Origin of the sequence: Klebsiella sp. CN_Kp088 (genome assembly GCF_040064335.1) — a bacterium.
Taxonomy (GTDB): Bacteria; Pseudomonadota; Gammaproteobacteria; order Enterobacterales; family Enterobacteriaceae; genus Klebsiella; species Klebsiella aerogenes.
This window is the reverse complement of the sequence record NZ_JBEAIQ010000017.1, coordinates 1-56,158: the sequence shown is the minus strand read 5'-3', so window position 1 is coordinate 56,158 and position 56,158 is coordinate 1. Positions and strand designations below refer to the sequence as shown.

The 56,158-nt window shown below is 58.6% G+C and carries 53 protein-coding genes and 1 tRNA gene (1 of these 54 cut by a window edge); 27 read left to right on the top strand and 27 right to left on the bottom strand.

Going from position 1 to position 56,158, the window contains the following annotated elements:
• The 4 genes from ABLV08_RS08875 to ABLV08_RS08860 all read right to left on the bottom strand — a co-directional run.
• Positions 1–691, bottom strand: partial view of an iron ABC transporter permease gene (locus ABLV08_RS08875; RefSeq protein ID WP_047053751.1) — the 5' portion only. Its footprint begins 305 nt before the window's first position; only the first 691 of its 996 coding nucleotides appear in the window; its start codon is at positions 689–691; its stop codon lies beyond the left edge, outside the window.
• Positions 691–1,509, bottom strand: coding sequence for a hemin ABC transporter substrate-binding protein (locus ABLV08_RS08870; RefSeq protein WP_042895296.1), 819 nt, complete (start codon positions 1,507–1,509; stop codon positions 691–693). The genes ABLV08_RS08875 and ABLV08_RS08870 overlap by 1 nt, the downstream gene beginning before the upstream one ends.
• Positions 1,506–2,537, bottom strand: coding sequence for a hemin-degrading factor (locus ABLV08_RS08865; protein ID WP_015370007.1), 1,032 nt, complete (start codon positions 2,535–2,537; stop codon positions 1,506–1,508). Before ABLV08_RS08865 ends, ABLV08_RS08870 begins: the two co-directional genes overlap by 4 nt.
• A 73-nt stretch (positions 2,538–2,610) precedes the next feature.
• Positions 2,611–4,962, bottom strand: a complete 2,352-nt coding sequence (locus ABLV08_RS08860) for a TonB-dependent receptor (protein ID WP_348855764.1) — start codon at positions 4,960–4,962, stop codon at positions 2,611–2,613.
• A 199-nt stretch (positions 4,963–5,161) separates the two neighbouring features.
• Here ABLV08_RS08860 and ABLV08_RS08855 point away from each other — a divergent pair, with 199 nt between their 5' ends.
• Positions 5,162–5,455, top strand: coding sequence for a SelT/SelW/SelH family protein (locus tag ABLV08_RS08855; protein ID WP_015703275.1), 294 nt, complete (start codon positions 5,162–5,164; stop codon positions 5,453–5,455).
• 15 nt (positions 5,456–5,470) lie between these two features.
• Here ABLV08_RS08855 and ABLV08_RS08850 read toward each other — a convergent pair whose 3' ends face one another.
• Both ABLV08_RS08850 and ABLV08_RS08845 read right to left on the bottom strand, forming a co-directional pair.
• Positions 5,471–7,180, bottom strand: coding sequence for a thiamine pyrophosphate-requiring protein (locus tag ABLV08_RS08850; protein ID WP_045361369.1), 1,710 nt, complete (start codon positions 7,178–7,180; stop codon positions 5,471–5,473).
• Positions 7,181–7,215: 35 nt separating this feature from the next.
• Positions 7,216–8,157 (bottom strand): AEC family transporter, encoded by a 942-nt coding sequence (locus tag ABLV08_RS08845; RefSeq protein ID WP_015370011.1) that lies wholly within the window; start codon positions 8,155–8,157, stop codon positions 7,216–7,218.
• A 183-nt stretch (positions 8,158–8,340) separates the two neighbouring features.
• On the opposite strand from ABLV08_RS08845, the gene ABLV08_RS08840 reads away from it, so the two are divergent.
• Both ABLV08_RS08840 and ABLV08_RS08835 read left to right on the top strand, forming a co-directional pair.
• Entirely contained in the window at positions 8,341–9,228 is an 888-nt protein-coding gene (locus tag ABLV08_RS08840; RefSeq protein ID WP_015370012.1) for a LysR family transcriptional regulator, read from the top strand.
• Positions 9,229–9,288: 60 nt separating this feature from the next.
• Complete coding sequence (locus ABLV08_RS08835; RefSeq protein WP_015370013.1) at positions 9,289–9,630, top strand: nitrous oxide-stimulated promoter family protein; 342 nt, start codon at positions 9,289–9,291, stop codon at positions 9,628–9,630.
• A 546-nt stretch (positions 9,631–10,176) separates the two neighbouring features.
• Here the strand turns inward: ABLV08_RS08835 and ABLV08_RS08830 are convergent.
• The 10 genes from ABLV08_RS08830 to hypA form a co-directional block, all read right to left on the bottom strand.
• Positions 10,177–11,031 carry a metal ABC transporter permease gene (locus ABLV08_RS08830; RefSeq protein ID WP_047076825.1) on the bottom strand — a complete coding sequence of 285 codons (855 nt, stop codon included), beginning with the start codon at positions 11,029–11,031 and terminating at the stop codon, positions 10,177–10,179.
• Entirely contained in the window at positions 11,025–11,873 is an 849-nt protein-coding gene (sitC, locus tag ABLV08_RS08825; protein ID WP_015370015.1) for an iron/manganese ABC transporter permease subunit SitC, read from the bottom strand. The genes ABLV08_RS08830 and sitC overlap by 7 nt, the downstream gene beginning before the upstream one ends.
• Positions 11,873–12,691 carry a manganese/iron ABC transporter ATP-binding protein gene (locus ABLV08_RS08820; RefSeq protein ID WP_348855763.1) on the bottom strand — a complete coding sequence of 273 codons (819 nt, stop codon included), beginning with the start codon at positions 12,689–12,691 and terminating at the stop codon, positions 11,873–11,875. Before ABLV08_RS08820 ends, sitC begins: the two co-directional genes overlap by 1 nt.
• Positions 12,688–13,605 carry a metal ABC transporter substrate-binding protein gene (locus ABLV08_RS08815; protein ID WP_015370017.1) on the bottom strand — a complete coding sequence of 306 codons (918 nt, stop codon included), beginning with the start codon at positions 13,603–13,605 and terminating at the stop codon, positions 12,688–12,690. Before ABLV08_RS08815 ends, ABLV08_RS08820 begins: the two co-directional genes overlap by 4 nt.
• Before the next feature lie 408 nt (positions 13,606–14,013).
• Positions 14,014–16,086 (bottom strand): formate hydrogenlyase transcriptional activator FlhA, encoded by a 2,073-nt coding sequence (gene flhA / locus ABLV08_RS08810; protein ID WP_045361365.1) that lies wholly within the window; start codon positions 16,084–16,086, stop codon positions 14,014–14,016.
• Positions 16,087–16,225: 139 nt separating this feature from the next.
• Positions 16,226–17,236, bottom strand: coding sequence for a hydrogenase expression/formation protein HypE (hypE, locus tag ABLV08_RS08805; RefSeq protein ID WP_015703266.1), 1,011 nt, complete (start codon positions 17,234–17,236; stop codon positions 16,226–16,228).
• Positions 17,233–18,354, bottom strand: coding sequence for a hydrogenase formation protein HypD (gene hypD / locus ABLV08_RS08800; RefSeq protein WP_020078097.1), 1,122 nt, complete (start codon positions 18,352–18,354; stop codon positions 17,233–17,235). The genes hypE and hypD overlap by 4 nt, the downstream gene beginning before the upstream one ends.
• Positions 18,354–18,626, bottom strand: a complete 273-nt coding sequence (locus tag ABLV08_RS08795; RefSeq protein ID WP_348855762.1) for a HypC/HybG/HupF family hydrogenase formation chaperone — start codon at positions 18,624–18,626, stop codon at positions 18,354–18,356. The genes hypD and ABLV08_RS08795 overlap by 1 nt, the downstream gene beginning before the upstream one ends.
• Positions 18,617–19,489 (bottom strand): hydrogenase nickel incorporation protein HypB, encoded by an 873-nt coding sequence (gene hypB, locus ABLV08_RS08790; RefSeq protein ID WP_015703263.1) that lies wholly within the window; start codon positions 19,487–19,489, stop codon positions 18,617–18,619. Before hypB ends, ABLV08_RS08795 begins: the two co-directional genes overlap by 10 nt.
• Positions 19,490–19,495: 6 nt before the next feature.
• Positions 19,496–19,840, bottom strand: a complete 345-nt coding sequence (gene hypA / locus ABLV08_RS08785; RefSeq protein ID WP_015370023.1) for a hydrogenase maturation nickel metallochaperone HypA — start codon at positions 19,838–19,840, stop codon at positions 19,496–19,498.
• 212 nt (positions 19,841–20,052) lie between these two features.
• Between hypA and hycA the strand changes: the two genes are divergently transcribed.
• The 9 genes from hycA (at position 20,053) to hycI (ending at position 27,878) form a co-directional block, all read left to right on the top strand.
• On the top strand, positions 20,053–20,502 hold the full coding sequence (gene hycA, locus ABLV08_RS08780; protein ID WP_015703262.1) for a formate hydrogenlyase regulator HycA: 450 nt from the start codon (positions 20,053–20,055) through the stop codon (positions 20,500–20,502).
• An 82-nt stretch (positions 20,503–20,584) separates the two neighbouring features.
• A complete protein-coding gene (locus tag ABLV08_RS08775) occupies positions 20,585–21,193 on the top strand; it encodes a 4Fe-4S dicluster domain-containing protein (protein WP_047044110.1) in 609 nt (202 codons plus the stop codon).
• On the top strand, positions 21,190–23,016 hold the full coding sequence (gene hycC, locus ABLV08_RS08770; protein WP_063447791.1) for a formate hydrogenlyase subunit 3: 1,827 nt from the start codon (positions 21,190–21,192) through the stop codon (positions 23,014–23,016). Before ABLV08_RS08775 ends, hycC begins: the two co-directional genes overlap by 4 nt.
• Before the next feature lie 2 nt (positions 23,017–23,018).
• On the top strand, positions 23,019–23,942 hold the full coding sequence (locus ABLV08_RS08765) for a respiratory chain complex I subunit 1 family protein (RefSeq protein WP_045377374.1): 924 nt from the start codon (positions 23,019–23,021) through the stop codon (positions 23,940–23,942).
• A 16-nt stretch (positions 23,943–23,958) separates the two neighbouring features.
• Positions 23,959–25,668: a formate hydrogenlyase subunit HycE gene (gene hycE, locus ABLV08_RS08760; protein ID WP_015370028.1), complete on the top strand. Its 1,710-nt coding sequence runs from the start codon at positions 23,959–23,961 to the stop codon at positions 25,666–25,668.
• Between the two features lie 9 nt (positions 25,669–25,677).
• Entirely contained in the window at positions 25,678–26,220 is a 543-nt protein-coding gene (locus ABLV08_RS08755; protein ID WP_015370029.1) for a formate hydrogenlyase complex iron-sulfur subunit, read from the top strand.
• On the top strand, positions 26,220–26,987 hold the full coding sequence (locus ABLV08_RS08750; RefSeq protein WP_032708969.1) for an NADH-quinone oxidoreductase subunit B family protein: 768 nt from the start codon (positions 26,220–26,222) through the stop codon (positions 26,985–26,987). Before ABLV08_RS08755 ends, ABLV08_RS08750 begins: the two co-directional genes overlap by 1 nt.
• A complete protein-coding gene (locus tag ABLV08_RS08745) occupies positions 26,984–27,394 on the top strand; it encodes a formate hydrogenlyase maturation HycH family protein (protein ID WP_015370031.1) in 411 nt (136 codons plus the stop codon). The genes ABLV08_RS08750 and ABLV08_RS08745 overlap by 4 nt, the downstream gene beginning before the upstream one ends.
• A complete protein-coding gene (gene hycI, locus ABLV08_RS08740) occupies positions 27,387–27,878 on the top strand; it encodes a hydrogenase maturation peptidase HycI (protein WP_032715694.1) in 492 nt (163 codons plus the stop codon). The genes ABLV08_RS08745 and hycI overlap by 8 nt, the downstream gene beginning before the upstream one ends.
• A 450-nt stretch (positions 27,879–28,328) precedes the next feature.
• Here the strand turns inward: hycI and ABLV08_RS08735 are convergent, their stop codons facing one another.
• Positions 28,329–29,753, bottom strand: coding sequence for a 6-phospho-beta-glucosidase (locus tag ABLV08_RS08735; protein ID WP_015703258.1), 1,425 nt, complete (start codon positions 29,751–29,753; stop codon positions 28,329–28,331).
• A 26-nt stretch (positions 29,754–29,779) separates the two neighbouring features.
• Positions 29,780–31,216 (bottom strand): PTS cellobiose/arbutin/salicin transporter subunit IIBC, encoded by a 1,437-nt coding sequence (gene ascF / locus ABLV08_RS08730; protein ID WP_045377357.1) that lies wholly within the window; start codon positions 31,214–31,216, stop codon positions 29,780–29,782.
• A gap of 267 nt (positions 31,217–31,483) precedes the next feature.
• Here ascF and ABLV08_RS08725 point away from each other — a divergent pair, with 267 nt between their 5' ends.
• From ABLV08_RS08725 to ABLV08_RS08710, 4 genes are all read left to right on the top strand, one after another.
• A complete protein-coding gene (locus ABLV08_RS08725; protein WP_047039474.1) occupies positions 31,484–32,497 on the top strand; it encodes a LacI family DNA-binding transcriptional regulator in 1,014 nt (337 codons plus the stop codon).
• Between the two features lie 134 nt (positions 32,498–32,631).
• The gene (gene hydN / locus ABLV08_RS08720) at positions 32,632–33,159 is read left to right on the top strand and encodes an electron transport protein HydN (protein WP_015370036.1); all 528 of its coding nucleotides are present in this window, start codon (positions 32,632–32,634) and stop codon (positions 33,157–33,159) included.
• Between the two features lie 8 nt (positions 33,160–33,167).
• Entirely contained in the window at positions 33,168–35,396 is a 2,229-nt protein-coding gene (gene hypF / locus ABLV08_RS08715) for a carbamoyltransferase HypF (RefSeq protein WP_348855760.1), read from the top strand.
• A 1-nt stretch (position 35,397) separates the two neighbouring features.
• Positions 35,398–36,411 (top strand): HoxN/HupN/NixA family nickel/cobalt transporter, encoded by a 1,014-nt coding sequence (locus ABLV08_RS08710; RefSeq protein WP_032712395.1) that lies wholly within the window; start codon positions 35,398–35,400, stop codon positions 36,409–36,411.
• Positions 36,412–36,507: 96 nt separating this feature from the next.
• Here the strand turns inward: ABLV08_RS08710 and norW are convergent, their stop codons facing one another.
• Together norW and norV are read right to left on the bottom strand one after the other, a co-directional pair.
• The gene (gene norW, locus ABLV08_RS08705) at positions 36,508–37,641 is read right to left on the bottom strand and encodes an NADH:flavorubredoxin reductase NorW (protein WP_032712394.1); all 1,134 of its coding nucleotides are present in this window, start codon (positions 37,639–37,641) and stop codon (positions 36,508–36,510) included.
• Positions 37,638–39,086, bottom strand: a complete 1,449-nt coding sequence (gene norV, locus ABLV08_RS08700) for an anaerobic nitric oxide reductase flavorubredoxin (RefSeq protein WP_063421828.1) — start codon at positions 39,084–39,086, stop codon at positions 37,638–37,640. Before norV ends, norW begins: the two co-directional genes overlap by 4 nt.
• Before the next feature lie 187 nt (positions 39,087–39,273).
• Between norV and norR the strand changes: the two genes are divergently transcribed.
• The gene (norR, locus tag ABLV08_RS08695) at positions 39,274–40,824 is read left to right on the top strand and encodes a nitric oxide reductase transcriptional regulator NorR (protein ID WP_015370042.1); all 1,551 of its coding nucleotides are present in this window, start codon (positions 39,274–39,276) and stop codon (positions 40,822–40,824) included.
• On the opposite strand, the gene gutQ is transcribed toward norR, so the two are convergent.
• From gutQ to ABLV08_RS08660, 7 genes are all read right to left on the bottom strand, one after another.
• Positions 40,787–41,752: an arabinose-5-phosphate isomerase GutQ gene (gene gutQ, locus ABLV08_RS08690; RefSeq protein ID WP_015370043.1), complete on the bottom strand. Its 966-nt coding sequence runs from the start codon at positions 41,750–41,752 to the stop codon at positions 40,787–40,789. The genes norR and gutQ overlap by 38 nt on opposite strands.
• Positions 41,745–42,518, bottom strand: a complete 774-nt coding sequence (locus ABLV08_RS08685) for a DNA-binding transcriptional repressor (protein ID WP_032708956.1) — start codon at positions 42,516–42,518, stop codon at positions 41,745–41,747. Before ABLV08_RS08685 ends, gutQ begins: the two co-directional genes overlap by 8 nt.
• A 67-nt stretch (positions 42,519–42,585) precedes the next feature.
• Positions 42,586–42,945, bottom strand: a complete 360-nt coding sequence (gutM, locus tag ABLV08_RS08680; protein ID WP_015703248.1) for a transcriptional regulator GutM — start codon at positions 42,943–42,945, stop codon at positions 42,586–42,588.
• A gap of 124 nt (positions 42,946–43,069) precedes the next feature.
• Complete coding sequence (gene srlD, locus ABLV08_RS08675) at positions 43,070–43,849, bottom strand: sorbitol-6-phosphate dehydrogenase (protein WP_008806161.1); 780 nt, start codon at positions 43,847–43,849, stop codon at positions 43,070–43,072.
• Between the two features lie 12 nt (positions 43,850–43,861).
• Positions 43,862–44,224 (bottom strand): PTS glucitol/sorbitol transporter subunit IIA, encoded by a 363-nt coding sequence (srlB, locus tag ABLV08_RS08670; protein ID WP_015370046.1) that lies wholly within the window; start codon positions 44,222–44,224, stop codon positions 43,862–43,864.
• A gap of 13 nt (positions 44,225–44,237) precedes the next feature.
• Positions 44,238–45,209, bottom strand: coding sequence for a PTS glucitol/sorbitol transporter subunit IIB (locus ABLV08_RS08665; RefSeq protein WP_032712390.1), 972 nt, complete (start codon positions 45,207–45,209; stop codon positions 44,238–44,240).
• Positions 45,206–45,769 carry a PTS glucitol/sorbitol transporter subunit IIC gene (locus ABLV08_RS08660; protein WP_015370048.1) on the bottom strand — a complete coding sequence of 188 codons (564 nt, stop codon included), beginning with the start codon at positions 45,767–45,769 and terminating at the stop codon, positions 45,206–45,208. Before ABLV08_RS08660 ends, ABLV08_RS08665 begins: the two co-directional genes overlap by 4 nt.
• Positions 45,770–46,045: 276 nt before the next feature.
• Here ABLV08_RS08660 and mltB point away from each other — a divergent pair, with 276 nt between their 5' ends.
• The 10 genes from mltB to ABLV08_RS08610 all read left to right on the top strand — a co-directional run bounded on the left by mltB (position 46,046) and on the right by ABLV08_RS08610 (position 56,100).
• A complete protein-coding gene (mltB, locus tag ABLV08_RS08655; RefSeq protein WP_020078114.1) occupies positions 46,046–47,125 on the top strand; it encodes a lytic murein transglycosylase B in 1,080 nt (359 codons plus the stop codon).
• A 305-nt stretch (positions 47,126–47,430) separates the two neighbouring features.
• Positions 47,431–48,141: an ATP-binding cassette domain-containing protein gene (locus tag ABLV08_RS08650; RefSeq protein WP_162182307.1), complete on the top strand. Its 711-nt coding sequence runs from the start codon at positions 47,431–47,433 to the stop codon at positions 48,139–48,141.
• Complete coding sequence (locus tag ABLV08_RS08645; protein ID WP_015370052.1) at positions 48,138–49,001, top strand: metal ABC transporter permease; 864 nt, start codon at positions 48,138–48,140, stop codon at positions 48,999–49,001. The genes ABLV08_RS08650 and ABLV08_RS08645 overlap by 4 nt, the downstream gene beginning before the upstream one ends.
• Positions 49,002–49,008: 7 nt before the next feature.
• On the top strand, positions 49,009–49,887 hold the full coding sequence (locus tag ABLV08_RS08640; RefSeq protein WP_045388878.1) for a metal ABC transporter substrate-binding protein: 879 nt from the start codon (positions 49,009–49,011) through the stop codon (positions 49,885–49,887).
• A 138-nt stretch (positions 49,888–50,025) separates the two neighbouring features.
• Positions 50,026–50,523, top strand: a complete 498-nt coding sequence (gene pncC / locus ABLV08_RS08635; protein WP_047077197.1) for a nicotinamide-nucleotide amidase — start codon at positions 50,026–50,028, stop codon at positions 50,521–50,523.
• 89 nt (positions 50,524–50,612) lie between these two features.
• Positions 50,613–51,671: a recombinase RecA gene (recA, locus tag ABLV08_RS08630; RefSeq protein WP_015370055.1), complete on the top strand. Its 1,059-nt coding sequence runs from the start codon at positions 50,613–50,615 to the stop codon at positions 51,669–51,671.
• Positions 51,672–51,741: 70 nt separating this feature from the next.
• Positions 51,742–52,242: a recombination regulator RecX gene (gene recX / locus ABLV08_RS08625; protein ID WP_045361343.1), complete on the top strand. Its 501-nt coding sequence runs from the start codon at positions 51,742–51,744 to the stop codon at positions 52,240–52,242.
• A gap of 251 nt (positions 52,243–52,493) precedes the next feature.
• Positions 52,494–55,121 (top strand): alanine--tRNA ligase, encoded by a 2,628-nt coding sequence (alaS, locus tag ABLV08_RS08620; RefSeq protein ID WP_015703239.1) that lies wholly within the window; start codon positions 52,494–52,496, stop codon positions 55,119–55,121.
• Between the two features lie 363 nt (positions 55,122–55,484).
• Positions 55,485–55,670, top strand: coding sequence for a carbon storage regulator CsrA (gene csrA, locus ABLV08_RS08615; protein WP_000906486.1), 186 nt, complete (start codon positions 55,485–55,487; stop codon positions 55,668–55,670).
• 337 nt (positions 55,671–56,007) lie between these two features.
• Positions 56,008–56,100: transfer RNA gene (locus tag ABLV08_RS08610), tRNA-Ser, on the top strand.
• Positions 56,101–56,158: the final 58 nt, after the last annotated feature.

The window sequence follows — 56,158 nt, the reverse complement described above, 5'->3', positions numbered from 1 at the left end:
CCCGCACGTTAACGCCGAGATAGTGTGCCTCTTCATCGCCGAGTTGCAGCAGATTAAGGCGTGTTGCCATCCGCCACACCGCTATTGACGCCGGAATAATCAAGCTGGCCGCCACCAGCAGCGTCGGCCATTCGGCCTGACCCAGGCTACCCATTCCCCACAGCGACAGCTGGCGTAGCTGAGCATCGTTGCTTAGCCAGGCCAGCACGCCGACCAGCGCGCCGCATAAGGCGTTGATGGCGATCCCCACCAGCAGCAGCCGCGACAGCGAACCGTCACCTGCGCGGCTGAGGATAAAAATCATTGCCATCACCGCCAGGCTGCCGATAAACGCCGCCAGCATCGGCATATACAGAGCTAACAGCGCCGGCACGCTGAGCGGCAACACCAGCCAGCAGGCCACCGCCAGCGCCGCGCCGCTGCTGATGCCCAGCAGCCCCGGGTCGGCGAGCGGGTTGCGAAACAGCCCCTGCATCACGCAGCCGGACAGGGCCAGCGCGGCGCCGACCAGCAGCGCCAGCAGCACCCGCGGCAGACGGATCGTCAGCCAGATATGGCGCAGGATTTCATCGCCGGAGGGCAGCAGGTTGACCAATGGCAATCGCATTGCGCCGAGGGTGGTGGCGTAAAGCGTCAAGGCGACCAGCAGCAGCGTCATCAACAGCAAATGGCGAACGAGGGCAGGGCGCATCAGGGCAACTGCTCCGCTTTTTTCCGCAGTTCGAGGATCGCCTGCGGCGTACGCGGGCCGAAGCCAAGCAGGGCCATATCGTCGATCGCCAGTAGTTGTTTATGGCGGCCAGCGGGTGTTTGCGCCAGACCGGGCAATTTCCATAACCCGCTTTCGCCGCCCATCCCCTTGAGACCATCGGCGGAAATCACCACCAGATCCGCCTGGCTTGCGGCCACGCCTTCCTGCGACATCGCGCGATAATGGTCAAAGCCCTGCATTGCGTTTTGCAGCCCGGCGGCGCGGATCGCGCCATCGGCGGCGGTGTGCTGTCCGGCCACCATGGTATTCATCCCGCCGTGGCTGAGGATAAACAGCACCCGTTTGGCGATAGGCCGTGAGGGAATGGCGGCTATCCGCTGCTTGACCTGCTGGCGCAGCACGTCGCCTGCCGGAGTTTTACCTAATGCTTTGGCAATAACGGCGATTTTGTTATCGATGGCGGCAAGGTTATCGCCGCCCGGCACGTTGACGACCGTCACCTTGCTGTCCTGCACTTTCTGCAGCACCAGCGACGGCTGCGCCTGCGCGCTGGCCAGCACCAGCTGCGGGCGTAAGGAGAGGATCCCCTCGGCGTTTAACTGCCGTAGATAGCCGACATCCGGCAGCTTATGCGCGGCGGCAGGCCAGGTGCTGGTGCTGTCTTTCGCCACCAGCTGCTGCCCGGCGTTCAGCGCGTAGACAATTTCGGTAACGTCGCCGCCGAGGGAAATTACTCGTTCGGCGGCCGCGCTGGCGAACAGCGGCAGTGCGGCAAGCAGTATTAACCAACGTTTCATGCCGGCTGCCCTTCCGCGCACAGACGCGCCACCTGCGCGCGCCACTGTTGTTGCTCCGGGTGGCCTTCGCTGCGCTGGCCGTACAGCTGGGCGATTTGCGTACCGTCTTTGGCAAACAGTTCGACGCTGGTGACGTGGCCATCGGAGGTCGGTTTACGGGTGACCCAGATTTCATCCACGCTGTCTTCACGCAGATGCAGGGTAAAGGCGCTGTTGAAGATGTTGATCCAGCCGCGCATCGGCGCCAGCTTTTCCAGCGCGCCGGTGAAGATCTGCACGCAGCCGCGGTTGCCGACGAAGATCATGATTTCATTGCCGTCCTGGCGCACCGTTTCCAGCAGTCCCGGCAGCGCATTATTGTCGATGCGGCAGGCTAGATCGTCGCTCACCAGGCGGAAGGCCTGCTGACGGGAAAGATTGTGTTTACGCAGCAGACCGAAGAACTGGTGCACATCGGTCATCGCGCGCCACTCCTTTTCCAGCGCCGCGGCGTCGGCGGAGTCGGCGTACTTTACGCGGTCGGCCGGGCGAATCGTCAGCGCGCCGGGCGCCGTCTCGCTGAATTTGGCTACCAGCGTTTGCCATGCCGCCATATCGGTTTTCCCGGTGGCGTAAACCTTTAGCAGCGCATCGCCGTGCGGGTCGAAGAACTGAATGCTCTGGCGGCCGTTATCGTTGAGGTGGAACACGCTCGACCATTGGCTGAGGAACAGGCGCAGGTCGAGCGCCCGCGGGTTGAGCACCAGCCCGGCGTGGCCGCTCAGGTGCTGATGGGTAAATTCGCCGACCTGCTCGTGCACCGCGTATTCGTTGCGGCAGATGCATTTGGTTTCGCCGACGCTCTCCAGGGCGGCGATAATCGCCCGTACGTCGTCGTGCAGACGCACGGCATCGTGACCGACGCGCGCGGCGGTTAATTCGGCTTCGCTAATTCCCATCTCTGCGGCGATGTCGCGGGCATATTTGGCGGTGGAGCGGGCTTTGGTGGCCTGGTAGCGCTGCCACAGATCGTCGTGTGCGTTTTGCATAATTCACATCCTTCTCTACGATGAATTTCCCCGGCCCGCGGGCCGGGGGGCAGGTTTGTTATTATTCGGGCGATCAGAAATCGATATTCACGCCCAGTTGCCAGGTCCTTCCGGGCATCACAGCCAGCGCTTTATCGTTGGCATCCTGATTGGTACTGGTCTCGATGTTGCGGCTGCTCAGGTAGTCCCAGTATTTACGGTCGGTAATGTTGTAAACCCCGCCTTTGAGACGAACGTTCTTCGCCACCTGCCAGTAAGCGGTCCAGTCCAGCATGCCGTAGCCCGGCACGCGCATATATTCGGTGCTGGAATCGGCGATGGCGGAGCCGGTGTTGTTGTAGCTCTCGCGGCTGGTGGCAGTGGCCTGTTTGCCCTTAACAAAGGTGGCGGTCAGCGCCGTACCGTAGCGCTTAGCCGGATCGTCCCACGCCACGCCGACGATCGCTTTCATCGGCGCGACGCTGTCGAGGTCGACGTATTTATCGCCGTAGTAGCTGGATTTCGATTTCCCTTCGCTATAGCCCCAGGCGAGGGTGGCGCTCAGGCCATCCACCTGCTCAAACCAGGTGCCGAAGTTAAATTTAGTGCTGATCTCGCCGCCGTAGATATAGGCCTTATCGCGGTTTTCCGCTTGATAAATGGTGTAAATATTCGACGGGACGTTAGTGAATTTACCCGGATTGTTGGCGCGCGAATAACGCGTATAGGCGATAAAGTTCTTATAGCTGTTGTAGAACAGCGCGGTACGCACGGTGATGCCTTCGGTGACTTCGCCCTTGATACCCCATTCAATATTGTCGCTGGTCTCGGTTTTCAGATCGTTGTTACCGATTAGCGCGTACTGCTGGCTGCCGGCATAGCTGGAGCCCAGGTTCCACGAACCATACAGCTGGCTGGCATTCGGGAACTGCGCGCCGCGCTGGTACTGCAGATAGGTCATCAGCCGCGGCGTAATGTCGTACTGGAACGTCAGTGACGGCAGCACCTGGGTGTCGCTGTTTTTACCATACAGATTCGCCACCGACGATTCGGTGAGCACGCTGCTGTTGGCGCTAAGATCGGACAGATCTTCCGGTTTAGTGGACTGATGCGTCACGCGTACGCCGGGAATAATCGCGAAGTTGTGGCTATCGAGATCGAAGTTGATCTGATCCTGCACGTAACCGCCGAGGGTGTAGCTACGGCTGTCCGCTTCCGGCTGCATAATTTCGCTGTAGACGCTGGGGATCGGCGACTGGCTAAATGGCCGCTGGGTTTTGGTCGTGCTGGCGTTAAAACCGGCGCTCAGGTCGTGGCGGCCGATGCTTTTCGCGAGCGCGGTCTGCAGGCCCCAGGTATCGGTATCGTAGTCGGAATTGACCGTCTGCATTTTGCGGGTGACGCTATCCGGCATCCAGGTCCAGTCGTGAGCCTCGGTATGCTGGTAATACACCTTGGTCGAGACGCTGTCGATGTAATCGTTCATCGGCGTCCAGTCGTCTTTCAGGCTCAGCCCCCAGCGCCGCGTCTGGTTGGTTTGGTTGGCGGTGCCGATCACGCTGTTACCGCTGGAGTCCCACGAATCGAAGTGGCTGTGGTTGGTCTTGTGATAGTAGTCGAAGGTGCTGGTGAACTTATGTTCATCGTTCGGCTGCCAGATGCCGGAGGCCATAAACGCGTCAGAGTGCCAGTTTGCCGGGTAAGCGTCGACGCTGCCGCTATTGTTCTCGGTTTCCTGGCCATCGCGGCGGCTGTAGACGAAAATGCCGCGCAGCGTTTCATCGCCGCCGGCGACGGTGACGCCGTTATGCCAGCTGCGGTCGGAAGAGTCGTAGCCGCTCTGGTAGCCAAAGGCGCTGGTTTTGCCCGGGCGCAAATAGTCATCCGCCGATTTCGGGCGGAAGGAGACGTTGCCGCCGATTGAGCTGTTAGCGGTCTCGGTTGAGGTGGCGCCCGACTGAATATCCACGCTGCCGTACATATAGGGGTCGATATAATCGCGGCCAATGCCAAAGGTGTTGAGGCCGGAACGGCCAACGTAGCCGCGGCCGGTGGCGTTTGGCTGGGCAATGCCGTCAACATCGATGCCGACGCGGTTGCTTTCGAGGCCGCGGATGTTGTAGCCGGTATAGCCGCCGCGATCGAAACCGCTTTTACCGTTGCCGGAACCGCCGCTGGCGCCGGTGGCGCTGATGAGGGGTTCATAACGCATGATTGAGCCGAAGTCGTTGGCGCCTTTGTCCTGCAGTTCCTGCGCGCTCACCGAGTGCTCGTTGCCGGCTTTCAGCTGTGGGGCCGGGGCGGTCACCACCATCTGTTCCGCGCTATCCGTCGTGTTATCCTGGGTCACGGCCGCGATAGCGGCATTCTGCGCGATTGCTGCGAGCAGAGAAGTCGCCAGCAGGCTTTTCTTACACCATGCTGCTGATTGAGTCGATTTGTACATTTGTAGCCACGCCTTGATAATTATTAGTATCGGCTCACGCGTTACTTCCAGAGTGCAGGTTGGTCCGTGTTTTCCCTGGCGGACAGTGGTATTCCTGATTTAGTAATTGCGAATGGTAATGATAGGTATTATCGTTTGCAACAAAATAATCATCTATTCTGAATTTTGTTTACATTCGTGCGGAGGGGAGCAAGCCAACATGAGCCATAAAGCGATGATTACCATTCACTACTGTTCCCAATGCAACTGGATGCTGCGCGCCAGCTGGATGGCCCAGGAGCTGCTGCATACCTTTAGTACCGATATCGCTTCGGTCACGCTGGTGCCCGGTACCGGCGGCATTTTTGTGGTAACCGTTGACGGGGTACAAATCTGGGAGCGTAAGCAGGACGGCGGTTTTCCGGATGCGGCTGAACTGAAACGGCGGGTGAGGGACGTCTGCTTCCCGGAAAAAGCGCTGGGGCACGTGGATAATGCCGGGAAGCAGATCTAAAACGGCTGGCTGCGATTAACGTCCTAGTTCAACGTTGACCAGTACGCTTTGTCGGCGAGTGCGAATAATAGCGACCGCCTCTTCCAGTACCCCGGGGAGATCTTCCGCCAGCGAAACCGTCAGCGCAGCCGCGCGGCTGGAGGCGGCGAGCGCGGCGAAATCTGGCGACGACGAGAACGCGGTGGCCGGGATCGCGTCCATTTTAGCAGCATAGCCGTCGGGATAGAGCGCCCGGGTGCCGCCCGCCACCGCTCCCCAGCCGCCATTGTTGCCGACCACCACCAGTACGGGAAGCTTCATCACTTCCGCGATGTGATGACACACCGCCGGATTGGCAAAGAGATAGGAGCCGTCGCCAACGGCGGCGATGATAAGCTCACCCCGCCGGGCGAGCTGCAGCCCTAAGGCGATGGGCAACGCTTCACCCAGACCGCCCGCCAGCGCTTCCTGATAATAACTGTCCGCCTGAGTCAGGCCGGCAAACTGCGGCATTGTTGTCAGTTCAGAGACGATCTTCCCCTGATGTTGATTGGCAAGCTGACCCAGACAGTAACTCATCCAGGGTTTGCCAATCGCCCCTTTTTGGTTGGCGTGGAGGAGGGCTTCACGTTGGTTCTTCGCGTGTTGTATCAGGTTAAGCACATGCTTTTCACGTTCAGCCACCTGCCGTTGCTTCGCCGCCACATGCGGCTGGAGCGCCTCTTGTAAAAGTTCGAATACCTCGTCGGTTTCTCCGGCCAGGTTAATATCGGCGCGATAACCGCGGACGGGGTAGCGGGAAAAAAGCGGATCGGGGCCGATCTGGATCACCTTACAGCTGTCGTTGCAGCGGCTTTCTTCGATGATCCACGGGGCCTGTGAGTCGATAACGATGATGACGTCGGCGGCAGAAAGCCAGCCTTCGGGATCGCTGCCGGCCAGCATAGGATTGTCGCTACTAAGGGTGACTTCAGTACCCCAGTATTCCACCACCGGAATAGCCCACTCCTTAACCAGGGTATTGAGCCGCGCAAATCCACCAGACGTTCTTGCGCCGCGCTGGGCGAAGATGACCGGCTGCATGGCATTGGCTATCGCGTCGGCGGCGCTGGCAATATCCGCTCGCGTTGGCGCGTAGCGTACCGGCTGTTGGGTTGGTTCGGCATGAAGCGCTTGTTCATCGATCGTGAACGTTTCGCATAGCGGCTCGCGCGGCAGGCTCAAATACACCGGCCCCTTTGGCAATGAACGGGCTATCGCCCATGCTCTGTCAACATGCTCGCCGATCTGATCGGCAATGCGTAATTCAAAGTCCCATTTCACCGACTCGCGAATGAGCGCCGCTTGATCGCGCATCTCCTGGCCGTAGCCAATCGGCGTGTTGCGACAACCAAAGTGTGAATGCTCGCTAATTGGCGTACGTCCGCCAAAAATCAGTACCGGAATATTGCTGTTGGCCAGATTGATGACGCCGCAGGCGGCATTGGCCAGGCCTACGTTAGTGTGAACCATGACGGCCTGCACTTTCCCGCTCCCGAGATAATAGCCATGGGCCATGCCAATAGCGGCGTTCTCGTGGGGACATATCACCAGCTCCGGTACCTGTTGTCCCGTAGCACGCATTTTGGCCCACGCTTCAATAACCGGGGGATAATCGGTACCCGAATTAATAAAAATATAGGCCACGTCGAGGGCCTGAAGCCGGTGCAGTAATAATTCAGCGGCCGATACAGTGATAGAAGTCATATTCTCTCCGGATTAACGCGATGTTATCGCCGTGATTAAAAGGTCAGGAAAATAAATGCGCCCATCGTAATGATGGAAGTAATAATACTTAGCGCCATGGTCGAGGCCATTTCTTGCTCGCCGGACTTATATTGCATGGCGATAATAATGGCGATCGAGCCCACAGGAATCGCCATCGTTAATACCACTTGTTTTATTTGCTCCATGCTGAAACCCATTTTCAACAAAATGAGGTAGCAGGCGCCGGGCACCAGAATATTACGGGCGATGACGGTAATAATGGTGGCGGAGGTGATGACAATGCTGCGAGTATAAAGCACGATGCCTGCGGCAAACAGCGCCAGTCCGCCGGAGGCCTTACCCAGCAGACCTAGCGACATTGATACGGTTTCTGGAATATGAATATCCATTAATACTAATATCAGCGCGACAACCGGCGACCATACCACCGGCTGCTTGATGGCGTTGATGACCCGCGTGGCAAAAGAGATATTCTGGCTTTTATCCCCCGTTGCAACGGACATCAGAATCATCACCAGCGGGAGCTGGAAGACATTTTGCGTAATACTGGAAACAGTAATGAGTGAGGCGCTGACGGTACCGAATAAAAAAGCCAGTACCGAGGTGCCAATGAAGGGAACGGCCGGCGAGCCGATGGCCAGAGCCTGTAGGGTACTGAGCGCCAGGGAGCGTTTACAGATATAACGGGCGATAGCTAAGGGAATAAGGAAACTCAGAATTAGCGCCAGGATAATGGCGATAGCGACCGGCCCCATGCTCATCACGATATGCCGCGGCGTCATGACCATATTACTGAAAATACTCAGCGGTAAAGCATACAGCATCACAATTTTATTAATATCACCAGCCTGCTGCCAGTTGAAGTCTTTGCGTTTACCGCTGATATAGCCAATGAGAACGGTAATGATAACGGGTAAAATAGCGCCGAGGATTAATAGAATGTTGTTCTGTGTCATAGTGATTTATTCTCATTATAAATTATCGTTAGGGTCAGGGTGTTGATCTATAAATATTGATAGTGTTTCCCACGGAAATGCGCCGCTGTTGCACTATTCATTTTTTTCGTTGCTTACTGCATTCTTGACGCAAAAAGAAGCGTCAGGGAAATGTAAAAATAATTCGTTCAATGAGTAATTGTCATGGCTATGAAAATTAAACAGATACAAGCCTTTCTTACCGTCGCCAGCGAAGGAAATTTAACCCTGGCTGCGGAGAAAATGGGGATTACGCAATCCGGGCTCAGCCGATTATTGCTGACCCTGGAGGAGGATCTGAATGCCACCTTATTTGAACGACATAAGCATGGAATGGCGTTAAGCGAGTATGGCAGCGCGTTTTTACCCTATGCCATGACAATGTTGAATACGGAGAACAAGGCCAGAGAGGAGATGGCGCTGATCCGCGGGGCGGGCAAGGGGATTTTGAGAATCGGCTGCGTATCCAGTCTGTTAACCAGCCATTTTATTGATAAATTAGCCGCCTTTCATAAACGCCATCCCCAGATACACATCAAAATATTCGACCGCATTGACTCAGAGTTGTTTAAGTTGCTGCTGATGCATGAAATTGATATCGCCCTCTGCGGGCCTTTACCGCACGACGATAAAATCGTAGTTCGTGGAAAAATTAACTGGCAGGATCGTATTTGTATCATTTCAAGGCCAGGCCATCCGCTACAAAAAGAAAAACGTCTGTCGCTTGCGGCGATGCTGGATTATCCGTGGATCATGCCGCCGCCATTAAGCACGCCGATGCTTATCCTTGAAGATATTTTTCGCTCGCATCAGTTACCCTGTCCGGTTCCTATTATCGAGTGCGCTTCATCCGCGGCGATAAAATCCTTTATCGCTGAGAGCGATCTTTTAACGTCAATGCCTGCCCCCGTCTATCGACTGGAAGAGAAGCTTGGATTGTTGCGCCCGCTGGAGGCGGAGGGCAGCGTGTTTGTCCGAGATTTCTATGCCTGGAGCCATTTTGGCGTGTTATCCGGAGCCGCGCTGCAGTTAATCCAGCATCTGAAGCAGTGAGATGCCCTGACAGATACAAAGGTGTATAATCAATGCATCTTATTGGCTTGAGGCTGTGACATGGGCAAACGCATCGATCGCGAAAAGAAGACTATCGGCAATATGATCAGGCTTTATCAGCGCCGCTGCCCGGATGCGCGCAACGACGGCGAACATTACCTGGCGCTTAACGCTTACGCCGACAAGCGGCTGGATAAGTGCGTATTTGGCGAAGAGAAGCCGGCCTGTAAACAGTGTCCGGTACACTGCTATCAGCCGGCGAAGCGAGAAGAGATGAAGCGGATCATGCGCTGGGCCGGGCCGCGGATGCTCTGGCGGCATCCGATTCTGACCATTCGTCACCTGATTGACGACAGGCGGCCGGTGCCGGAGCTGCCAGAAAAATACCGGCCGAAAAAATAGCGGCCTTTCCACGGTTTGCGCTGCGCTTCGTCGGCACCGGGGATTGCGGTTAAAGGATCGTAGATACTGCTATCGGTTTGCAACTTTTTCGCTTGAGAAAAAACGTTTATCGCGTGTCGCTTCAGAGGATATTGCGCTCCCGTTTGATTTTTATGCAATATGTTTTCCGTGGCGCAGGGAGCGCACAGAGGGCGGCCAGTCGCCGCCGCCCTCTGTACTCCCGGGCTTTGGCCGCCAAAATCGCCACTTCGTGGTTCCTTCGACTTATCCCTACAGGCTTCGGGTCGGGCCGAGGCTGCGTCCCTGCAAGTCACGGCCCTCAGCCCGCATCCATGCGGGCTGCCCCGGCCTTCCGGGAACGTCTCAGCGATTTTGAGGCCCATCAACACCGGCAGTTTCAGCCAGCATGGTGAATAAATTAAAGGCAGGCCGCACAGACTGTAGGTCGGATAAGCGTAGCGCCATCCGACAATTCTCCCTGCTCGCGCTGCGCTTAGCAGGGCTACAGCTCCTGGCATTCGCGTTTTTTGTCGCCCCGCTAAGGCGTTAGCCGCCATCGGAGATCGTTGCTGACGCCCTTTGTTTCTGACCGTCACGGATAGTACTGGCGACAAAGGCCAGCACGAACAGCGCGGTAAATAGCACCACGATGGTTGGCGCCGGCGCGCTATCGAGATAAAACGACAGCCAGACGCCCGCCAGCGAACAGCCCACGGCGATTACCGTTGCCAGCAATAATGCGCTGACAAAGCGCCGCGTCAGCAGCAGGGCGATAGCGCCGGGCGCTATCAGCAGCGAAATCGACAGAATAATCCCCACCGACTTTAACGTCGCGACGATAGTCAGCGCGATCATGCACAGCAGACCATAATGCAGCAGCCCGCAGCGCAGGCCGCTGGCTTTGGCCTGATTGGGATCAAAGGCGTGCAGTAAAAAATCGCGCCACTTTAGCCCGATAATCAGCGCAATCGCCAGCGCAATCACCGCCGTTTGCCCGATATCGCTGGCGGATATTCCCAGCATATCGCCAAACAGAATATGGTCGAGATGGACCTCGGATTGAATCGCCACGTACAGCACCAGCCCGGCGCCGAACATCCCCGAGAAGACGATCCCCATGATGGTATCGCGCTTGATGCGGCTGTTATCGTCGAGAAAACCGGTGGCGACGGCGCAGAATAAGCCGGCAATAAACGCGCCGATGGCGAAGGGGATGCCGATAATGTAGGCCACCACCACGCCGGGAAACACCGCGTGGCTCATGGCATCGCCCATCAGCGCCCAGCCTTTTAATACCAGAAATACCGACAGCAGCGCGCAGGGGACGGCGACGATCGTCACCACCAGCATCGCGTTGACCATAAACGGGAACTGTAATGGTTCAAGGAGCATCGTTAGCATGAGGCCTCCCTGGCGCGGCGGCGGTTGGCCAGCAGGCCGTGCTTCGGCGCGAAGACAAAGGTAGCTAAGAACAGCAGCGTCTGCGCCACCACGATGATGCCGCCGGTGGCGCCATCAAGGTAGTAGCTCAGCCATGCGCCGAAGAAGCTGGTCAGGCTGCCGATAGCGACGGCAATGGCCAGCAGACGCGGGAAGCGGTCGGTTAACAGCCAGGCGGTGGCGCCGGGCGTCACGACCAGACAGATGACCAAAAACGCGCCTACGGTTTGCAGCGCCGCCACGGTGCAGGCGGCCAGCAGGGTGAAAAACAGCAGCTTCAGGCCGCTGGTGTTAAGGCCAATCGAGCGGGCATGGTTCTCATCGAAGAAGGTGACCATCAGGTCTTTCCACTTCAGCAACAGGATCGCCATCGAAATAAAGCCAATTGCCGCCAGCTGGATAATATCCTCCGGAGCGATGGCGAGAATATTGCCGAGAATAATAGTTTGAATGTTCACCGAGGTCGGATTCAGCGACACCATAAACAGACCGATGCCGAAAAACGAGGAGAAAATCAGCCCGATGATGGCGTCCTCTTTAAGCCGCGAACGCTGGTTAAGAAACAGCATGCTGCCTGCCGCCAGGCCGCCGGAGAGAAACGCGCCCAGCGCAAAGGGCAGGCCGAGCATATAAGCGCCGGCGACGCCGGGAACGATCGAGTGGGAGAGGGCGTCGCCAATCAGCGACCAGCCTTTGAGCATCAGGTAGCAGGAGAGAAAGGCGCAGACGCCGCCGACTAATGCCGAGACCCACATCGCGTTGAGCATGTATTGATAGCCAAACGGCTCCAGCAGCCAGCTCATCATTGGTCCCCCGCCGCGCGATGGCTGATAAACGGTCGCTCATCGTCGGTGATAATGCGCTCTTCCGCGCCGGTGAGCGTGACGTGACGCAACACGCCGCTGAAGGCCAGCTCCAGGTTCTCGGCGGTGAAGGTGGTCTCCGTCGGGCCGCTGGCCAGCACGGTGCCTTTCACCATCACCGTGTAATCGCAAAATTCGCTGACTGAACCGAGGTTATGGGTAGAAACCAGCATGGTACAGCCTTCGTCGCGCAGTTCTCGCAGCAGGGCAATGATCCGCGCCTCGGTCTGCACATCGACGCCGGTAAACGGCTCATCGAGCAGGATCACTTTGCCTTCCTGAGCAATGGCGCGGGCGAGGAACACGCGCTTTTTCTGCCCGCCGGAGAGCTCGCCAATTTGTCTTTTGCGGTATTCGCTCATCCCTACGCGGGCCAGCGCGGCATCAACAATCTGCCGGTCGCGGGGCTTCGCCCGCCGCAGCCAGCCCATATGGCCATAGCGGCCCATCATTACTACATCTTCCACCAGCACCGGAAAAGACCAGTCCACCTCTTCCGATTGCGGTACGTAGGCAACAAGATTTTGCCGAAGCGCGCGGTTGACCGGCTGGCCGAGAATGGCGATATCGCCGTGGCCGACGCGCACGAAGCCCATCAGCGCTTTGAACAACGTCGATTTACCGGAGCCGTTGACCCCCACCAGCGCGGCAATCGATCCGCGCGGTACGCTGAACGAGGCATCGCGCAGGGCGGTGTGGCCGTTGCGATAGGTCACCGTGACCTGGTCGACGATAAGTCCCGCTTGTGGCGCAATCATGACTGTTTCCTCAGGCCATCGTTGATCCCTTTGACGATGGTTTCGGTGGTGACGCGCAGCAGGTCAAGATAGGTCGGCACCGGGCCGTCGGCGGCGCTCAGTGAGTCAACATACAGTACGCCGCCATAGTGGGCGCCGGCTTCACGGGCGACCTGTCGCGCCGGTTTGTCGGAGATGGTGCTTTCACTGAAGATGGTCGGGATATGCTCCTTCTTCATGGTGTCGATGGTTTTACGCACCTGCTGCGGCGTGCCCTGCTGGTCGGCGTTAATCGGCCACAGATAACGCTCCTGCAGGCCGTTATCGCGCGCCAGATAGGAGAATGCGCCTTCGCTGGTGACCAGCCAGCGTTTGTCCGCCGGCAGTTTCGCCAGTTCGGCCTTCAGCGGCGCCATGGTCTGGCGGATCTTCTCTTTGTAGGCCTCGGCGTTACGGCGATAGGTGTCGGCATTGACGGGATCGTATTTCACCAGCGCATCGCGAATGTTATCGACGTAGATCAGCGCATTATCCGCCGACATCCACGCGTGTGGGTTGGGTTTGCCGTTGTAGGGGCCATCGCTGATACCCATCGGCTGAATACCGTTGCTGACCACGACTTCCGGTACGCCGTTCAGATGCTGATAAAAACGGGCGAACCACAGTTCGAGGTTGAGACCGTTGGCGAGAATAAGCTTCGCCCCCTGCGCGCGTTTGATATCGCCCGGCGTCGGTTGATATTCGTGAATTTCCGCGCCCGGCTTGGTGATTGAGCTGACATCGGCGGCGTCGCCGGCGACGTTCTGCGCCATATCGGCGATCACGGTGAAGGTGGTAATGACTTTAAATTTTTCTTGCGCCTGAGCGGGGGCGATGGCAAGCAGCGCTAATGCGGCGGAGAACAACAGGCACTTGAACGGCGGCAGATGCGTCATAGGATCCCTCACGGTATTGCGATTAATTAATCATCGTTTATAGCCTTTGCTATGTTATATAGCACAAGCTATTTATAAATGAAAATAATTCTTATTTAGATGTTGGGGTAATGATTAGGTTGAGAAGGATTGTGAGGGGGTTTAACCCAGGGGCGGTCCGGTATTCGATTGGTCGCGCCGTTATTTTGTCGGATGGCGCTACGCTTATCCGACCTACGGTCCGTGCGCGATTTGGTAGCCCCGGTAAGCGTAAGCGCCACCGGGGAGAGCGCAAGCGGTTGTGCCGTTATTTTGTCGGATGGCGCTACGCTTATCCGACCTACGGTCCCGCGCGATTTGGTAGCCCGGAGAAGGCGCAATGCGCCGCCTCCGGGAGAATCCTTAAGCCATTAGAGACATATCGCCGGGCTAGACTAACCGATCCTTATTAATGCCTAAACGCTTCATGCGCGACAGCAGCGTCGTGCGCTTGAGCCCCAGGCGCTGGGCGGCGCCTTTTGGCCCGGCCACCACGCCGTTGCTCTCTTTCAATACCCGGACGATCAGCTGATATTCATCTTCGCCTTCCTCCGGCAGCACTTCCGGCGCCAGCGTCTCCTGTTCAATATGCATTTCCGGCAGCGACAGTTGCAGTACGTTGCCGCGGGTTAACAACACCGCGCGCTCGACGACGTTTTCCAGCTCGCGCACGTTGCCCGGCCACTCCATGCGCGAAAGCGTACGCAGGGTCTCCGCCGGAATACTGTCGATGTTGCGCCCCAGACGGCGGGCGATTTTGAAGGTGAACGCTTTCACCAGCAGCGGAATATCGTCCGGCCGTTCGCGCAGCGGCGGCAGGTGGATCGGGAACACATTGAGCCGATAGTAAAGATCGCTGCGGAATTCACGATCGATAACCATCTGTTTGAGATCGCGGTTGGTGGCGGCGATCAGCCGTACATCGGTCTGAATCAGTTTATTACTGCCCAGGCGTTCGAATTCCTGCTCCTGGAGAACGCGCAGCAGCTTCGGCTGCAGCTCCAGCGGCATATCGCCGACCTCATCGAGGAACAGCGAGCTTTTGTCCGCTAGTTCGAAACGGCCGATGCGCTGGGCGCTGGCGCCGGTAAAAGCGCCGCGCTCGTGGCCGAACAGATCGCTTTCCAGCAGGCCCGCGGGCATCGCCGCGCAGTTCATTTTCACCATCCGCCGGCCGTTGCGCCCGCTCAGGTTATGAATAGCGCGGGCAATCAGTTCCTTACCGGTGCCGGTTTCACCGAGGATCAGCACCGTACTGTCGCTCTGCGCCACCATCTCCACCTGTTTAAGCACGCTGTGCATCGCTTCGCTGCGACCGATGATTTCGCCGAACTCGCTTTCGACGTTGTTGAGCTGTTCGGTGAGCGCCAGGTTTTCATCCACCAGCCGTTCTTTCAGACGCTGGATCTCGCGGTAGGCGAGGGCGTTATCAATAGCTATCGATACGCGCTCGGCGATTTGCCGCAGCAGTTTAAGGTTGGTGGTGGTAAATACTTGCTCATCGCACTGCGCCAGCTTAAGTACCCCGAGCAGCGTATTGCCGGACATGAGCGGCAACAGGCACAGGGTCTGGATCTGGTTATCCCACATCTCGAAGAGCATTTTCTCATACGGCGCCAGCGAGTCGTGCTCATGCAGATTGAGTAACAGCATCTCTTTGCTCTTAAACACCCGCTCGGTTAGCGTGCCGGCTTCATCGACTTCGCTTTGGTCGTGGACCGGATGGCTGGCGTCGAGATAGTGGGTAGAGTAGATGTTAAGCTTGCCTTTGCGGTTGCTGCGCAGCACCACGCTGATGGCGTCGATGCGGAAATAGCGGTGGATCTCTTTCGCCACCTCGCTGACCAGCTCGTCAATATCGAGGCGCGACAGGACGGCGTTGGTGATGGCCACCAGGATGCGGAAGTTATCGCGCTCGTGGCACAGCAGGTCGTAATCGACGTTGTTGCTGACCCGGCTTTGGATCTGCTCGGTGACGACGGCGACAATCTGCGCGAAAGTATGCAGGCGCTGGTACTCTTTTTCGCTCCATGGCCGGTTGCGGTCGCGGATGAACTCACAACCGCCGAAGATGCGGCCTTCCGCCGCCAGCGGCAGCAGGCAGTAGTAGCCGAATTCCGGGTAAATGCAGCTGGCGGCCAGCTGCGGCCAGGTTTCAGCGAAGGTCACGTTGTCGCAATGTAGCGCGTCGGGGCGCGACAGCAGGCGGCGTACCGGGCCGTGCGCCAGTACGGTTTCATCTTCGTAGCTTGCCGGCTGCCCGGCGTCGTCGCAGGCGTACCTGGCTGCGCGATGGTTGCCGTGGTTCCACAAGATAATCGCCGCCCGGTCGGCAAGCGCGGATTGCTGCACCAGACGGGTTAGCGTTTCACTCAGCGCGGCCAGATCGGGCTGCTGTAATAAAATACGGGTGATATCAAACAGACCCTGCTGCCCGAGATCGCCCATTGGTGTATACGACATTGCTTAAGTCCAAAAAGCGCCGCAGCGCGGCGCAGAATAAAGAGATGAATCAAATAATAGTCTGTTAATAAAACAATTGTTGCCGTTGTTGAGGTCGCCCGGATAAGGCGAAAGCCACAATCCGGGGTGGGTTCAATGGTTAACAAATTCTCGGCAGCGGTTCGGCGTGGGGAAGATCGAGCGTACGTTTAACGCCATATAACCCGACAGAGCGCACGCCGGCGCGCTCGACAACGTCGCCAATTATCGCGGCATTCTGTCCGAGCGGGTGAGACCGTAAATGCTCAAGTACGCGCGGCGCGGCTTCTCTGGCGACGGCAATCACCAGTTTACCTTCGTTGGCGAAATTCAGGGCGTCCAACCCCAGCAGTTCGCAGACGCCGCGCACCGTATCGTTGACCGGCAGCTTCGCTTCATGCAGTTCGATACCGCAGCCGCTGGCGGCGGCGAACTCGTGCGCCACCGCGTTGACGCCGCCGCGGGTGGCGTCGCGTAGCGCTTTAATGCCCGGAATCTCGCGCAGGGTCTGGATAAGCGGCGTCAGCACCGCGCAGTCGCTGGATAACGCGCCGTCCAGCCCCAGCTGTTCGCGCAGGTTAAGAATGGTGGCGCCGTGATCGCCGAGCGTGCCGCTGACCAGCAGCACATCGCCGGCGCTAATCTGCTGCGCTCCCCAGTGAATATCGCCGGGGATGGCGCCAATACCGGCGGTATTGATGAATATTTTATCTGCCGCGCCGCGCGGCACCACTTTGGTATCGCCGGTCACAATGGCAATCCCGGCCTGCTGAGCGGTAGTTGCCATGCTGCGCACCACCGCTTCCAGCGTCGCCATCTCCAGCCCCTCTTCGAGGATAAACCCGCAGGAGAGATAGCGTGGCACGGCGCCGCTGACCGCCACGTCGTTGGCGGTGCCGCAGACCGCCAGCTTGCCGATATCGCCGCCGGGGAAAAACAGTGGGTCAATAACGTAGCTGTCCGTTGAGAAGGCCAGCCGATCGCCCTGGGCGGCAAGCCCGGCGAGATCTAAACGCGCCTGATCTTCCTGTTCGGCCAGCCAGGGGTTGGCGAAGGCCTGCATAAACAGCTCGCCAATGAGTTGCTGCATCGCCTGACCGCCGCTACCGTGAGCTAACTGAATGCTTTTCATGCTTTATTTTCCTGACTGCGATATTGATACCAGGCGGCGCAGGCGCCCTCTGAGGAGACCATCAGCGCGCCAAAGGCGCTCTGTGGATTGCAGACGCGGCCAAACAGCGGGCACTGGTGTGGTTTACAACGCCCGGTCAGCACTTCACCGCAGCGGGCGCGCGGGTCGTCGCAAACGCGCTGCGGCGCCGGGCGGAAATGGGCCTCGGCGTCAAAGCGTTGATAATCTGGCGTCAGGCAAACGCCGGAATCGTTGATCGTCCCCAGGCCGCGCCATTCGCTATCGCCGCTCAGGCAAAAGACTTCGGCGATTGCCGCCTGCGCCAGCGCGTTACCGGCATCCGGCACCACGCGACGGTACTGATTCTCTACCTGACTGCGCTGCGCTATTTTCTGCTCAACCAGCATGATCACGCCTTGCAGTAGATCAACTGGTTCAAATCCAGCAACGACTAATGGCCGATGATAGTCGCTGGCGATGAAACCGTAGGCGTCGGTGCCAATCACCATACTGACGTGGCCGGGGGCGAGAAACGCATCGATACCGTTGTCCGGCTGGTCCAGCAGGCTGCGTAGCGTCGGCAGCAAGGTGATGTGCTGACAGAAAAAGTAGAAGTTGTCGACGTTGCGCTCGCGAGCCTGACGCAGCGTCAGCGCGGTAGCGGGCATGGTGGTTTCGAAACCGAGACCAAAAAAAACTACCTCGCGCTGCGGATTCTGCTGCGCCAGCCGCAGGGCGTCCATCGGCGAGTAAACGATTCGCACATCGGCGCCGCGACTCTTTGCCTGCAGCAGCGACCCGTTTTTTCCCGGCACGCGCATCGCATCGCCAAAGGTGCAGAAAATCACCCCCGGACGGCTGGCTATCTCGATACACGCATCAATGCGGCCCATCGGCAGGACGCACACCGGGCAGCCGGGGCCGTGAATAAATTCAATATTGTTCGGTAATAGCTGGTCGAGGCCGAATTTGAAGATGGCGTGGGTATGGCCGCCGCAGACCTCCATCATCCGCAGCGGGCGGGCTTCACTGTAGTCCAGCAGCCGGGCGCGCTGCTGCAGATGTTCGACCAGCTGCAGCACCTGCTCCGGCGCGCGGTATTCATCAACAAAACGCATTATCGCTCCTCGCCGTATAGCAGCGCGCCGACGTCCGGTTCCACCTCGAACATGTTTTGCAGCGCCTCGAGGGTATCGCGCGCTTCGGCTTCGTTAATCACGCTCATGGCGAACCCGACGTGTACCAGCACCCACTGGCCGATGCGCGGCTGGCCCTGTTCGTCGTCGGCGCCGACCAACGTCAGATCGACTTCGCGCTGAATGCCGCACACTTCAACCTTTGCCACCACGCCGTCAATCGTGCGAATTTGCCCCGGAATGCCTATGCACATCGCTGCGTCTCCAGCCAGTTAAGCCACTGGTCCATGCCTTCGCCACTGGTGGCGGAGAGCAAAATAATCTCGATATGCGGATTCACTTCCCGCGCGCAGGCGAGGCACTTCTCGACGTCAAAGTTGAGGTACGGCAGCAGGTCGACTTTGTTGAGCAGCATCAGGCTGGCGGCGGCAAACATATGCGGATACTTCAGCGGTTTATCTTCTCCTTCGGTGACCGACAGCACCGCCACTTTATGGCGTTCGCCAAGATCGAAGCTGGCCGGGCAGACCAGGTTACCGACGTTTTCGATAAACAGAATGCCGTTATCGCCAGCCGGCAGGCGCGCAGAGGCGTCGGTAATCATTTGCGCATCGAGATGGCAGCCCTTGCCGGTATTGACCTGAATCGCCGGCGTGCCGGTGGCGCGGATGCGCGCGGCATCGTTGACCGTCTGCTGATCGCCTTCAATGACCGCGCAGTCGACGATGCCTTTCAGGCGGGTCAGGGTTTCGGTGAGCAGGGTGGTTTTACCGGAGCCGGGACTGGAGACCAGATTTAGCACCAGTTGGTTATTCGCCGCGAAGCGCGCGCGGTTGCGCGCCGCCAGGCGGTTGTTTTTATCCAGAACGTCGATTTCGACTTCCAGCATCCGCCGTTGGCTCTGGCCCGGCGCGTGGGTACCCGCTTCGCCGTGGCCGTAATGCAGATCGCCTTGCGCGCTGCGGGTCGGGGAGAAGTTATCGGTTTTCACGCCGGTGATGGTCATGGTCTGGCGCGGGGCGGGGGCGAAGGGGGCGCTGCGAAACGCCGAATGCGGGTTATGTTCATCGCCTTCGATATAAAGGTTGCCTTCTCCGCAGCCGCATGTCGTACACATAATCTTTTACTCCAATTCTAAACGCTGAATCTGTAAGCCATCATCCGCCACGATCTGCAACTGGTCGTTATCGCAGTGCGGGCAGCGGCGGACGTGCTGAGAGACAAGATGCACATACTGCTGACAGCGTTCACACCAGCATTCGGCCTGTTGCTCGGCAATGTGCAGCGCGCAGCCTTCCGCCAGCGTGCCGCGGCACACCAGTTCAAAACAGAAGGTGAGGGCGCTGGCCTCCACGCAGGAAAACGCGCCGACCTTCAGCCACACGCCGGTGACCCGGCGCGCGCCGTTTTGCCGCGCCTGTTGCTCAATGATTTCCAGCGCCCGCTGGCTTAGCGTGATTTCGTGCATGTTGGCCTCCGTTAATACTATGGCGGCTATATGCAATAACGATGCCAGGAGACCATAAACGGCGGGGGAACTGTCGATGACGACGACGTGCGGCTGTCATCGACATGTCGTGATGGCGCGCGAGTTTTTAATAATTCCTTTAAATTCAAATAAATAAATTTTGGCATGGAAAATGCTTAACCGGTGCATCTCATGTAACGGGAGGATCCGGGATGACAATTTGGGAATTAAGTGAAAAGGCGGACTACATCGCCGATCGTCACCGCCAGCATCAGGAGCAGTGGCACACCTACTGCAACTCGCTGGTTCAGGGCATCACCCTGTCGAAAGCGCGTCTGCATCACGCGATGAGCTGCGCGCCGGACAAAGAGCTGTGCTTCGTGCTGTTCGGCCACTTTCAGGTATATGTCGCGCTGGCGGAAGGCTTTAACAGCCACACCATCGAATACTACGTAGAAAGCAAAAATGGCGATGACAAACGGCTGATCGCCCAGGCGACGCTGGATGCGGAAGGCGTAATTGACGGTCGCATCAGTAACCGTTCCCGCGAAGCGGTGCTGGAACACTACCTGGCGATCATCGCCACCGTCTATGACCGCCTGTATGAGGCCATGGAGCGTGACCAGCCGGTGGATTTAAACCATCTGGCGCAGGTCCATTAATTATGAAGTGTCGACAAGTGTCGAAACCGACACCTGCGCGGCCTGATTTCGTCAAAAGTGACTTTCACCCGAGGATGACCCGGTGAACCGTTTTGTAATTGCTGATTCCAGCGTCTGTATCGGCTGCCGCACCTGCGAAGCCGCCTGTTCCGAGACGCACCGCCAGTATGGCCTGCAAAGTATGCCGCGCCTGCAGGTCATGCGTAATGAAAAAGAGTCTGCGCCGCAGATGTGCCACCACTGTGAAGACGCGCCTTGCGCCGCGGTGTGTCCGGTCAACGCCATTACTCGCGTTGACGGCGCGGTACAGCTGAATGAAAGCCTGTGCGTGAGCTGCAAACTGTGCGGCATCGCCTGCCCGTTCGGCGCGATTGAATTCTCCGGCAGCCGCCCGTTGGATATTCCCGCCAACGCTAACACGCCGATGGCGCCCGCCGCGCCGCCGGCTCCGGCCCGCGTCAGCTCGCTGCTCGATTGGGTGCCTGGCGTTCGCGCTATCGCCGTGAAATGCGACCTCTGCCACTTTGATGAGCAGGGCCCGGCGTGCGTGCGGACCTGTCCGACCAAAGCCTTACTGCTGGTGGATATTCGCGATATTGCTAAGTCCAGCAAGCGTAAGCGCGAACTGACCTTTAATACCGACCTCGGCGATTTGTCGCTGTTTCAGGCGCAACAAGGGGGCGTGAAATGAGCGTGGTTGCATTAGTGAATCAGGCGGTTGCCTGGTATGCCGCCAGCGCGGTGCTGGCGTTTTTGTTTAGTCTGCGTAAACCGCTGAGCGGCGCGATTGCCGGGATCGGCGGCGCGGTCGCCAGTGCGATGTTAATCGTCGCCGGCTTCTCGGCGCTGATCGCGCCGGAGCGGATCAACGGCGGCATGCTGCAGTATCTGCATCTGGCGATGCGGGTGGGCGGGATTAACGCTCTGTGGCTGTTGGCCATCGGCCTGTCGGCGCTGCCGATTTCGCTGTTTAACATTTCCTGGCATCGTCATCCGCAGGTCAAATCGAATGGCCTGCTGGTTAACCTGCTGCTGGCTGCCGCCACCTGCGCGGTGGTGGTGACTAACTTCGGCAGCCTGGTGGTGATGGCGGAAATCATGGCGCTGTGCGCCGCGTTTCTCACCGGCTGCGCGCAGTCCGGCAAACTGTGGTTTGCGCTGGGGCGTCTCGGTACCCTGCTGCTGGCGTGGACCTGCTGGCTGGTGTGGTCGTTCTACGGCACTCTCGATCTGGCGGCGATTAGCCAACTGGCCGCCGGCGCGCCGCAGAACATGGCGCTGTGGCTGCCGGGTCTGCTCGGTTTTGCCCTGCTCGCCGGGGTGATCCCGCTGCACGGCTGGGCGCCGCAGGCGCATGCGGGCGCCAGCGCCCCGGCCGCCGCGCTGTTTTCAACGGTGGTGATGAAGGTCGGTCTGTACGGCATCCTGACCGTGTCGCTGGCCGGTAGCGTGCCGCCGCTGTGGTGGGGCGTGCTGCTGCTGGTGCTGGGGATGATTACCGCCTTTATTGGCGGGCTGTACGCGCTGATGGAACATAACATCCAGCGCCTGCTGGCTTACCACACTCTGGAAAACATCGGCATTATTCTGCTTGGCCTCGGCGCCTTCGTCACCGGTATTGCTACCGGCAACAATGCGCTGATGGTGCTGGGCTTTATCGGCGGCATGTACCACCTGATCAACCACAGCCTGTTCAAAACCACGCTGTTCCTTGGCGCGGGGGCGGTGTGGTTCCGGACCGGGCATCGCGATATTGAGAAGCTGGGCGGCATCGGTAAAAAAATGCCGCTGATTTCACTCGCCATGCTGGTGGGGCTGATGGCGATGGCCGCGCTGCCGCCGCTGAACGGCTTTGCCGGCGAATGGGTTATCTATCAATCCTTCTTCAAGCTGAGCACCGGCGAGGTGTTTATCGGCCGTCTGCTGGGGCCGCTGCTGGCGGTTGGCCTGGCGATTACCGGGGCGCTGGCGGTGATGTGTATGGCCAAAGTCTACGGCGTCACCTTCCTTGGCGCGCCGCGCAGTCAAGAGGCGGAAAACGCCACCTGCGCACCCTGGCTGATGACCTTAAGCGTGGTGCTGGCCGCCGCGTGCTGCGTCATCGGCGGCGTGGCGGCGCCGTGGCTGTTGCCGCTGGTCGGCCACGTCATTCCGGTTCCGGCGCAGGCCACTAGCGTCGTATCGCAGCCGCTGATCGCCATTCTGCTGATTGCCTGTCCGCTGCTGCCGTTCCTGCTGATGATCTTCTTCAAAGGCGACCGCCTGCCGGCGCGCTCACGCGGCGCGGCGTGGGTCTGCGGCTACGATCATGAACAAGCGATGGTGGTCACCGCCCACGGCTTCGCCATGCCGGTGAAAGAAGCCTTTGCGCCGCTGCTGAAGCTGCGTCACTGGTTGAATCCGGTACGGCTGGTGCCCGGCTGGCAGAACGCCTCCGCGCCCGCGTTGCTGCGCGGCGTGGCGCTGATCGAACTGGCGGTACTGGTGGTGATTGTGATTTCGCGAGGAGCCTGAGAGTGAACCTATTCGTTGCATTAATACAGGCGCTGGTACTGTTTGCCGTCGCGCCGCTGCTGTCCGGCCTGACCCGCGTTGCCCGCGCGCGCCTGCATAACCGCCGCGGGCCGGGGGTACTGCAGGAGTATCGGGATATCCTGAAACTGCTGGGTCGCCAGAGCGTGGGCCCGGACGCTTCCGGCTGGGTATTCCGCCTGACGCCGTTTGTGATGGTTGGCGTGATGCTGACCATCGCCGCCGCGCTGCCGGTGGTGACCGTAGATTCACCGCTGCCGGGGCTGGGCGACCTGATTACGCTTATCTATCTGTTCGCCATCGCCCGCTTCTTCTTCGCCATTTCCGGCCTGGATACCGGCAGTCCGTTCACCGCCATCGGCAGCAGTCGTGAAGCGATGCTCGGCGTGCTGGTCGAACCGATCCTGCTGCTTGGGCTGTGGGTCGCGGCGCAGGTTGCCGGCTCCACCCATATTAGCGCGATTACCGATACCGTTTACCACTGGCCCGCCGCGCGCAGCATCCCGCTGATCCTGGCGCTGTGCGCCTGCGCTTTCGCCACCTTTATCGAAATGGGCAAGCTGCCGTTCGATTTAGCCGAGGCCGAACAGGAACTGCAGGAAGGGCCGCTTTCCGAGTACAGCGGCAGCGGTTTCGCGGTGCTGAAGTGGGGCATCAGCCTGAAACAGCTGGTGGTGCTGCAGATGTTCGTCGGCGTATTTATCCCGTGGGGACAGATGACCAGTTTTAGCGCGCCAGGCCTGCTGCTGGCGCTGGTGGTCGCCATCGTCAAGCTGGTGGCGGGAGTGCTGATTATCGCGCTGTTCGAAAACAGCATGGCGCGTCTGCGCTTTTGTGCCACCTCCCGCGTTACCTGGGCCGGGTTTGGTTTCGCCTTTTTAGCTTTCGTCTCCTTGCTGGTGGCGTGATTAAGAGAATTTGAGCATGTCTGAAGAAAAAATCGGTCAACACTATCTTGCGGCGCTGCACCAGGCCTTTCCTGGCGTGGTGCTGGATGAAGCCTGGCAGACCAAAGATCAGCTTACTGTCACCGTGAAGGTTAACTACCTGCCGGAAGTGGTCGAGTTCCTGTACTACAAGCAGGGGGGCTGGCTGTCGGTACTGTTCGGCAACGACGAACGTAAGTTGAACGGCCACTACGCGGTTTACTACGTGCTGTCGATGGAGCAGGGCACTAAATGCTGGATCACCGTGCGCGTGGAAGTCGACGCTAACAAACCGGAATATCCGTCGGTGACCCCGCGCGTGCCGGCGGCGGTATGGGGTGAACGCGAAGTACGCGATATGTACGGTCTGGTGCCGGTGGGCTTGCCGGACGAGCGCCGCCTGGTGCTGCCGGATGACTGGCCGGATGAACTCTATCCGCTGCGTAAAGACAGCATGGACTACCGCCAGCGCCCGGCGCCGACCACCGACGCGGAGACCTACGAGTTCATTAACGAGCTCGGCAGTAAGAAAAACAACGTGGTGCCGATTGGCCCGCTGCACGTCACCTCCGATGAGCCTGGACACTTCCGTCTGTTTGTCGACGGCGAGAACATTATCGACGCCGATTACCGCCTGTTCTATGTCCACCGCGGCATGGAAAAGCTGGCGGAAACCCGCATGGGCTACAACGAAGTGACGTTCCTGTCGGACCGGGTATGCGGCATCTGCGGCTTCGCCCACAGTACCGCCTATACCACCTCGGTGGAAAACGCGATGGGCATCGTGGTGCCGGAGCGCGCGCAGATGATCCGCGCCATTCTGCTGGAAGTAGAACGCCTGCACTCGCACCTGCTGAACCTTGGCCTGGCCTGCCACTTCACCGGTTTTGACTCCGGTTTTATGCAGTTCTTCCGCGTACGCGAAACCTCAATGAAGATGGCGGAGATCCTCACGGGCGCGCGTAAAACCTACGGTATGAACCTGATCGGCGGGATTCGCCGCGATCTGCTGAAAGAGGACATGATCCAGACCCGCCAGCTGGCGCAGCAGATGCGCCGCGATGTGCAGGAGCTGGTGGATATGTTGCTCAGCACGCCGAACATGGAACAGCGCACCGTCGGTATTGGCCGTCTGGATCCAGAAATCGCCCGCGACTTCAGTAACGTCGGCCCGATGGTCCGCGCCAGCGGCCACGCCCGCGATACTCGCGCCGATCACCCGTTCGTTGGTTACGGTCTGCTGCCGATGGAAGTTCACAGCGAGCAGGGCTGCGACGTGATTTCCCGCCTCAAGGTGCGTATCAACGAAGTTTATACCGCGCTGAATATGATTGATTTCGGTCTCGACAATCTGCCCGGCGGCCCGCTGATGGTGGATGGCTTCACCTATATTCCGCACCGCTTCGCGCTGGGCTTCTCGGAAGCGCCGCGCGGCGACGATATCCACTGGAGCATGACCGGCGACAACCAAAAACTGTACCGCTGGCGCTGCCGTGCGGCGACCTACGCCAACTGGCCGACCCTGCGCTATATGCTGCGCGGCAACACCGTCTCCGACGCGCCGCTGATTATTGGCAGCCTCGACCCTTGCTACTCCTGTACCGACCGCATGACGGTGGTCGATGTACGTAAGAAGAAAAGCAAAGTGGTGCCGTACAAAGAGCTGGAGCGCTACAGCATCGAGCGTAAAAACTCGCCGCTGAAATAAGGAATCGCCATGTTTACCTTTATCAAAAAAGTCATCAAGACCGGCACCGCGACCCACTCCTATCCGCTGGAGCCTATGCCGGTGGATAAAAACTTCCGCGGCAAACCGGAACACAATCCGCAGCAGTGCATCGGCTGCGCGGCCTGCGTGAATGCCTGTCCGTCTAACGCCCTGACGGTAGAGACCGACCTGGCGACTAACCAGCTGGCGTGGCAGTTCAACCTCGGGCGCTGCATTTTCTGCGGCCGCTGTGAAGAAGTTTGCCCGACGGCGGCGATTAAGCTGTCGCAGGAGTATGAACTGGCGGTGTGGAAAAAAGAGGATTTCCTCCAGCAGTCGCGCTTTGCCATCTGTCACTGTCGGGTCTGCGAACGGCCTTTCGCGGTACAAAAAGAGATCGACTACGCTATCGCGCTGCTTAAGCACAACGGCGATACCCGCGCCGAACTGCACCGCGAAAGTTTTGAGACCTGCCCGGAATGCAAGCGTCAGAAATGCCTGGTGCCATCCGATCGTATTGAACTGACTCGCCACATGAGGGAGGCCAGCTGATGAGCAATTTATTAGGCCCGCGCGATGAAAACGGCATTCCGCTGCCGATGTCGGTGGATGAATCCATCGCCAGCATGAAGGCCTCGCTGCTGAAAAAAATCAAACGTTCCGCCTACGTTTACCGCGTCGACTGCGGCGGCTGTAACGGCTGCGAAATCGAGATTTTCGCCACCCTTTCGCCGCTTTTCGATGCCGAACGCTTCGGGATTAAAGTAGTGCCGTCGCCGCGCCATGCCGATATTCTGCTGTTTACCGGCGCGGTGACCCGCGCGATGCGTTCGCCGGCGCTGCGTGCCTGGCAATCGGCGCCGGATCCGAAAATCTGCATCTCTTACGGCGCCTGCGGCAACAGCGGCGGTATCTTCCACGATCTGTATTGCGTATGGGGCGGCACCGACAAAATCGTGCCGGTCGATGTCTATATTCCGGGCTGTCCGCCGACGCCTGCCGCCACGCTGTACGGTTTTGCGATGGCGCTTGGTCTGCTGGAGCAAAAAATCCATGCCCGCCGGCCGGGCGAGCTTGACGACCAGCCAACCGAATTGCTGCATCCCAACATGGTGCAGCCGCTGCGGGTGCGTATCGATCGCGAAGCGCGCCGTCTGGCCGGCTATCGCTATGGCCGCCAGATCGCCGACGACTATATGCGTCTACTGGGGCAGGGCGATAACCAGGTACTGCGCTGGCTGGAAGCGGAGAAAGATCCGCGTCTGACCGAGATCGTCACGCACCTGAATCAGGTGGTCGAGGGGGCGCGTATCCGATGAGCGAGACGGTGGTGTTCAGTCAGCTGAGCCGTAAATTTATTGATGAGAACGACGCGACGCCGGATCAGGCGCAGCAGGTGGTCTATTACAGCCTGGCGATTGGCCACCACCTCGGCGTCATTGACTGCCTGGAGGCGGCGTTAAGCTGCCCCTGGGAGGACTATCTGGCGTGGATCGGTACGCTGGAAGCGGGCAGCGCCGCGCGGCGCAAAATGGAAGGCGTGCCGAAGTATGGCGAGATCGTTATCGACAGCAATCACGTGGCGATGCTGGCTAACGCCTTTGATAAAGCGCAGTCCGCGCAGACCCCGCAGCAGCAGGCGTGGAGTAAAACCCTGCTCAGCATGCTGCACGATATTCACCAGGAAAGCGCCATCTATCTGATGGTGAGGAGACTACGTGACTGACGTTTTACTGTGTGTCGGCAACAGCATGATGGGCGATGACGGCGCAGGCCCGCTGCTGGCGGAAATGTGCGCGGCCAATCCGGTCGGCGGCTGGGTGGTGATTGACGGCGGCAGCGCGCCGGAAAACGATATCGTCGCCATCCGCGAGCTGCGCCCGACCCGGTTGCTGATCGTCGATGCGACCGATATGGGGCTCAACCCCGGCGAAATCCGCATTGTCGACCCGGACGATATCGCCGACATGTTTATGATGACCACCCACAATATGCCGCTTAACTATCTTATCGATCAGTTAAAAGAGGATGTTGGCGAGGTGATTTTTGTGGGCATTCAGCCCGATATAGTCGGTTTCTATTACCCGATGACTCAGCCTGTGAAAGACGCCGTCGCGACGGTATACACGCGGCTTGATGGCTGGCAGGAGCAGGGCGGTTTTGCCGCGCTGGAAGCGGCCGAGGAGCAGGCGTTCCCCGGCTTGCGCTAATGCTTCGCCGGGCTATAAATGGTACGGACCGTTGATATTGTTATCGTTTTGCAACCGTTTGGGGCCGGGAAAAACACGTGTTTTGTGTTAATTCAGAGCACATTGCGCTCCCGATATTTTTTCTGCGTTATGGCTCTCATGGCGCAGGGAGCGCACAGAGGGCGGCCAGTCGCCGCCGCCCTCTGTACTCCCGGGCTCTGGCCGCCAAAATCGCCACTTCGTGGTTCCTTCGACTTATCCCGGCAGGCTTCGGGTCGGGCCGAGGCAGCGTCCGTGCAAAACACGGCCCTCAGCCCGCATCCATGCGGGCTGCCCCGGCCTGCCGGGAACGTCTCAGCGATTTTGAGGCCACCAACACCGGCAGTTTCAGCCAGTGTGGTGAATAAAATAACGGCAGGCCGTACGGACCGTAGGCCGGGTAAGGCGTAAGCCGCCACCCGGCAATACCGGCTATTCCAGATCCGCCCCGTTGCTGGCGATGACCTTCTTATACCACCAGAACGATTTCTTACGCTTGCGCGCAAGCGTGCCGTTACCGGCATCGTCGCGATCGACATACACAAAACCGTAGCGCTTGCTCATCTCGCCGGTGGAGGCGGAGACCAAATCGATACAGCCCCAGCTGGTATAGCCGATGACCGGAATACCGTCATCGATGGCGTCGCGCATCGCCTTGATATGCTCACGCAGATAGCTAATGCGGTAGTCGTCGTTGATTTCGCCATTGGCGTCAATTTCATCGCGCGCGCCGAGCCCGTTTTCCACGAGGAATAGCGGTTTCTGATAGCGGTCATACATCATGTTCATGGTGATGCGCAGGCCGAGCGGATCGATGCCCCAGCCCCATTCGCTGGCCGCAATGTACGGATTCTTCAGCGACTTGACGATATTGGCGGCGTTGGTATTGCTGGCGTTCATCTCCGCTGACGCGCAGCGCGAGGCGTAATAGCTAAAGGAGACAAAATCAACGGTGTTTTTGAGGATTTCGTCGTCGCCCGGCTGTTTGGCAATAGTGACGCCTTTCTCGCGGAATACCCGCGCGGCCCACACCGGATACGCGCCGCGTGCCTGCACATCGATAAAGAACAGGTTTTCACGATCTTTTTCCAACGCCATCCAGACATCTTCCGGCTTACAGGAATAGGGGTAGAAATTACCGCCCGCCAGCATGCAGCCGACCTGGTTTTGCGGGTTAACCTGATGGGCTATTTTTGTCGCCAGCGCGCTGGCCACCAGCTCGTGATGTGCGGCCTGGTATTTCACCTGTTCCTGATTTTCTCCCTCCTCAAACACCAGACCGGCGCCGGAGTAGGGGCTATGCAGCATAATGTTGATTTCATTGAAGGTGAGCCAGTATTTCACCAGACCGTCAAAAGCTTCAAAACAGGTGCGCGCATAGTGGCTGAAAAAATCGACCATCTTCCGGTTACGCCAGGAGCCATATTCCGTTACCAGATGCATCGGTACATCAAAGTGGCACAGGGTGACCAGCGGTTCGATCCCGTACTTTCTGCACTCTTCAAACATCGCGCGATAGAAGGCGATACCTTCCGGGTTTGGCTGTTGTTCATCGCCGCGCGGAAACAGGCGGCTCCAGGCGATAGAGGTGCGGAAGACGCTAAACCCCATCTCCGCCATCAGGGCGATATCCTCTTTATAGCGATGGTAAAAATCGATCGCTACGTGGCTTGGATAGAATTCGTCTTCGCGAAGCGTAAAGCGCTTCTCCTGACCCAGCTTCACCGCCAGGCGATGGGCGCCGTGCGGAATAGTATCTACGGTCGTCAGCCCTTTGCCGCCTTCAAGATAAGCGCCTTCAGACTGGTTAGCGGCCAGAGCGCCGCCCCATAAAAATCCGTGTGGAAAACTCGACATGCGTTACCTCGCGTTCAAAAAAGTGTTCAGGCGTGAGTGGCCGCGCCCTGGCGCTGTCTGGCATCGGCGGCGGCATTTTCTACCGGGATATCTTCAAAACCGAGCAGCAGCGTCAGCACAAAGGAGAGCACCACTGAAAGCGCCATCACGCCAAAGACCCAAACGATAGTCATCGGATTGGCCGGATCGAAGAACTGGACGCTGGTGAACAGCCCCGGTGCCGCCATCGAATGGCTGGCCAGCCCGGCGATTCCCGCCACCGCGCCACAAATAAAGCCGCTGATTAAGCTGGCGACCAGCGGGCGTTTCAGACGTACCGCCACGCCGTACAGCGCCGGTTCGGAAATCCCGGCCAGAATCGCCGATGCCGCCGCCGCCAATGCGGTCTGGCGCAGCTCCGGGTTTTTGGTTTTCCACGCCACCGCCAGCGACGATCCGCCCAGCGACAGGTTGGCGCCGATTTCCGATGGCATCACCATCCCCTCTTTGCCGGTTTCGGCAATGGTCTGAATGATGGTTGGCGTAAAGACGCGGTGCATCCCGGTCATCACCAGCAGCGGCCAGAGTCCGCCCATGATCGCCACCGACAGCCAGCCGAGATAGCTATGAATCGTGTACACCAGCGCGGAGATCGCGCTGCCGATCCAGATACCGAGCGGGCCAATCAGCAGGATCGCCAGCGGCGCGGCAATCAGCACGATCAGCATCGGTTTAAGGAAGTTTTTCGTCACCGCCGGGGTGATGCGATCGACCCAGCGTTCGATATAAGAGAGACACCAGGTCATCACCAGCGCCGGGATCACCGTGTAGGTGTATTTCACCGCGGTTACCGGAATGAAGGCGAACTCAACGTGTTCTCCCTGCGCGGCTTTAGCCATTAATTCGATGAATCCCGGATGCACCAGCACCCCGGCGATAGCGATAGCCAGCGACATATTGGTTTTGAATTTTACCGCCGCGGAAGCGGCAACCATCAGCGGCAGGAAGAAGAACGCGCCGTCGCCGATAAGCGTCAGAATGGTCAGCGTCGGAGAGCCTTTTGGCAACGCGCCGCTCATCTCCAGGATCATCGCCAGCAGTTTGACCATCGATCCGCCGATAATCGCCGGGATCAGCGGCGACATGGTGCCGATCAGCGCATCAAGGATCCCGGCGCCGATGCGTTTTAAGGTCAGCGGCGGTTTCCCTTGCGGCTCCGCCGGGCGCAACTCGCCGGGCAGCAGATTCAGCACCTCGCGATACGCCTGCGAGACGGTATTGCCGATGATCACCTGACACTGGTTATCGCTACGCACGACGCCAAGTACCCCTTGCAGCGCTTTCAGCGCCGGGGCGTCCACGCGTTGGTTATCTTTCACCACGAAGCGCAGGCGGGTCATGCAGTGGGTCACGGCAACGACATTATCTGCGCCGCCGAGCGCCGTCAGGATCTGGTTCGCCAGGGCTGCATAATTTTTAGACATCGGATTTTATCCTGTTTTATCAATAGGGTACTGATTACACGCCAGCGCCTGACGGCGGCTATGCGCGGTATATGCATAGGAAACCGGTTCCACAAAATCATGATTAGTTTCATTGAGTCATACAAGAACTAAAAAAATCACTTTGAAAATTTGTGATTTTGATCGCTTTGTGGGCAGGGGCAGAGCAACATCAGGGCGATGCCGACTGCTGAAAAACAGCGAGACGTGCAGTACACTGCAGGCAACTTAAGTTACAGGAAGAACCCCATGGCAACGATGCTGGAGGTTGCGAAGCGCGCGGGAGTATCAAAGGCGACCGTGTCGCGGGTGCTGTCGGGCAACGGCTATGTCAGCCAGGAAACCAAAGACCGGGTGTTTCAGGCAATTGCCGAAAGCGGTTATCGGCCGAATCTGCTGGCGCGTAATCTGGCGACCAAAAAAAGCCAGACTATCGGACTGGTGGTAACCAACACCCTTTATCACGGCGTTTATTTCAGCGAGCTGCTGTTTCACGTGGCGCGGCTGACGGAAGATCAGGGGCGGCAACTGATCCTTGCCGATGGCAAACACAGCGCGCAAGAGGAGCGTGAGGCGATTCAGTATCTGCTCGATATGCGCTGTGATGCGATCATCATCTATCCGCGCTTTCTTAGCGTCGATGAGATGGATGAGATAATCGACAATCATGAGCAGCCGATTGTGGTGCTGAACCGTCGCCTGCGCCGCCACGCCAGCCACTGCGTATGGTCCGATCACAAAGCCTCGGCGCGGATGGCGGTTGAAAAGTTAATTGCCAGCGGGCATCGCGACATTGCGTTTATCACCGGTTCGCTGGATTCGCCTACCGGGGTTGAGCGTCTCTCTGGTTATAAAGACGCGCTGGCAGGACTGGGGCTTCCCGTGCGGCAAGAAATGATCGTTGAAGGGCGCTGGACGCCACAAACCGGAGCCGCCGCTGTCGAAGCGCTCTGCCAACGCGGCGTCAGTTTCAGCGCGCTGGTCGCCAGTAATGACGACATGGCGATCGGCGCGATTAAGCAACTGCACCAGCAGGGGATTGCAGTGCCGCAGCAGGTATCGGTGATCGGTTTCGATGACATCGCGCTGGCGCCGTATGTGATCCCTTCGCTCTCCAGCGTTAAAATTCCGGTCACCGAAATGATGAAAGAGAGCATCAACAGGCTGATCTTTATGCTCGACGGCGGCGAATTTAAATATCAGCAAACTTTCCCCGGCGAGCTGATTGAACGCGAGTCGTTGGCGCGCGGCCCGCATGCCTGATGTCGTCATCTGTCATCGTCAGTTGTGACGATGACAGCGGAGTTTAATTTAATTCTCTTATATTTCAATAAAATAAAAGTTGGAACGTATTATGCATAATCCGGCGCGTTAACTTCTTTCCGCTGGAGAAATGGATGAACCGTTTCATTATCGCCGATGCGAGCAAATGCATCGGCTGCCGCACCTGTGAAGTGGCCTGCGTGGTCTCTCATCAGGAAAATCAGGATTGCGCCGCGCTGACGCCGCAGTCGTTCTTGCCGCGTATTCACGTGATCAAAGGCGTCAATGTGTCGACGGCGACGGCCTGTCGTCAATGTGAAGACGCGCCGTGCGCCAACGTCTGCCCGAACGGCGCCATCAGCCGCGATAAAGGCTTTGTCCACGTGATGCAGGAGCGCTGCATCGGCTGTAAAACCTGCGTCGTGGCCTGCCCGTATGGGGCGATGGAAGTGGTGGTGCGCCCGGTCGTTCGCCACAGCGGCGCCGGGTTGAACGTCATGGCGGAAAAAGCCGAAGCCAACAAGTGCGACCTGTGCCACCAGCGCGATAGCGGTCCGGCCTGCATTGAAGCCTGCCCGACCCACGCGCTGGTTTGCGTCGACCGCAACAAGCTTGAGCAGATGAACCTCGAAAAACGTCGCCGTACGGCGCTGGCCTGGTAATACGCCGCATGAACGGGGTGCAAATCCGCATACGCGGCAAAGTGCAGGGGGTGGGTTTCCGCCCCTTTGTCTGGCAACTGGCGCGGCAAATGGCGCGCGGCGGCGATGTCTGTAACGACGGCGACGGCGTGCTGGTCAGACTGACCGGCGACGACGGTGGCTTTTCTGCCGCGTTGGCTCGTCACTGCCCGCCGCTGGCGCGCATTGACAGCACCGACTGCACCCCGTTTCACTGGCACAGGCTTCCTCAGGATTTCACCATTCGCCACAGCGACGGCGGCAGTATGCGCACGCAGATTGTTCCCGATGCCGCAACCTGCCCGGCGTGCCTGGCGGAGATGAACGATCCGCAAGAACGCCGCTACCGCTACCCCTTTATCAACTGTACCCACTGCGGGCCGCGCTTCACCATTATTCGCGCCATGCCATACGATCGCCCCTTTACCGCGATGGCGCCGTTCCCGCTGTGTCCGCGCTGCGCTGCCGAGTATCGGCAGCCTGCCGATCGCCGTTTTCACGCCCAGCCGGTGGCTTGTGCCGATTGCGGCCCACAGCTGGAGTGGCGGGCGGGAACGCTAACGCTATTCGCTGAAGCGGCGCTGCAGGCGGCCATCGCGCGGCTGGCGGCGGGCGATATTGTGGCGATAAAAGGGATTGGCGGTTTTCATCTGGCCTGCGATGCCGGCAATAGCGAGGCGGTGGCAGCGCTGCGCGCGCGTAAACGGCGCCCGGCAAAACCGCTGGCGGTAATGCTGCCGACGGCAATGGGGTTACCCGCCGCGGCGGCAACGCTGCTGCGCACGCCCGCCGCGCCGATTGTATTGCTGGCTAAAGCGCAGGTTCCCGGCCTGTGTGACGAGATTGCGCCAGGGCTTGCGGAAGTCGGGGTGATGCTGCCGTCTAATCCGCTGCAGCATTTACTTCTGCAGGCGCTGGCGCGCCCGATAGTGATGACCTCCGGCAACCTCAGCGGCCGCCCTCCGGCATTGAGTAATCACGAAGCGCTCACCGACTTAGCCGCTATCGCCGACGGTTTTCTGCTACATAATCGCGATATCGTGCAGCGTATGGACGATTCGCTGGTGCGCTCAAGCGGTGAGATGCTGCGCCGCGCCCGAGGCTACGTGCCGGATGCGCTGCCGCTGCCGCCGGGCCTGGATAATATTCCGCCGCTGCTGGCGCTGGGGGCGGATATGAAAAATACCTTCTGTCTGGCGCGCGGCGACGAGGCGGTGCTGAGCCAGCATTTTGGCGATCTCGGCGAGGAGGGCGTCGAGCAACAGTGGCGCAGTGCGCTGCGGTTAATGCAGAGCATTTATGCGTTTGCGCCGCAGCGGGTGGCGGTTGACGCCCATCCCGGCTATCGCTCAACGCGGTGGGCGGCGTCAATGTCGTTACCGGTCGAGCCGGTACTGCATCACCATGCCCACGCGGCGGCTTGCCTGGCGGAACACCGCTGGCCGCTCGACGGCGGCGATGTGATTGCCCTGACCCTTGATGGCATCGGGATGGGGGAAAACGGCGCGCTGTGGGGCGGCGAATGCCTGCGGGTGAACTACCGCGAATGCGAACATCTTGGCGGCCTCCCGGCCGTCGCGCTGCCGGGCGGCGATCTGGCGGCGCGCCAGCCGTGGCGAAATTTGTTGGCCCAGTGCCTGGCATTTATTCCCGACTGGCAGTCATACCCGCAAACCGCCGCGCTGGGGCAGCGAAACTGGCCGCTGTTGGCGCAGGCCATCGAACGCGGCATTAATTCGCCGCGCGCCTCTTCCTGCGGACGGCTGTTTGATGCCGTCGCCTGCGCGCTGGATTGCGCGCCGGAAACCCTGAGCTACGAAGGCGAGGCGGCCTGTCGGCTGGAGGCGCTGGCCGCCAGTTGTCCGGGCGTCAGCCATCCGGTCACGCTGCCCTGGCGCGGCGACGAGCTGGATTTAGCCACCTTCTGGCGACAGTGGTTGCGCTGGCAGGCGACGCCCGCGCAGAAAGCCTGGGCCTTTCATGATGCGCTGGCCTGCGGGCTGGCGGCGCTGGCGCGCGACCGCGCCGCTTCCTGCGGGATCGCGACGATCGTTTGTAGCGGCGGCGTACTGCATAATCAGCTGCTCGCCGCCCGCCTCAGCGATTACCTCTCTGATTTTACTTTGCTTTTGCCGCAGCAGCTTCCTGCTGGCGATGGCGCGATCGCCTACGGTCAGGCGGTGGTGGCCGCCGCCCGCTGGCAGTCTCAAAGGATTTAAGATGATAACGATGATTTTACGCCAACAGCCGCGTGCGGCGGCGCTGGTTCTGGGACTTATCGCCGCGAACGCCCTGGCCTGGCTATGGGCGTTTCAGGCGTTTGGCGACAGCGGGGCATTGATGGCCGCCAGTCTGCTGGCCTGGGGTTACGGCCTGCGCCATGCGGTCGACGCCGATCATATTGCGGCGATTGATAACGTCACCCGCAAAATGATGCAGCAGGGGCGGCGGCCGTTTGGCGTCGGGGCGTGGTTCTCGCTAGGGCATTCGTCGATCGTGGTGCTGGCGTCGGCGGCGATCGCCGCGACGGCCACCGCCTTCAGCCAGCAGATGAGCTGGCTACACGAAACCGGTAGCGTGATTGGCACTGCGGTATCGGCGCTGTTTCTGCTGGCAATGGCGCTGGTCAATCTGGTGATTTTGCGCAGCGTATGGCGCAGCTTCCAGGCATGGAAGCGCGGTGAAAAGGTCAGCGACGAAATCGTCAGCGGCGGCGGCATGATGAGCTGGCTGTTTGGCAAGACCTTCCGGCTGATAAGCCGCAGCTGGCAGATGTATCTGGTGGGTTTTTTGTTCGGCCTCGGCTTTGATACCGCCACCGAAATCGGCGTGCTGGGTATTTCCGCCGCCGGCGCGTCGAGCGGCATTTCGATTTGGTCGATAATGGTCTTCCCGGCGCTGTTCGCCAGCGGCATGGCGCTGGTGGATACGCTTGATAATGTGTTGATGGTCGGCGCCTACGGTTGGGCGTTCAGCAAGCCGCAGCGCAAGCTCTATTACAATATGACCATCACCGGCACCTCGGTGGTGGTGGCGCTGTTTATCGGCGGCCTGGAGGCGCTGGGGCTGTTAATGGATAAGTTCGCCCTAAGCGGCGGGGTGTGGCGCTGGGTAGGGGCGTTAAACGATAACCTCGGCGATGCCGGGTTTGTGGTGGTGGGGTTGTTCGTCGTTTGTTGGGCGCTGTCGGTGCTAAATTATCGCTGGCGCGGCTACGATAATCTGGCGCGCTAGGCTGGTTATTTTCCCGGCTTGCGCTGCGCTTAGCCGGGCTACCAGGACAATACCGTAGCCCGGCTAAGGCGTTTACGCCGCAAGCCGGGAAAACCATCACCTCACCAGTTGCTTGAGCAGCGCAAAGGCTTCCTTCATCTTATCTTCGCTCACCACAAAGGCCCGCAGCTGGTTTTCGGCATCCACGCCTTTCGCCACCAGCCCCTCTTTGGCGGCCACGATATTCCACGTCAGATCGTCGCGGCGGGTGTCACCGGCCAGATGCAGCGGCAGATCCGGCGTTTTCACTTTCACCAGCATTGGCGGCAAGGTGAGCTCGCCCGTTTGCGCCAGCAGGTTTTTACTCAGGCACATGGCGCTGAGTAAAATCGGCTGCAGGAACGGCAGTACCGTACCGTTGATTTCCGCACAGTCGCCGAGCGCATAAATCGCCGGGTCGCTGGTTTGCAGTTGATTATTGACCACCACGCCGCGGTTAATCTGCAATCCGGCATGGCGCGCCAGCGACGTTTCCGGGCGCAGGCCGGCGGCGGCCACCACCGCATCGACGGTTATCGCGCGCTGGCGATCGAGACTGACGCGAATTCCATCGGCGGTTTGCTCTAACCCCTCAAGCTGCGCCTTGAGCATCAGATGTACGCCCATCTCGGTAAGCCGATGCTGCAGGCGGCTGCTGGCCTCCGGCGGCATCAGCGCCGCCAGCACGCTGGCTGAATTGTCGACTACCGTTACCGCTTTACCAGCGCGGCAGAAATCCATCGCCAGTTCACAGCCAATCAGGCCGCCGCCGACGATCAGCACGCGCTTCGCGTCGTGCAGCTGGCTCTGCGCCGCGCCATATTCGCGCTGGCTGTTCAGCGTCAGCATCAGCTCGCGTCCCGGCACCGGCGGGATAAACGGCGTCGCGCCGGTGGCCAGCACCAGTTTGTCGTAGCGCCACTGGTTATCCTGGCTCTTCACTAACCGGTTTTCGGCGTCGATATCGCTTACCCAGGTATGGGGAAACAGACGCAGATTGTACTGCTCGGCGAACTCGCCGGCGCTTTGCAGGGTCAGATCGTCGGCCTTCTGCCCGCGGCTGATGACATGGCTGAGGTCCGGTTTGTTGTATTCATCCATGCTATCGGCGGCGATTAACGTCAGCGGGATTTGCGTATCCTGCTTACGGATATTTTTCACCAGCTGGCGGGCCGCGAAGCCCGAGCCGATGATGACGATGCCATCACTCATTTTGCCTCCGTTGCCAGTACGTCAAAGACATCTTTGCCAAGAGAACACTCAGGGCAGAGGAAATTGTCCGGCACTTCATTCCACGGCGTACCCGGCTGTACATCCTGGTTAGGTTCGCCTTTCGCCGGGTCATAGACCCACTGGCACACGCTGCACTGCATCATGGGACCGAGGTCAGCGGCCGCGGCGGCGGCGCAGACACAATCCTGTGGTTCCGGCGTTGTCGCTGCTTCAGCAACCGGCAGCGGAGAGAGGGCCCACTGGCGGGCGATGTCGCGACCGTGTTGGCGGCACAGTTCCAGCGCGTCGATATCCGGGCGCCATTTGGCTTTCAGGCTCAGCGACATCTCAAAGCCGGCATCCTGCAGGCGGGTGGACAGACGGTCTACCGCGCCGCCGCTCCAGCCGTGTGAGCCAAAGGCGCTGGCGCGTTTATTGCGAAAACGCAACCCGGTCATCTCTTCCACCAGCCCGGCGATTTTCGGCATCATCACGTTGTTCATGGTGGAGGTGCCCACCAGCACGCCTTTCGAGCGGAAAACATTGGTGAGAATGTCGTTTTTGTCGCTGCGGGCGACGTTGAAGATTTTTACCGCTACCCGCGGGTCGACTTCAGTGATCCCCTGAGCGATGGCGTCCGCCATCATGCGGGTGTTATTGGACATGGTGTCGTAGAAGAGGGTGATACGATCTTCCTGGTAATCCGCCGCCCACTCGAGGTATTTCTCGACGATTTGCGTCGGGTTATCGCGCCAGACCACGCCGTGGGAGGTGGCAATCATATCCACCGGCAGGTTGAAGCCGAGGATTTCGGTAATTTTCGGCGTCACCAGGCGGCTGAAGGGCGTCAGGATGTTGGCGTAGTAGCGCTGGCACTGTTCGTACAGTTCAATCTGGTCCACTTCATCGTTGAACAGGTGTTCGTCGCAGTAGTGCTGGCCGAAGGCGTCGTTGCTGAACAGCACCGCGTCGCCGGTCAGGTAGGTCATCATGCTGTCAGGCCAGTGCAGCATCGGCGTTTCCACGAAGATCAGCTGTTTATCATTACCGATATCGAGAGTATCGCCGGTTTTCACCACGTGGAAGTTCCACTCCGGATGATGATGGTGGCCGTTGATCGAGTCGATGGCGTTGGCGGTGCAGTAAATCGGCGTATCCGGGATCTGCATCATCAGTTCGGTCAGCGCGCCGGCATGGTCCTCTTCGGCGTGGTTAATGACGATATAGTCGAGGTCAGCCAGATCGATTTCGCTGCGCAGGTTCTGCACGAACTCGCGGCTGAATTTATGATCGACGGTATCGATCAGCACGTTTTTCTCCTCGCGAATGAGATAGCTGTTGTAGCTGCTGCCGCGCAGCGTTTTATATTCGGTACCGTGGAAATCACGCACTTCCCAATCGCGTTGGCCAACCCAAAGAATGTTATTTTTAACCGCAATAGACATAGCAACCTCAATCAATACAGTGTGTTTAAACTCAGTTGATTGGCTTATATCAAGTTGCGTGCCAAATTTTTAATTCATTGATAATTAGCTATTTTTAATTTTTTCTGATTTTAGTTGCTGTCAAAATGACAATGATTAAAATAGTCGTTATGACAATGTGTATTGTCACAATGACAATGGAGCGGCAATGAGTTTTTCCGTCGACGAGTTGGCGAGAATCGCCATTGATTTACAAAGCGATATCGGTCATGCCGACCGTTTTTCGCGCCTGATTACTACCCTGCGGCAGATCCTCGGCTGCGATGCCTCAGCGCTGCTGCGCTATGAGGCGCATCAGTTTGTGCCGCTGGCGATCGATGGCCTGGCGCAGGATGTGCTCGGTCGGCGCTTTGCCCTGGAAGGACACCCGCGGCTTGAGGCGATTGCGCGCGCCGGGGATGTGGTGCGCTTCCCGGCGGATAGCGATTTGCCTGACCCCTACGACGGGCTGATCCCCGGTCATGAGAGCCTGAAGGTTCACGCCTGCGTTGGCCTGCCGCTGTTTGCCGGACAGACGCTGATTGGCGCGCTGACCCTTGATGGTATGGATGCCGATCGTTTCGATAGTTTCAGCGATGAAGAGCTGCGGCTGATTGCCGCGCTGGTGGCTGGCGCCTTGAATAACGCGCTGCTCATCGCCCGCCTAGAGGCGCAAAATGTGTTGCCGGTGCAACCGGTGAATGACGCGCAGCCTGAGCGTCAGGAGATTATCGGCCTGTCGGCGCCCATGCTGCAGCTGAAAAAAGAGATCGATATCGTCGCCGCCTCGGATTTAAACGTGCTGATAAGCGGCGAAACCGGCACCGGTAAAGAGCTGGTGGCGAAGGCGGTGCACCAGGGATCGCCGCGAGCCGCCAATCCGCTGGTCTATCTCAACTGCGCGGCGCTGCCGGAAAGCGTGGCGGAGAGCGAGCTGTTCGGCCATGTTAAAGGGGCATTTACCGGGGCTATCAGCAACCGCAGCGGTAAATTTGAGATGGCTGATAACGGCACCCTGTTCCTTGATGAAATCGGCGAACTGTCGCTGGCGTTGCAGGCGAAGCTGCTGCGCGTGTTGCAGTATGGCGATATTCAGCGCGTCGGCGATGACCGCAGCCTGCGGGTCGATGTGCGGGTGCTGGCGGCGACGAACCGCGATCTGCGCCAGGAGGTGGTGGAAGGGCGCTTTCGTGCCGATCTGTACCATCGGCTGAGCGTCTTCCCGCTGTCGGTTCCGGCGCTACGCGAACGGGAGAACGATGTGGTGCTGCTGGCGGGCTATTTCTGTGAGCAGTGCCGCCTGCGGATGGGGCTGGCGCGGGTCATTTTGGCTGAGGCGGCGCGAAACAGGCTGCAGCAGTGGTCCTGGCCGGGCAACGTGCGCGAACTGGAGCATGCTATTCACCGGGCGGTGGTGCTGGCGCGGGCCACCCAGGCCGGTGATGAAGTGGTACTGGAGCCGCAGCATTTCCAGTTTGCGGTGACGGCGCCGATGTTGCCGACTGAGACGGCGGCAGCGGCGCCGGCGACGGAAAACGTCAATTTGCGCGAGGCGACTGACTCTTTTCAGCGAGAAGCGATTAGCCGCGCCCTGGAGGCGAACCAGCGCAACTGGGCGGCGACCGCCCGTGCGCTGGAGCTGGACGTCGCCAACCTGCATCGGCTGGCGAAACGACTGGGGCTTAAAGGATCCCTGCCTGGTAAAAGTTCTGCAGGTTGATGGCGCCGACCAGTTGGCCGTTTTCATCCACGACCGGCGCGGCGCTGATTTTGTGTTTCATCAGCCGCTCTTTGGCTTCCACCGCGCGGCTTTCCGCTTGCAGCGTTACGCCGTTGCGGGTCATCGCCCGAGTGACGCTATCGTTGAGCGTACCGCCAGCAACCAGCCAGCGGCGCAGGTCGCCGTCGGTGAAAACGCCCTGCACGCGGTTGGCTTCATCGCAGACCGCCACCAGGCCGAGCCCGGTTCGGCTTAGTTCAAGCATGGCGTCCATGACGTTGGCCTCGGCATTGACCCGCGGCACTTCTTCGTCGCGGCGCATCAGGTGATGCACTTTGTTCAGCAGACGCGCGCCGAGGGCGCCCGCCGGGTGGGAACGGGCGAAATCTTCTTCATTGAAACCGCGCGCCTGCATCACCGCCATCGCCAGCGCGTCGCCCAGCATCAGCGTGTTGACGGTGCTGGAGGTCGGCGCCAGATGCATCGGGCAGGCTTCGCGCTCCACGGCGATATCCAGCACCGCTTTCGCCGCCAGCGCCAGCGGCGAGGTGGATTTGCCGGTCATCGCCAGCAGCGGAATGGATTTCTCTTCCAGCCGCGGCACGATGAGATCCAGCTCTTTCGCGCTACCGGAGTAGGAGATAAACAGCATCACGTCGCGGCTATCGAGCATACCGAGATCGCCGTGCAGGGCTTCCGCCGGATGGACGAAAAAGGCCGGGGTGCCGGTGCTGGCGAAGGTTGCCGCCAGCTTTTTACCGATGTGGCCGGATTTACCGATACCGGAGACAATCAGTTTGCCCTCGCAGTGGATAATGGTTTCCGCCGCGCGGATGAAGTCGTCGCCCAGGCGTTCCGGCAGGCGGCTCGCCTCCTGCAGCTCAAGCATCAGGGTCTGGCGTCCGGCCTCTAACAAAAAGTTACTCATGATGTTCTCCAGTAATAATGACTTCAATACCTTTGGCTTCCAACGCCCGCTGGAATTCAGGGTCAATATCGGCATCGGTAATCAATTTATCCACGCGTTCAAGACCGCAGACAATGTTGGGACTTTTACGGCCAAACTTGGATGAGTCGGCCATCAGGATCACTTCGCGGGCGGCGTTGCACATCGCCTTACTTACGGTATAGACCTCGTTAAAGGTGGTGACGCCCGCGACCAGATCAATGCCGTCGGTGCCCATAAACAGCTTGTCGAAGCTGAATTGTTCGAAGGCGTTTTCCGCCAGTTGGCCGTGAAAGGAGGCCGATTTTTTACGGAAGGTGCCGCCCGGCATCAGGATGGTCTGCTCGTTATCCAGCTCGGAAAGCGCGTTGACGATATGCAGGCTGTTGGTCATCACCGTGATGTTATTGAAGCGGCTCAGCAATGGCACCATCTGCAGCACGGTGCTGCCGGCGTCGAGGATAATTGAATCGCCATCGTGGATGTATCGCACGGCGGCCTCGGCAATCTGCGCTTTCTTATGGGTGTTGATCAGCGTCTTGTGGTCGATAGGCGGGTCGGCCTCGTCTTTATTTAACACTACGCCGCCGTAGGTGCGGATGACGGTCCCGGCATTCTCCAGAATCACCAGATCCTTGCGGATAGTGGTGCCGGTGGTGTCGAAGTGTTGCGCCAGCTCTTCGACCGAGCATTTGCCCTGCGATTGCAGGTACTCGAGAATGGCTGCCTGGCGCTGACGTGGTTTCATAGGCGTTGTATCCTGCGTTTAAGTTTCGAAGTGATAATTTCGCAAGATATTAACTTTCACAACGAAATTATGCATGTTTCGGATTAAGCGCTAATGATAGTGCATTCTGACAGAGCGGATCATTGGGAAAGATCACATCAGGCTGCAATTCCTCGAGATGTTTACCGCTAAGCGTGGGGATTTTTTGCGGACTGGCGAAGACGGTGAGTCCCTTCATCAACAGCGTATCGCAAATACGATCGTTTTCATCGACGGCGATAGCGACAATCGCGCGCGGTTTAAAGCGCCCGGAGGAGCGGCCGACGCCGACGCGGCCCTGCTGGCAAAGGCTATCAAAGGCGCGATTGAAGCGGCGGATCTGCCAGCCGCCGAACGCCAGTTGGCAAAGCCAGGCAATAGCGGCGACGGTAATGAGTGCGGTAACCATAATGTCTCCTGAAGGTGTGATGCCGGGTACAACCCGGGTACCGTTTTTTGTCGGGTGGCGGCTAACGCCTTACCCGACCTACAGTTTTGTTGCCCGGATAAGCGCAGCGCCATCCGGGAACCTTTTAAAACATCACCTGGCCGCCGGTGACGTTAATCGACTGCCCGGTGCAGTACGATGCCTGCGGGCTGGCGTAGAACATCAACACGTTCAGCACATCCTGGTAATCGCAGCCGCGTTTCAACGGCACCTTATCGATGTAGTACTGCTCGACTTCGCTCTCATCAATGCCGAGCTTGGTGGCGTACTGCGGCAGCAGCGACTGGAACATCGGTGATTTCAACAGATTGCCGAGCATCAGCGAATGCACGGTAATGCCGTATTCCGCCAGATCCAGCGCCAGCGACTGGGTCAGCCCGACTCCGCCGAACTTCGCCGCGCTATAGCCTGAGTTATGCTTACTGCCGACTTTGCCGGATTTCGAGTTGATCTGAATGATGCGACCTTTAATGCCATCGCGGATCATCAGCCGTGAGAACTCGCGGGCGCAGAGGAAATAGCCCACCAGGTTGACCTGCAGTGAGCGGTCAAAATCGCCCAGCGCGAAGTCGCTAATAAAGGCGGCCTTAGCGATACCGGCGCTGTAGACCAGGAGATCGACGCGCGTGAAAATCTCATCCACGCCGTGAGCCAGCGCCGTGACGCTGGCTTCGCTGGTGGCGTCGGCGCCGAAGCCGTATGCCGTACCTTCGCCATATTCAGCGTTGATCTCCTGGGCGACGCGGCTGGCTTTTTCACTTTGGATATCGACCACCGCCACGCGGTAGCCCTCGGCGGCTAGACCGCGGCACAGAAACTCTCCTAAGGTTTGTCCGCCACCAATGACAACAGCAACCTGATTCATCTTTCTCTCCTTCTAAGCAACAAATTTCAGTACACAGCCGGTCGCGATGGCGTCCGGTACCGGGCCCGCGACGTGAACGGTTCCGGGAAACTCCGCCTGACGATGGCCGTCAAAGCGCAGGGTGATGTGGCCCAGCTCGCGCAGGTTTTGCTCGGCGACCTCGCCGACGGCGGTCACCGGATAATGCCGATCGCCGAGCTGTAGCTCTGCGCCCGGTACCAAAGGGCCGGCAAGCTCGCCGTGGTTGTGAATAAAGCAATACTCTTCGATATCCGCCGGTGCGCCCTCGCGGAAGGTAATAAGCATCTGTTCTTCCAGCGCCGTCGCCGCGCTGGCGCCGATACGGGTAATAGTGGTGTGGTAAATGACGGTCATCTTCAGGAACCTCTTATTGGTAAATAAATCCGGAAACGAACCACGCGATCAGCACGGTTGGCGCGCCGGTGAGGAAGCGGCTGACCAGCACCGACGGCACGCCGACGCGTACGGTATCCTGACGGGCTTCGGCCAGCGACAGGCCTACCGGGATAAAATCGCAGGCGGCCTGGGCATTAATGGCAAACAGCGCGGGTAGGGCGAGATGCGGTGGAATGTTGCCAAGGCCGATCTGGACGCCAATCAGCACGCCGATCACCTGGGCTATCACCGCACCGGGGCCGAGAAACGGCGATAACAACGGGAAGGAGCAGATCAGCGCCAGCGTCACCAGCCCCAGCGGATGGCTGGCGAGCGGCGCCAGGCCGTGGGCAATCCAGTCGCCGATGCCGGAGGCCATGATGATGCCGATCAGCGCCGAGACGAAGGCCATAAACGGCAGAATGGTTTTCAGCACCGTATCAATGGTGTCACGCCCGGCCTGGAACAGTACCGCAACCACCGATCCCATCCCCATCCCGACCTTAGCCAGCAGGCCGTCGCTCTGTTCGGTAATCTTCTTGCTGGCATCGTAATCGCGGCCCGCGGCGGGGAGTGGGTGCACTGCCGTCTCGCCGCTATCTTCCAGCAGTTTGATGTTCTCTTCTTTGACTCCGGAGACGTAAATATCTTCGACGATATACTGCGCCAGCGGCCCGGATTTACCGGTGGCGTGGATGTTGATGGTCGGAATACGGCGCTTCGGGTAGAGGCCGCAACGCAGGGTGCCGCCGCAGTCAATAATGGCGAGGCCAATTTCGCTTTCCGCCGGTTCACCTTCTTTAAATCCATCAACCGCCTGCCAGCCGGTCAGGCTGGCGAGCGTATCGACGATCGCCGGGCGGGTGCCTGCGGTGATATAGACAATCTTTTTGCCCTCAACAACGTCGAGTTCAAGCGGGCCGCCCCAACCGCCGGTCCCTTTTTCAATACGAATACGGGTCATGATGTCGCTCCTGACAGACGCACTTTCTGGTCAAGTTGAATCGCCATTTTTCTCTCGAAAATAGAGGTGGTCAGGTCGGTGACCCAGCCGCGGAAGAAGTTGGTTACCAGGCCAACCAGCAGGTAGCTCACCGCCAGCGGGCCAAGCGGCAGGCCTAGCGTGGTGAGGCCGTTGGCGATGCCGAGATAAACAAACAGCTCGCCGGGGTTGATGTGCGGAAACAGCCCGTTCATCGAATGACAGCTATAGGAGGCCGCCGCGTAGTAGCTCGGTTTGTATTTCTCCGGCATAAAGCGGCCAAGGCTTAAGGTCATGGGATTGCAGAAGACAAAGGTGCCGATGCAGGGCAGCAGCAGGTAACGGGTAAGCGGGTTGCCGGCGCAGCGCTGCGCCAGCTTTTCGATCCGCTGCTGGCCGATAAAGTTGATCAGCGCGTTCATGATCACCAGCAGGCTTATCAGCAGCGGCAGGATACCGGTCACCATACCGGTAAACACCTCGCCGCCTTTCTGAAACAGGCCGATGAACCACTCAGCGCCGTGGGTAACGATTTCAATCATTGTTCTCTCCTTCAGCGTGTTATTTTTCTTGCTAACTGGAGGCTGATTTTAATCACTTTGAAAGGTTTAAAAGTGTTAAATTGATCTCAAAATGAAAGATAAATATTTTATTTTGAAAGTTTGTGCGCGATGAGTGAAAAAATTATCGTGCGGATCGAACTCGGAGAACGTGCAAAAAAAGGACTATTTTGTCTGCAAATGTATTGCCGCTTCCTTGTTGGCGGGCGCATGCTTTACCATAATTACCCTTTGCCGATTTTGTTAAATGGAATTCCCATGTTGAAGCGTCGCTATCTGGCTTTACTCCCTTTATGTGCACTTCTCGCTGCCTGCAGCAGCAAACCTAAGACCCCCGCGGAAGCGGAGATGGCGAGCGGAACCGGCGGCTTTTTGCTGGAACCGCAGCATAACGTGATGCAGATGGGCGGCGATTTCGCCAATAACCCAGCGGCGGCGCAGTTCATCGATAAGATGGTGGCGAAGCACGGCTTCGATAGACAGCAGCTCCAGGAGATCCTGTCGCAGGCTAAGCGCCTGGACTACGTGCTGCGACTGATGGATCGCCAGGCGCCGAGCGGGCTGCCGCCGACCGGGCCAAACGGCGCCTGGTTACGCTATAAGAAACAGTTTATTACGCCGGATAACGTGCAGAACGGCGTGGTGTTCTGGAACCAGTATCAGGACGCGCTGAACCGCGCGTATCAGGTCTACGGCGTACCGCCGGAAATCATCGTCGGCATTATCGGCGTGGAAACCCGTTGGGGCCGGGTGATGGGCAAAACCCGCATCCTCGATGCGCTGGCGACGCTGTCGTTTAACTATCCGCGCCGCGCTGAATATTTCTCCTCTGAGCTGGAAACCTTCCTGCTGATGGCGCGCAGCGAAAGCGATGACCCGCTGGATCTGAAAGGCTCCTTTGCCGGCGCGATGGGCTACGGCCAGTTTATGCCGTCGTCGTATAAGCAATACGCGGTGGACTTCAACGGCGACGGTCATATCAACCTGTGGGATCCGGTTGATGCCATCGGTAGCGTGGCGAACTACTTTAAACAGCACGGTTGGGTGAGCGGCGATACCGTCGCGGTGCAGGCGCTGGGCCAGGCGCCGGGTCTGGATAACGGCTTTAAAACCAAATACAGCGTTTCACAGCTGTCGGCGGCGGGATTAACCCCAACGCAGCCGCTTGGCAACCATCAGCAGGCCAGTCTGCTGCGGCTGGATATCGGCACCGGGTACCAGTACTGGTATGGTCTGCCGAACTTCTACACTATCACCCGATATAACCACAGCACCCACTACGCGATGGCTGTCTGGCAGCTGGGGCTGGCGGTTTCGCAGGCCCGCGGCGGGTATTGATCCTTTCATCCAGCCGACATATTTCGAGTTCCCCGGATGGCGGCGCGTAGCGCCTTATCCGGGCTACGGTCTGGTATCCGGTTGGTAGCCCCGGGACGCCGCGCTTATCCATCCGTTTTTTCCCTTCTGCATGCCTTTTGTTGACCTTTGTTACATTTCCTCTTGCTGACGCAGATTTACATTCTTTTCTGAATCCCATATCGTTATGTTATAACATTTTATTGGGGCGGGAATATGTTCACATCGGTTTTTATGGCATCCGGCGCGGCGCGCGTGGCAATCGCCTGCGGACTGCTGGCGGCGCTATGGCTGGCCACATGGTGGGCGGTGGCGCTGCCATGATTGAGTTGGATCATCTGGTTGCCGGGTATGAAGGCATGGCAATCACTCCGGCGATGAGCGGCGTGATTGCGGCGGGAAGCCTGACGGCGATTGTCGGGCTTAATGGCTGCGGTAAATCGACGCTGCTGAAAACGCTGGCTGGATTTATTCCGCCGGTTAGCGGACGGCTTAACTGGCGCAAAGGGCGGCCCGTGGTCGGCTGGCTGGCGCAGCGCCATGCCCTGGAATCACAGTTTCCGCTGCTGGTGCGCGATGTCGTCAGCCAGGGGGCCTGGCCGCGGGTCTCGCTGCTGCGCGGTCTGGGCGACGACGAGCGTCAGCGCATCGCCGCGGCGCTCGAGCGGGTGGGGCTCAGCGCGCTGGCCAATACGCCGATTGAAGAGCTCTCGGGCGGCCAGTTCCAGCGCATGCTCTTTGCCAGGGTGATGGTGCAACAGGCGCCGCTGGTGATGTTGGACGAGCCGTTTACCGGCGTCGATGAGGCCACCAGCCGCGAACTGATGGCGCTTATTGTCGATATGCACCGCCAGGGGCAAACGATACTGGCGGTGCTGCACGATAACCAGTGCGTGGCCGATTTCTTTCCCGAGACGCTGCTGCTTGAACCTTTGCACGCGCGCTGGGGCGAGACGTCAAGCGTGCTTCCCGCCTTCAACACCGCGAGGCAGGCATGATCTGGCATACCTTTTTTCAACCTTTTATTGAATTTGGCTTTATGCGCCGGGCGCTGGTGGTGTGCTTCGCGCTGTCGCTGAGCACCACCATGTTAGGCGTGCTATTGCTGCTGCGACGGATGAGCCTGATGGGCGATGCGCTGTCGCACGCCATTCTGCCGGGAGTGGCGGCGGGTTATCTCCTTAACGGCATGTCGCTGCTGGCGATGAGCGTTGGCGGATTTATCGCCGGGATCGCGGTGGCGCTGGTGGCGGGGTGGGTCAGTCGGCGAACGCCGCTCAAAGAGGACGCCAGTTTTGCCGGGTTTTACCTCGGCTCGCTGGCGCTTGGCGTCACGCTGGTCTCGCTGCGCGGCTCCAGCGTCGATCTGCTGCACCTGCTGTTTGGTTCGATTCTGGCGGTGGATAGCGACGCGGCGTTCTTTGTCACCGGCGTGGCGAGCCTGACGCTGCTGTGCATTGCGCTGTTTTATCGCGGGCTGGTCAGCGAGGCGTTCGATAGCGCCTGGCTACAGGTCAACGCGCGGCGGCTACCGGCGCTGCTGCACGGCCTGTTTCTCGCGCTATTGGTACTGAATCTGGTGGCGGGGTTCCAGGTGCTCGGCACGCTAATGGCGGTAGGGCTGATGATGTTGCCCGCGGTAGCGGCGCGCTGCTGGGCACGAACGCTGCCGGGCATTTTGTTGCTGGCGGCGGCGATCGGCGCGTTTTGCGCCTGGATGGGATTGAGCCTTTCGTGGGCAGTGAATTTACCCGCCGGGCCCGCCATCGTGCTGACCGCCAGCGTACTGTTTTTTATTTCAGTGTTTTTTGGCACGCGCAGCCGGCTGGTCGTTGGCTGGCGCAAATTAATGGGGTAAGGAAATGATGAAACGAAGTGCAGTGGTGATGGCGTTAGCCGTGGGGCTGATGGCGCAGGGGGCGATAGCAAAAACGCTGAACGTGGTAAGCAGCTTTTCGGTGCTGGGCGATATGGTGCAGCAGGTCGGCGGCGAGCATGTTCATGTCGATACGCTGGTAGGGCCGGATGGCGATCCGCACACCTTTGAACCTTCACCGAAGGATAGCGCGCTGCTCAGCAAAGCCGACGTGGTGGTGGTCAACGGGCTTGGTCTGGAAGGGTGGCTGGATCGGCTGGTGAAAGCGTCCGGTTTTAAGGGCGAATTAGTGGTGGCGTCAAAAGGGGTTAAGACGCATACCCTTGATGAAGACGGTAAAACGGTGACCGATCCGCACGCCTGGAATAGCGCCGCTAATGGCGCGTTGTACGCGCAGAATATCCTTGATGGCCTGGTGAAAGCCGACCCGCAGGATAAAACGGCGCTCCAGAGCAGCGGTAAGCGTTATATCGAGCAGCTGACGGCAATTGACGGCTGGGCGAAGGCGCAGTTTAGCGCCATCCCGCAGGCGAAGCGTAAAGTGCTGACCAGCCATGATGCTTTCGGCTATTTTGGCCGCGCTTACAACGTGACGTTCCTCGCGCCGCAGGGACTCTCATCCGAGAGCGAAGCCAGCGCGGCGCAGGTGGCGGCGTTGATTAAGCAAATCAAAGCCGATGGCGTGCATACCTGGTTTATGGAGAACCAGCTGGACCCGCGTCTGGTGCAGCAAATCGCTGGCGCGACGGGGGCGCAACCGGGCGGCGAACTCTATCCGGAAGCGCTGTCTAAGCCGGGCGGCGTGGCCGATAGCTACGTTAAAATGCTGCGCCATAACGTCGAGCTCATCGTCAATAGTATGAAGTAACGGGTTGTCTGGTCGTCCTGGTTGCAGCGGGACGGCCCATTTTTGGATCCCCCCTCGTAAAATCACCAGCTCGTCCCCATATCTCTGCCGAAAGTGCTATCTTTGATGGCCTCTTTATCTGGCTTAAGCGGGGCGAAAATGACCGATTCAGAATTAATGCAGCTAAGCGAACAGATTGGGCTGGCGCTGAAAGCGCAGGGCGCGACGGTGACCACCGCGGAGTCCTGCACCGGCGGCTGGATAGCCAAAGCGCTGACCGATATTGCCGGTAGCTCAGCGTGGTTTGAGCGCGGTTTCGTGACCTATAGCAACGAAGCCAAATCGCAGATGATTGGCGTGAGCGAAGTGACGTTACTGGATAACGGCGCGGTGAGCGAACCGGTGGTTGTCGAGATGGCAATTGGCGCGCTACGCGCGGCGCGCGCCACCTATGCGGTATCGGTCAGCGGTATCGCCGGCCCGGACGGCGGCAGCGCGGAGAAGCCCGTCGGCACCGTGTGGTTCGGCGTCGCCTGTGCGAACGGGCAGGGCGTGACCCGCCGCGAATGCTTTGCCGGAGACCGCGAAGCGGTGCGTCGTCAGGCGACGGCCTATGCGTTAAATCTGCTCTGGCAACAATTTCTACAAAATACTTGATACTGTATGACCATACAGTATAATTGCCTCAACTGAACAAATATTAACGGCGAAGCGAACGCGCTTCACCTCGCATGACAGGAGTAACAATGGCGATCGACGAAAACAAACAGAAAGCGTTGGCGGCAGCACTGGGCCAGATCGAAAAGCAATTCGGTAAAGGCTCCATCATGCGCCTGGGTGAAGACCGTTCCATGGACGTGGAAACCATCTCCACCGGTTCGCTTTCTCTGGATATCGCGCTCGGCGCAGGCGGTCTGCCAATGGGCCGTATCGTTGAGATCTACGGGCCGGAATCATCGGGTAAAACTACCCTGACGCTGCAGGTTATCGCCGCAGCGCAGCGTGAAGGCAAAACCTGTGCGTTCATCGATGCCGAACACGCGCTGGATCCGGTATATGCCCGCAAGCTGGGCGTTGATATCGACAACCTGCTGTGCTCCCAGCCGGATACCGGCGAGCAGGCGCTGGAAATCTGTGACGCGCTGGCGCGTTCCGGCGCGGTAGACGTTATCGTCGTCGACTCCGTGGCGGCGCTGACGCCGAAGGCGGAAATCGAAGGCGAAATCGGCGACTCTCACATGGGCCTCGCGGCGCGTATGATGAGCCAGGCGATGCGTAAACTGGCTGGTAACCTGAAGCAGTCCAACACACTGCTGATCTTCATCAATCAGATCCGTATGAAAATCGGCGTGATGTTCGGTAACCCGGAAACCACCACCGGTGGTAACGCGCTGAAGTTCTACGCTTCCGTGCGTCTGGACATTCGCCGCATCGGCGCGGTGAAAGAGGGCGACAACGTTGTCGGCAGCGAAACCCGAGTGAAAGTGGTGAAAAACAAAATCGCCGCGCCGTTCAAACAGGCTGAATTCCAGATCCTCTACGGTGAAGGCATCAACTTCTTCGGCGAGCTGGTTGACCTCGGCGTGAAAGAGAAGCTGATTGAAAAAGCGGGCGCCTGGTATAGCTACAACGGCGACAAAATCGGTCAGGGTAAAGCGAACGCAATCTCCTGGCTGAAAGATAACCCGGCGGCGGCGAAAGAAATTGAGAAGAAAGTTCGCGAACTGCTGCTCAACAACCAGGACTCCACGCCGGACTTCGCGGTTGACGGCAACGACGCAGAAGAAACCGAACAAGATTTCTGATATCGTCTAAAAGAGTGACAAAGGGCTGCTGATGCGGCCCTTTTGCTTTTCTTAGATTATCGAGGTGCCTGTGACTGAGACTTCACCACGCCGCTCCGGCTATGCGCGTCTGTTGGATCGCGCAATTCGTATTCTGGCGATGCGCGATCATAGCGAACAGGAGCTTCGGCGTAAGCTGGCGGCGCCGGTAATGAGTAAAAACGGCCCTGAAAAGCTGGACATCACGCCGGAAGAGCTCGAACAGGTGGTCGGCTGGTGCCTGGAAAACCGCTATCTTGATGACCAGCGTTTTGTTCGCCAGTTTATTGCCAGCCGGAGCCGCAAGGGCTACGGGCCGGCACGTATCCGGCAGGAGTTGAATCAAAAGGGCATTGGCCGCAGCGACATCGAAAGCGCGATGCGCGAGTGTGAAATCGACTGGGCGGCGCTGGCGAAAGAGCAGGCGCAGCGTAAATACGGCGAACCGTTACCTACCGCCTTTACTGAAAAAGTTAAAATCCAGCGATTTTTGCTGTACCGCGGCTATCTGATAGAAGATATCCAGGAAATCTGGCGAAATTTTGCAGATTGACCCATCGGGGATTTTACTTCCCTCTAAAGAAAACTTATCTTATTCCCACTTTATTCCGTCGGGCCGCTGCTTGTGATTGCATAATCAGCGTCCAGGGCGATTATTCCTTATACACAAAATCATTCAAGCTGCATCACGGCGGCAAGAGAGAACAGCTTCTGGGGCGTACGTGAGTTCACTACCGGGAGAGGACGTTCCGCCAGGTCAGAGGCGACTTGAAGGATGAAGTGTAGCTTGATTTCAGGATAATTATGAGCAAGAGCACCGCTGAGATCCGTCAGGCGTTTCTCGACTTTTTCCATAGTAAGGGACATCAGGTAGTTGCCAGCAGCTCCCTGGTGCCGCACAACGATCCGACCCTGCTGTTTACCAACGCCGGGATGAACCAGTTCAAGGATGTCTTCCTTGGTCTCGACAAACGTAATTATTCGCGCGCGACCACCGCGCAGCGTTGCGTGCGTGCGGGCGGTAAACACAACGATCTGGAAAACGTCGGTTACACCGCGCGTCACCACACCTTCTTCGAAATGCTGGGCAACTTCAGCTTCGGCGATTACTTCAAGCAGGATGCCATCAAATACGCATGGGAACTGCTGACCGGTGAGAACTGGTTCGCCCTGCCGAAAGAAAAATTGTGGGTTACCGTTTACGAGACCGATGACGAAGCTTTCGACATCTGGGCCAATGAAGTGGGCGTTCCGCGCGAGCGTATTATCCGCATCGGCGACAACAAAGGCGCGCCGTTTGCTTCTGATAACTTCTGGCAGATGGGCGATACCGGTCCGTGCGGCCCATGCACCGAAATCTTCTTTGACCATGGCGACCACATCTGGGGCGGCCCTCCGGGAAGCCCGGAAGAAGATGGCGACCGTTACATTGAGATCTGGAACATCGTCTTCATGCAGTTCAACCGTCAGGCTGACGGTACCATGGAGCCGCTGCCGAAACCTTCCGTTGATACCGGTATGGGGCTGGAGCGTATTGCCGCTGTTCTGCAGCACGTTAACTCCAACTATGACATCGACCTGTTCCGCAACCTGATTGCGAGCGTGGCGAAAGTCACCGGCGCGACCGATCTGACTAATAAGTCGCTGCGCGTTATTGCCGATCACATTCGTTCCTGCGCATTCCTGATTGCTGATGGCGTGATCCCGTCGAATGAAAACCGCGGCTACGTGCTGCGTCGAATCATTCGCCGCGCGATTCGCCACGGCAACATGCTGGGCGCGAAGGACACCTTCTTCTGGAAACTGGTTGCTCCGCTTATCGACGTGATGGGCGCTGCCGGTGAAGAGCTGAAACAGCAGCAGGCTCTGGTTGAGCAGGTGCTGAAAACCGAAGAAGAGCAGTTTGCGCGCACACTGGAGCGTGGACTGGCGCTGCTGGATGAGGAACTGTCGAAGCTTAAAGGCGACACGCTGGACGGCGAAACCGCCTTCCGTCTGTATGACACCTATGGCTTCCCGGTTGACCTGACTGCGGATGTCTGCCGCGAGCGCAACATCAAGGTTGACGAAGCAGGCTTTGAAGCCGCGATGGAAGAGCAGCGCCGCCGCGCACGTGAGTCCAGCGGTTTCGGCGCTGACTATAACGCGATGATTCGCGTTGACGGCGCATCGGAATTTAAAGGCTACGATCATCTGGAGCTGAACGGCAAAGTTACTGCGCTGTTCATCGACGGCAAAGCGGTTGATAGCGTCAGCGCGGGTCAGGATGCGGTTGTAGTCCTTGACCAGACGCCGTTCTATGCGGAATCCGGCGGTCAGGTAGGCGATAAAGGCGAACTGAAAGGCGCTGGCTTCTCCTTCGCGGTCAGCGATACGCAGAAGTACGGCCAGGCTATTGGTCATATCGGTAAAGTCGCCAGCGGTTCCCTGAAAGTGGGTGACGCGGTGCAGGCCGATGTCGATCAGGCTCGCCGTCAGCGTATCCGTCTCAACCACTCCGCGACGCACCTGATGCACGCGGCGCTGCGCCAGGTCCTCGGTACCCACGTGGCACAGAAAGGCTCACTGGTTAACGATAAAGCGCTGCGTTTTGACTTCTCGCATTTTGAAGCGATGAAGCCGGAAGAGATTCGTGCGGTAGAAGATCTGGTCAACGCGCAGATCCGTCGTAACCTGGCTATCGAAACCAATATTATGGATATCGATGCCGCGCGTGAATCCGGCGCAATGGCGCTGTTCGGCGAGAAATACGACGATCGCGTTCGCGTACTGCGGATGGGCGATTTCTCCACCGAGCTGTGCGGCGGTACTCACGCAGCGCGTACCGGTGATATCGGCCTGTTCCGTATTACCTCTGAATCCGGTACCGCCGCAGGCGTGCGCCGTATTGAAGCGGTGACCGGCGAAGGGGCGATTGCCAGCCTGCATGCGCAGAGCGATCAGCTCAGCGATATCGCGCAGCTGCTGAAGGGCGATAGCCACAGCATCGGCGATAAAGTTCGCGCGGCGCTTGAGCGTACCCGTCAGTTGGAAAAAGAGCTGCAGCAGCTGAAAGAGCAGGCTGCAGCGCAGGAGAGCGCTAATCTCTCCAGTAAAGCCGAAGAAATTAACGGCGTTAAGCTGCTGGTCAGCGAGCTGGCCGGCGTTGAGCCGAAAATGCTGCGTACCATGGTTGATGATCTGAAAAACCAGCTCGGTTCGACGGTCGTTGTATTAGCTACGGTAGCGGATGGTAAGGTTTCTCTGATTGCAGGTGTGTCTAAGGATGTGACAGACCGCGTGAAAGCAGGGGAGCTGGTTGGTATGGTCGCCCAGCAGGTGGGCGGTAAAGGGGGCGGTCGTCCGGATATGGCGCAAGCCGGCGGTACCGATGCGTCTGCTCTCCCTGCTGCGTTAGCCAGTGTGAAAGGCTGGGTCAGCGCAAAACTGTAATAACTATAAACGCATTTACCCTAAATAATTCGAGTTGCAGGAAGGCGGCGACGCAGCGAATCCCCAGGAGCTTACTCAAGTAAGTGACTGGGGTGAGCGAGGAAAGCCAACACACATGCAACTTGAAGTATGACGGGTATAGGTGCCGTAACCAGAGGATTACGGCACCTTGCGTCATAAGTACTGATAACGATAAAGTCGGGTTGAAGTTGTGTAGATCGGCTAAACTTAGGTTTAACAGAATGTGATGCCGTGACTGCTTACACCGCGAGGTGTTTGTCATCGCTTACTTTTTGGCGTTATATGATGGATAATGCCGGGATGCGAGAGACCCGACTCTTTTAATCTTTCAAGGAGCAAAGAATGCTGATTCTGACTCGTCGAGTTGGTGAGACCCTCATGATTGGAGATGAGGTCACTGTGACAGTTTTAGGGGTTAAGGGTAACCAGGTACGTATTGGTGTCAACGCCCCTAAAGAAGTCTCTGTACATCGTGAAGAAATCTACCAGCGTATCCAGGCTGAAAAATCCCAGCAGTCCAGTTACTAAGCTTTCCGCGCCTCGCTTTATTGTGAGGCGCATCCCTCCGGCGGTCGTTTTTCTCTTTTCTTCTCCTGTTTCTTCTCTCGCGACATCCTCTCTTTTGTTTTTATTCGCCGTACGTCATTTTTCGTTGTCGCTTTTGAATGGCCGTAAAGGGCTATTTCCTGTTGATAAAATACTCTTTTTGCCGTTTTTGCAGGCTAATTGCGCGTGAAGTGTGCAAACGGAAAAAGCTCTCGAAAAATTGTTTGACTTATAAGTCTCAGAAAGTAATATGTGCGCCATCGCAGCGACGAAGAGCAGAAACAAGTTCTTCGAAGCACTCGCAAGAGGCGTGTTGTGTGGTGAGGTGGCCGAGAGGCTGAAGGCGCTCCCCTGCTAAGGGAGTATGCGGTCAAAAGCTGCATCCGGGGTTCGAATCCCCGCCTCACCGCCATTTTGCATCCGTAGCTCAGCTGGATAGAGTACTCGGCTACGAACCGAGCGGTCGGAGG

What these genes read in the sequence shown, in the direction of transcription:
- ABLV08_RS08665 (WP_032712390.1), bottom strand. Translation starts at nt 45,209, where the DNA reads ATGACCCGTATTCGTATTGAAAAAGGGACCGGCGGTTGGGGCGGCCCG.
- hydN (WP_015370036.1), top strand. Translation starts at nt 32,632, where the DNA reads ATGAACCGTTTCATTATCGCCGATGCGAGCAAATGCATCGGCTGCCGC.
- ABLV08_RS08795 (WP_348855762.1), bottom strand. Translation starts at nt 18,626, where the DNA reads ATGTGCATAGGCATTCCGGGGCAAATTCGCACGATTGACGGCGTGGTG.
- ascF (WP_045377357.1), bottom strand. Translation starts at nt 31,216, where the DNA reads ATGTCTAAAAATTATGCAGCCCTGGCGAACCAGATCCTGACGGCGCTC.
- hycA (WP_015703262.1), top strand. Translation starts at nt 20,053, where the DNA reads ATGACAATTTGGGAATTAAGTGAAAAGGCGGACTACATCGCCGATCGT.
- ABLV08_RS08685 (WP_032708956.1), bottom strand. Translation starts at nt 42,518, where the DNA reads ATGAAACCACGTCAGCGCCAGGCAGCCATTCTCGAGTACCTGCAATCG.
- ABLV08_RS08660 (WP_015370048.1), bottom strand. Translation starts at nt 45,769, where the DNA reads ATGATTGAAATCGTTACCCACGGCGCTGAGTGGTTCATCGGCCTGTTT.
- mltB (WP_020078114.1), top strand. Translation starts at nt 46,046, where the DNA reads ATGTTGAAGCGTCGCTATCTGGCTTTACTCCCTTTATGTGCACTTCTC.
- pncC (WP_047077197.1), top strand. Translation starts at nt 50,026, where the DNA reads ATGACCGATTCAGAATTAATGCAGCTAAGCGAACAGATTGGGCTGGCG.
- ABLV08_RS08745 (WP_015370031.1), top strand. Translation starts at nt 26,984, where the DNA reads ATGAGCGAGACGGTGGTGTTCAGTCAGCTGAGCCGTAAATTTATTGAT.
- ABLV08_RS08865 (WP_015370007.1), bottom strand. Translation starts at nt 2,537, where the DNA reads ATGCAAAACGCACACGACGATCTGTGGCAGCGCTACCAGGCCACCAAA.
- ABLV08_RS08835 (WP_015370013.1), top strand. Translation starts at nt 9,289, where the DNA reads ATGGGCAAACGCATCGATCGCGAAAAGAAGACTATCGGCAATATGATC.
- gutM (WP_015703248.1), bottom strand. Translation starts at nt 42,945, where the DNA reads ATGGTTACCGCACTCATTACCGTCGCCGCTATTGCCTGGCTTTGCCAA.
- ABLV08_RS08820 (WP_348855763.1), bottom strand. Translation starts at nt 12,691, where the DNA reads ATGATTGCGCCACAAGCGGGACTTATCGTCGACCAGGTCACGGTGACC.
- norW (WP_032712394.1), bottom strand. Translation starts at nt 37,641, where the DNA reads ATGAGTGATGGCATCGTCATCATCGGCTCGGGCTTCGCGGCCCGCCAG.
- srlB (WP_015370046.1), bottom strand. Translation starts at nt 44,224, where the DNA reads ATGACCGTCATTTACCACACCACTATTACCCGTATCGGCGCCAGCGCG.
- ABLV08_RS08640 (WP_045388878.1), top strand. Translation starts at nt 49,009, where the DNA reads ATGAAACGAAGTGCAGTGGTGATGGCGTTAGCCGTGGGGCTGATGGCG.
- ABLV08_RS08815 (WP_015370017.1), bottom strand. Translation starts at nt 13,605, where the DNA reads ATGACGCATCTGCCGCCGTTCAAGTGCCTGTTGTTCTCCGCCGCATTA.
- hycC (WP_063447791.1), top strand. Translation starts at nt 21,190, where the DNA reads ATGAGCGTGGTTGCATTAGTGAATCAGGCGGTTGCCTGGTATGCCGCC.
- ABLV08_RS08750 (WP_032708969.1), top strand. Translation starts at nt 26,220, where the DNA reads ATGAGCAATTTATTAGGCCCGCGCGATGAAAACGGCATTCCGCTGCCG.
- ABLV08_RS08645 (WP_015370052.1), top strand. Translation starts at nt 48,138, where the DNA reads ATGATCTGGCATACCTTTTTTCAACCTTTTATTGAATTTGGCTTTATG.
- ABLV08_RS08735 (WP_015703258.1), bottom strand. Translation starts at nt 29,753, where the DNA reads ATGTCGAGTTTTCCACACGGATTTTTATGGGGCGGCGCTCTGGCCGCT.
- recA (WP_015370055.1), top strand. Translation starts at nt 50,613, where the DNA reads ATGGCGATCGACGAAAACAAACAGAAAGCGTTGGCGGCAGCACTGGGC.
- hypF (WP_348855760.1), top strand. Translation starts at nt 33,168, where the DNA reads ATGAACGGGGTGCAAATCCGCATACGCGGCAAAGTGCAGGGGGTGGGT.
- ABLV08_RS08850 (WP_045361369.1), bottom strand. Translation starts at nt 7,180, where the DNA reads ATGACTTCTATCACTGTATCGGCCGCTGAATTATTACTGCACCGGCTT.
- ABLV08_RS08710 (WP_032712395.1), top strand. Translation starts at nt 35,398, where the DNA reads ATGATAACGATGATTTTACGCCAACAGCCGCGTGCGGCGGCGCTGGTT.
- ABLV08_RS08725 (WP_047039474.1), top strand. Translation starts at nt 31,484, where the DNA reads ATGGCAACGATGCTGGAGGTTGCGAAGCGCGCGGGAGTATCAAAGGCG.
- ABLV08_RS08830 (WP_047076825.1), bottom strand. Translation starts at nt 11,031, where the DNA reads ATGCTAACGATGCTCCTTGAACCATTACAGTTCCCGTTTATGGTCAAC.
- ABLV08_RS08855 (WP_015703275.1), top strand. Translation starts at nt 5,162, where the DNA reads ATGAGCCATAAAGCGATGATTACCATTCACTACTGTTCCCAATGCAAC.
- hypA (WP_015370023.1), bottom strand. Translation starts at nt 19,840, where the DNA reads ATGCACGAAATCACGCTAAGCCAGCGGGCGCTGGAAATCATTGAGCAA.
- alaS (WP_015703239.1), top strand. Translation starts at nt 52,494, where the DNA reads ATGAGCAAGAGCACCGCTGAGATCCGTCAGGCGTTTCTCGACTTTTTC.
- norV (WP_063421828.1), bottom strand. Translation starts at nt 39,086, where the DNA reads ATGTCTATTGCGGTTAAAAATAACATTCTTTGGGTTGGCCAACGCGAT.
- flhA (WP_045361365.1), bottom strand. Translation starts at nt 16,086, where the DNA reads ATGTCGTATACACCAATGGGCGATCTCGGGCAGCAGGGTCTGTTTGAT.
- ABLV08_RS08870 (WP_042895296.1), bottom strand. Translation starts at nt 1,509, where the DNA reads ATGAAACGTTGGTTAATACTGCTTGCCGCACTGCCGCTGTTCGCCAGC.
- norR (WP_015370042.1), top strand. Translation starts at nt 39,274, where the DNA reads ATGAGTTTTTCCGTCGACGAGTTGGCGAGAATCGCCATTGATTTACAA.
- ABLV08_RS08860 (WP_348855764.1), bottom strand. Translation starts at nt 4,962, where the DNA reads ATGTACAAATCGACTCAATCAGCAGCATGGTGTAAGAAAAGCCTGCTG.
- ABLV08_RS08840 (WP_015370012.1), top strand. Translation starts at nt 8,341, where the DNA reads ATGGCTATGAAAATTAAACAGATACAAGCCTTTCTTACCGTCGCCAGC.
- hycE (WP_015370028.1), top strand. Translation starts at nt 23,959, where the DNA reads ATGTCTGAAGAAAAAATCGGTCAACACTATCTTGCGGCGCTGCACCAG.
- srlD (WP_008806161.1), bottom strand. Translation starts at nt 43,849, where the DNA reads ATGAATCAGGTTGCTGTTGTCATTGGTGGCGGACAAACCTTAGGAGAG.
- ABLV08_RS08650 (WP_162182307.1), top strand. Translation starts at nt 47,431, where the DNA reads ATGGCTGGCCACATGGTGGGCGGTGGCGCTGCCATGATTGAGTTGGAT.
- csrA (WP_000906486.1), top strand. Translation starts at nt 55,485, where the DNA reads ATGCTGATTCTGACTCGTCGAGTTGGTGAGACCCTCATGATTGGAGAT.
- sitC (WP_015370015.1), bottom strand. Translation starts at nt 11,873, where the DNA reads ATGAGCTGGCTGCTGGAGCCGTTTGGCTATCAATACATGCTCAACGCG.
- hypD (WP_020078097.1), bottom strand. Translation starts at nt 18,354, where the DNA reads ATGCGTTTTGTTGATGAATACCGCGCGCCGGAGCAGGTGCTGCAGCTG.
- ABLV08_RS08755 (WP_015370029.1), top strand. Translation starts at nt 25,678, where the DNA reads ATGTTTACCTTTATCAAAAAAGTCATCAAGACCGGCACCGCGACCCAC.
- hypE (WP_015703266.1), bottom strand. Translation starts at nt 17,236, where the DNA reads ATGAAAAGCATTCAGTTAGCTCACGGTAGCGGCGGTCAGGCGATGCAG.
- gutQ (WP_015370043.1), bottom strand. Translation starts at nt 41,752, where the DNA reads ATGAGTAACTTTTTGTTAGAGGCCGGACGCCAGACCCTGATGCTTGAG.
- hypB (WP_015703263.1), bottom strand. Translation starts at nt 19,489, where the DNA reads ATGTGTACGACATGCGGCTGCGGAGAAGGCAACCTTTATATCGAAGGC.
- ABLV08_RS08845 (WP_015370011.1), bottom strand. Translation starts at nt 8,157, where the DNA reads ATGACACAGAACAACATTCTATTAATCCTCGGCGCTATTTTACCCGTT.